50 protein-coding genes and 3 pseudogenes are annotated in these 57,671 nt (G+C 68.6%); 35 read left to right on the top strand and 18 right to left on the bottom strand.

Annotated features, from left to right (window positions below):
• Window positions 1–243 precede the first annotated feature (243 nt).
• Window positions 244–1,782: a hypothetical protein gene (locus IE198_RS26750; protein WP_229834357.1), complete on the bottom strand. Its 1,539-nt coding sequence runs from the start codon at window positions 1,780–1,782 to the stop codon at window positions 244–246.
• A 269-nt stretch (window positions 1,783–2,051) separates the two neighbouring features.
• Here IE198_RS26750 and IE198_RS26745 point away from each other — a divergent pair, with 269 nt between their 5' ends.
• From IE198_RS26745 to IE198_RS26730, 4 genes and pseudogenes are all read left to right on the top strand, one after another.
• Complete coding sequence (locus IE198_RS26745) at window positions 2,052–3,386, top strand: LCP family protein (protein WP_189891017.1); 1,335 nt, start codon at window positions 2,052–2,054, stop codon at window positions 3,384–3,386.
• A gap of 531 nt (window positions 3,387–3,917) precedes the next feature.
• Window positions 3,918–5,987 (top strand): RICIN domain-containing protein, encoded by a 2,070-nt coding sequence (locus IE198_RS26740; RefSeq protein ID WP_229834356.1) that lies wholly within the window; start codon window positions 3,918–3,920, stop codon window positions 5,985–5,987.
• Window positions 5,988–6,072: 85 nt separating this feature from the next.
• A complete protein-coding gene (locus IE198_RS26735; RefSeq protein WP_189891015.1) occupies window positions 6,073–6,708 on the top strand; it encodes a hypothetical protein in 636 nt (211 codons plus the stop codon).
• A gap of 276 nt (window positions 6,709–6,984) precedes the next feature.
• Window positions 6,985–7,100: pseudogene (locus IE198_RS26730) on the top strand (IS5/IS1182 family transposase); the annotation flags it as partial.
• Window positions 7,101–7,147: 47 nt separating this feature from the next.
• Here IE198_RS26730 and IE198_RS26725 read toward each other — a convergent pair.
• A complete protein-coding gene (locus tag IE198_RS26725) occupies window positions 7,148–7,582 on the bottom strand; it encodes a winged helix-turn-helix transcriptional regulator (protein ID WP_229834355.1) in 435 nt (144 codons plus the stop codon).
• A 110-nt stretch (window positions 7,583–7,692) separates the two neighbouring features.
• Between IE198_RS26725 and IE198_RS26720 the strand changes: the two genes are divergently transcribed.
• Window positions 7,693–8,283: a flavodoxin family protein gene (locus tag IE198_RS26720; RefSeq protein WP_189891011.1), complete on the top strand. Its 591-nt coding sequence runs from the start codon at window positions 7,693–7,695 to the stop codon at window positions 8,281–8,283.
• 173 nt (window positions 8,284–8,456) lie between these two features.
• Window positions 8,457–8,834 carry a hypothetical protein gene (locus IE198_RS35560; RefSeq protein ID WP_229834354.1) on the top strand — a complete coding sequence of 126 codons (378 nt, stop codon included), beginning with the start codon at window positions 8,457–8,459 and terminating at the stop codon, window positions 8,832–8,834.
• 52 nt (window positions 8,835–8,886) lie between these two features.
• Here the strand turns inward: IE198_RS35560 and IE198_RS26710 are convergent, their stop codons facing one another.
• Entirely contained in the window at window positions 8,887–9,186 is a 300-nt protein-coding gene (locus IE198_RS26710; RefSeq protein WP_189891009.1) for an MDR/zinc-dependent alcohol dehydrogenase-like family protein, read from the bottom strand.
• A gap of 51 nt (window positions 9,187–9,237) precedes the next feature.
• Complete coding sequence (locus IE198_RS26705; RefSeq protein ID WP_189891007.1) at window positions 9,238–9,606, bottom strand: HGxxPAAW family protein; 369 nt, start codon at window positions 9,604–9,606, stop codon at window positions 9,238–9,240.
• Between the two features lie 105 nt (window positions 9,607–9,711).
• On the opposite strand from IE198_RS26705, the gene IE198_RS26700 reads away from it, so the two are divergent.
• Entirely contained in the window at window positions 9,712–10,218 is a 507-nt protein-coding gene (locus IE198_RS26700) for a MarR family transcriptional regulator (protein WP_373299989.1), read from the top strand.
• A 605-nt stretch (window positions 10,219–10,823) separates the two neighbouring features.
• On the opposite strand, the gene IE198_RS26695 is transcribed toward IE198_RS26700, so the two are convergent.
• The 3 genes from IE198_RS26695 to IE198_RS26685 form a co-directional block, all read right to left on the bottom strand.
• Window positions 10,824–12,110 carry an aminotransferase class V-fold PLP-dependent enzyme gene (locus IE198_RS26695; protein ID WP_189891002.1) on the bottom strand — a complete coding sequence of 429 codons (1,287 nt, stop codon included), beginning with the start codon at window positions 12,108–12,110 and terminating at the stop codon, window positions 10,824–10,826.
• 308 nt (window positions 12,111–12,418) lie between these two features.
• Window positions 12,419–13,390 (bottom strand): GNAT family N-acetyltransferase, encoded by a 972-nt coding sequence (locus tag IE198_RS26690; RefSeq protein ID WP_189891000.1) that lies wholly within the window; start codon window positions 13,388–13,390, stop codon window positions 12,419–12,421.
• A gap of 528 nt (window positions 13,391–13,918) precedes the next feature.
• Window positions 13,919–14,365: a DUF6086 family protein gene (locus tag IE198_RS26685; RefSeq protein WP_189890998.1), complete on the bottom strand. Its 447-nt coding sequence runs from the start codon at window positions 14,363–14,365 to the stop codon at window positions 13,919–13,921.
• Between the two features lie 104 nt (window positions 14,366–14,469).
• Between IE198_RS26685 and IE198_RS36705 the strand changes: the two are divergent.
• Window positions 14,470–14,706, top strand: a pseudogene (locus tag IE198_RS36705) (transposase); the annotation flags it as partial.
• Window positions 14,707–14,861: 155 nt separating this feature from the next.
• Here the strand turns inward: IE198_RS36705 and IE198_RS26680 are convergent.
• Complete coding sequence (locus IE198_RS26680; RefSeq protein WP_189890996.1) at window positions 14,862–16,190, bottom strand: aminotransferase-like domain-containing protein; 1,329 nt, start codon at window positions 16,188–16,190, stop codon at window positions 14,862–14,864.
• A 101-nt stretch (window positions 16,191–16,291) separates the two neighbouring features.
• Here IE198_RS26680 and IE198_RS26675 point away from each other — a divergent pair, with 101 nt between their 5' ends.
• The 7 genes from IE198_RS26675 to IE198_RS26650 all read left to right on the top strand — a co-directional run bounded on the left by IE198_RS26675 (window position 16,292) and on the right by IE198_RS26650 (window position 24,705).
• Complete coding sequence (locus IE198_RS26675) at window positions 16,292–17,116, top strand: alpha/beta fold hydrolase (protein ID WP_189890994.1); 825 nt, start codon at window positions 16,292–16,294, stop codon at window positions 17,114–17,116.
• 341 nt (window positions 17,117–17,457) lie between these two features.
• Window positions 17,458–19,074 carry a phospholipase D family protein gene (locus IE198_RS26670; protein WP_189890992.1) on the top strand — a complete coding sequence of 539 codons (1,617 nt, stop codon included), beginning with the start codon at window positions 17,458–17,460 and terminating at the stop codon, window positions 19,072–19,074.
• Between the two features lie 115 nt (window positions 19,075–19,189).
• Complete coding sequence (locus IE198_RS35555; RefSeq protein ID WP_229834386.1) at window positions 19,190–19,423, top strand: hypothetical protein; 234 nt, start codon at window positions 19,190–19,192, stop codon at window positions 19,421–19,423.
• Window positions 19,327–20,787: a serine hydrolase gene (locus tag IE198_RS26665; protein ID WP_229834377.1), complete on the top strand. Its 1,461-nt coding sequence runs from the start codon at window positions 19,327–19,329 to the stop codon at window positions 20,785–20,787. The genes IE198_RS35555 and IE198_RS26665 overlap by 97 nt, the downstream gene beginning before the upstream one ends.
• Before the next feature lie 743 nt (window positions 20,788–21,530).
• A complete protein-coding gene (locus IE198_RS26660) occupies window positions 21,531–21,833 on the top strand; it encodes a hypothetical protein (RefSeq protein ID WP_189890988.1) in 303 nt (100 codons plus the stop codon).
• A 54-nt stretch (window positions 21,834–21,887) separates the two neighbouring features.
• The gene (locus IE198_RS26655) at window positions 21,888–23,681 is read left to right on the top strand and encodes a S8 family peptidase (protein ID WP_189890986.1); all 1,794 of its coding nucleotides are present in this window, start codon (window positions 21,888–21,890) and stop codon (window positions 23,679–23,681) included.
• A 307-nt stretch (window positions 23,682–23,988) separates the two neighbouring features.
• Window positions 23,989–24,705 (top strand): peptidoglycan recognition protein family protein, encoded by a 717-nt coding sequence (locus IE198_RS26650; RefSeq protein ID WP_189890984.1) that lies wholly within the window; start codon window positions 23,989–23,991, stop codon window positions 24,703–24,705.
• Here IE198_RS26650 and IE198_RS26645 read toward each other — a convergent pair.
• The gene (locus tag IE198_RS26645) at window positions 24,671–24,937 is read right to left on the bottom strand and encodes a PLP-dependent aminotransferase family protein (protein ID WP_189891127.1); all 267 of its coding nucleotides are present in this window, start codon (window positions 24,935–24,937) and stop codon (window positions 24,671–24,673) included. The two genes, IE198_RS26650 and IE198_RS26645, sit on opposite strands and share 35 nt — an antisense overlap.
• Window positions 24,938–25,144: 207 nt before the next feature.
• Here IE198_RS26645 and IE198_RS26640 point away from each other — a divergent pair, with 207 nt between their 5' ends.
• The 4 genes from IE198_RS26640 to IE198_RS26625 all read left to right on the top strand — a co-directional run bounded on the left by IE198_RS26640 (window position 25,145) and on the right by IE198_RS26625 (window position 30,654).
• Entirely contained in the window at window positions 25,145–26,059 is a 915-nt protein-coding gene (locus IE198_RS26640) for an alpha/beta hydrolase (RefSeq protein ID WP_189890982.1), read from the top strand.
• 579 nt (window positions 26,060–26,638) lie between these two features.
• Window positions 26,639–27,481: an alpha/beta fold hydrolase gene (locus IE198_RS26635; RefSeq protein WP_189890980.1), complete on the top strand. Its 843-nt coding sequence runs from the start codon at window positions 26,639–26,641 to the stop codon at window positions 27,479–27,481.
• 1,076 nt (window positions 27,482–28,557) lie between these two features.
• Window positions 28,558–29,532, top strand: a complete 975-nt coding sequence (locus IE198_RS26630; RefSeq protein WP_189890978.1) for an alpha/beta fold hydrolase — start codon at window positions 28,558–28,560, stop codon at window positions 29,530–29,532.
• A gap of 102 nt (window positions 29,533–29,634) precedes the next feature.
• The gene (locus IE198_RS26625) at window positions 29,635–30,654 is read left to right on the top strand and encodes a zinc-dependent alcohol dehydrogenase family protein (protein ID WP_373299982.1); all 1,020 of its coding nucleotides are present in this window, start codon (window positions 29,635–29,637) and stop codon (window positions 30,652–30,654) included.
• A 462-nt stretch (window positions 30,655–31,116) separates the two neighbouring features.
• Here the strand turns inward: IE198_RS26625 and IE198_RS26620 are convergent, their stop codons facing one another.
• From IE198_RS26620 to IE198_RS26610, 3 genes are all read right to left on the bottom strand, one after another.
• Window positions 31,117–32,298 carry a cation:proton antiporter gene (locus IE198_RS26620; protein ID WP_189890976.1) on the bottom strand — a complete coding sequence of 394 codons (1,182 nt, stop codon included), beginning with the start codon at window positions 32,296–32,298 and terminating at the stop codon, window positions 31,117–31,119.
• A 2-nt stretch (window positions 32,299–32,300) separates the two neighbouring features.
• Entirely contained in the window at window positions 32,301–32,780 is a 480-nt protein-coding gene (locus tag IE198_RS26615) for a cation:proton antiporter regulatory subunit (protein WP_189890974.1), read from the bottom strand.
• A 193-nt stretch (window positions 32,781–32,973) separates the two neighbouring features.
• Window positions 32,974–33,582, bottom strand: coding sequence for a CGNR zinc finger domain-containing protein (locus IE198_RS26610; protein WP_189890972.1), 609 nt, complete (start codon window positions 33,580–33,582; stop codon window positions 32,974–32,976).
• A 110-nt stretch (window positions 33,583–33,692) separates the two neighbouring features.
• Here IE198_RS26610 and IE198_RS26605 point away from each other — a divergent pair, with 110 nt between their 5' ends.
• From IE198_RS26605 to IE198_RS26585, 5 genes are all read left to right on the top strand, one after another.
• On the top strand, window positions 33,693–34,481 hold the full coding sequence (locus tag IE198_RS26605; RefSeq protein ID WP_229834350.1) for an MBL fold metallo-hydrolase: 789 nt from the start codon (window positions 33,693–33,695) through the stop codon (window positions 34,479–34,481).
• Between the two features lie 467 nt (window positions 34,482–34,948).
• Complete coding sequence (locus IE198_RS26600) at window positions 34,949–35,197, top strand: DUF3459 domain-containing protein (RefSeq protein ID WP_189890965.1); 249 nt, start codon at window positions 34,949–34,951, stop codon at window positions 35,195–35,197.
• A gap of 247 nt (window positions 35,198–35,444) precedes the next feature.
• Complete coding sequence (locus tag IE198_RS26595; protein WP_189890963.1) at window positions 35,445–35,897, top strand: YbhB/YbcL family Raf kinase inhibitor-like protein; 453 nt, start codon at window positions 35,445–35,447, stop codon at window positions 35,895–35,897.
• An 897-nt stretch (window positions 35,898–36,794) separates the two neighbouring features.
• Window positions 36,795–36,986 carry a DUF2795 domain-containing protein gene (locus IE198_RS26590; RefSeq protein ID WP_189890961.1) on the top strand — a complete coding sequence of 64 codons (192 nt, stop codon included), beginning with the start codon at window positions 36,795–36,797 and terminating at the stop codon, window positions 36,984–36,986.
• Window positions 36,987–37,187: 201 nt separating this feature from the next.
• Window positions 37,188–37,391 (top strand): hypothetical protein, encoded by a 204-nt coding sequence (locus tag IE198_RS26585; RefSeq protein ID WP_189890959.1) that lies wholly within the window; start codon window positions 37,188–37,190, stop codon window positions 37,389–37,391.
• Between the two features lie 588 nt (window positions 37,392–37,979).
• Here the strand turns inward: IE198_RS26585 and IE198_RS26580 are convergent.
• Window positions 37,980–38,435 (bottom strand): Lrp/AsnC family transcriptional regulator, encoded by a 456-nt coding sequence (locus IE198_RS26580; RefSeq protein ID WP_189890957.1) that lies wholly within the window; start codon window positions 38,433–38,435, stop codon window positions 37,980–37,982.
• Between the two features lie 129 nt (window positions 38,436–38,564).
• Here IE198_RS26580 and IE198_RS26575 point away from each other — a divergent pair, with 129 nt between their 5' ends.
• From IE198_RS26575 to IE198_RS26555, 5 genes are all read left to right on the top strand, one after another.
• A complete protein-coding gene (locus IE198_RS26575) occupies window positions 38,565–39,569 on the top strand; it encodes an asparaginase (protein ID WP_189890955.1) in 1,005 nt (334 codons plus the stop codon).
• A gap of 126 nt (window positions 39,570–39,695) precedes the next feature.
• Window positions 39,696–41,141: an aspartate ammonia-lyase gene (aspA, locus tag IE198_RS26570; protein ID WP_189890953.1), complete on the top strand. Its 1,446-nt coding sequence runs from the start codon at window positions 39,696–39,698 to the stop codon at window positions 41,139–41,141.
• Window positions 41,142–41,870: 729 nt separating this feature from the next.
• Window positions 41,871–43,061, top strand: a complete 1,191-nt coding sequence (locus IE198_RS26565) for a globin domain-containing protein (RefSeq protein ID WP_229834348.1) — start codon at window positions 41,871–41,873, stop codon at window positions 43,059–43,061.
• Between the two features lie 36 nt (window positions 43,062–43,097).
• The gene (locus IE198_RS26560; protein WP_189890949.1) at window positions 43,098–43,757 is read left to right on the top strand and encodes a pyridoxamine 5'-phosphate oxidase family protein; all 660 of its coding nucleotides are present in this window, start codon (window positions 43,098–43,100) and stop codon (window positions 43,755–43,757) included.
• Between the two features lie 309 nt (window positions 43,758–44,066).
• On the top strand, window positions 44,067–44,312 hold the full coding sequence (locus tag IE198_RS26555) for a cupin domain-containing protein (protein WP_229834346.1): 246 nt from the start codon (window positions 44,067–44,069) through the stop codon (window positions 44,310–44,312).
• Window positions 44,313–44,524: 212 nt separating this feature from the next.
• Here IE198_RS26555 and IE198_RS26550 read toward each other — a convergent pair whose 3' ends face one another.
• The gene (locus tag IE198_RS26550; RefSeq protein ID WP_189890947.1) at window positions 44,525–44,953 is read right to left on the bottom strand and encodes a Fur family transcriptional regulator; all 429 of its coding nucleotides are present in this window, start codon (window positions 44,951–44,953) and stop codon (window positions 44,525–44,527) included.
• Between the two features lie 782 nt (window positions 44,954–45,735).
• On the opposite strand from IE198_RS26550, the gene katG reads away from it, so the two are divergent.
• Together katG and IE198_RS26540 are read left to right on the top strand one after the other, a co-directional pair.
• Window positions 45,736–47,925: a catalase/peroxidase HPI gene (gene katG / locus IE198_RS26545; protein WP_189890945.1), complete on the top strand. Its 2,190-nt coding sequence runs from the start codon at window positions 45,736–45,738 to the stop codon at window positions 47,923–47,925.
• 477 nt (window positions 47,926–48,402) lie between these two features.
• Window positions 48,403–48,756: a VOC family protein gene (locus tag IE198_RS26540; protein ID WP_189890936.1), complete on the top strand. Its 354-nt coding sequence runs from the start codon at window positions 48,403–48,405 to the stop codon at window positions 48,754–48,756.
• Window positions 48,757–48,922: 166 nt separating this feature from the next.
• Here IE198_RS26540 and IE198_RS26535 read toward each other — a convergent pair whose 3' ends face one another.
• Entirely contained in the window at window positions 48,923–49,795 is an 873-nt protein-coding gene (locus IE198_RS26535) for an SDR family NAD(P)-dependent oxidoreductase (RefSeq protein WP_189890934.1), read from the bottom strand.
• A 108-nt stretch (window positions 49,796–49,903) separates the two neighbouring features.
• On the opposite strand from IE198_RS26535, the gene IE198_RS26530 reads away from it, so the two are divergent.
• The gene (locus tag IE198_RS26530) at window positions 49,904–50,485 is read left to right on the top strand and encodes a CGNR zinc finger domain-containing protein (protein ID WP_189890932.1); all 582 of its coding nucleotides are present in this window, start codon (window positions 49,904–49,906) and stop codon (window positions 50,483–50,485) included.
• Window positions 50,486–50,648: 163 nt separating this feature from the next.
• Here IE198_RS26530 and IE198_RS26525 read toward each other — a convergent pair whose 3' ends face one another.
• The 3 genes from IE198_RS26525 to IE198_RS26515 all read right to left on the bottom strand — a co-directional run bounded on the left by IE198_RS26525 (window position 50,649) and on the right by IE198_RS26515 (window position 55,884).
• Entirely contained in the window at window positions 50,649–51,740 is a 1,092-nt protein-coding gene (locus IE198_RS26525) for a hypothetical protein (protein WP_189890929.1), read from the bottom strand.
• Window positions 51,741–52,412: 672 nt separating this feature from the next.
• Window positions 52,413–53,873: a hypothetical protein gene (locus IE198_RS26520; RefSeq protein WP_189890927.1), complete on the bottom strand. Its 1,461-nt coding sequence runs from the start codon at window positions 53,871–53,873 to the stop codon at window positions 52,413–52,415.
• A gap of 415 nt (window positions 53,874–54,288) precedes the next feature.
• Window positions 54,289–55,884, bottom strand: coding sequence for a sensor domain-containing diguanylate cyclase (locus IE198_RS26515; protein WP_229834345.1), 1,596 nt, complete (start codon window positions 55,882–55,884; stop codon window positions 54,289–54,291).
• Window positions 55,885–56,547: 663 nt separating this feature from the next.
• On the opposite strand from IE198_RS26515, the pseudogene IE198_RS36700 reads away from it, so the two are divergent.
• The 3 genes and pseudogenes from IE198_RS36700 to IE198_RS36690 all read left to right on the top strand — a co-directional run.
• Window positions 56,548–56,757 (top strand): annotated as a pseudogene (locus IE198_RS36700) (transposase); the annotation flags it as partial.
• 158 nt (window positions 56,758–56,915) lie between these two features.
• The gene (locus IE198_RS36695; RefSeq protein WP_373299991.1) at window positions 56,916–57,083 is read left to right on the top strand and encodes a hypothetical protein; all 168 of its coding nucleotides are present in this window, start codon (window positions 56,916–56,918) and stop codon (window positions 57,081–57,083) included.
• Entirely contained in the window at window positions 57,038–57,589 is a 552-nt protein-coding gene (locus IE198_RS36690) for an IS5 family transposase (RefSeq protein WP_373299987.1), read from the top strand. The genes IE198_RS36695 and IE198_RS36690 overlap by 46 nt, the downstream gene beginning before the upstream one ends.
• Window positions 57,590–57,671 lie beyond the last annotated feature (82 nt).

Genomic DNA, 57,671 nt, shown 5'->3' with positions numbered 1-57,671 from the left:
CCGGACGCCCCAGCCTTCCCGAGCGGCGCCACCTCGAGACCCGGAACACCCGGCCGGCACCGTGGACGGCCGACCGCCGGACAGGCCGGCAGGATCAGCGGGTCCCGCTCCAGCCACGACTCGTCACCCCGCACGGCCGCCTGTGGTCCGGAGGCCGGACGGGTCTTCAGGCGGCCGCGGTTCTTGGGACCGTGGTGGAGGCAGCCTTCCGCTCTGTGTCCGTTGCCCTGGTCGGTTCCGGCCTCAAACGGCGCGGCCGGCTGCAGACGCCTGGTCGGCCGCCGCACCCGCGAACGGCGCCAGGTAGACACGGAGGTCGGGCCGGCTCCGCAGGCCCGGCAGGCGGGCATGCCGCCAGCCGCGTGCATACGCCGGCGGGGCGGTGTCCCCCTCGACCACGAGGGCAACCGGACGGTCCTGGGCGAGCGCGGCGAGCCCGGCGGCAGTGAGACTGCCGTCGTTGCCCCCGACCTGGCGCGAGGCGCAGCCGGCCTGGAAGGCCATCCGGGGTGCTTCCACCCCGCTGATCACGCACGGGGGGCGGACGCCCAGACGGTGCAGTTCGGCGGTGATCCGGTCGAACGCCTGCCGGTCGGCACGGCTGCCCACCACCTTGCGGTGCAGGACGCCGTACTGGACGACCAGGTGGCAGGCGATCAACAGCGCGAGCACGGCAGCCACCAGTGGTCTCGGACGCGCTGCTGCGGCGATCCACACCAGGCACACCGCTGTCGGCAGCGCGAGGAGGGCGTAGCTCGGCAGCAGGAAGCGCGGGGCCGCGTAGCCGATCAGCAGCAGGTAGGGGACCGCGAGGGAGAGCCCGACCAGCGTGGGCACCACCACGGTGGACGGCTGCCGGCTGCGCACCGCCGCCAGCACCCCGCCGACGACGAAGAGCGGCAGCACGAACCACCACACCGCGGTGACGGGTTGCTTCCACGGGACGTCGCAGGGGCGGCACAGCGACCAACCGGCCAGCGAACGCATCTGGTCGCCGAACGCGAGCTGCCACCCCAGGTCGCCCTGGACCTCGCTGGAACGCCGCAGCCGCTCCATGAGACCGCCGTAGCTGATGTAGGCCTCGACGATCCACGGGGCACATCCGACGACCGCTCCGGCGGCGAGCACGACCACCAACGCGGGCCACCGCCAGGGCCTGGCGGCGACGGCGACGACGGCGAGCGGCACGACCAGCCAGAAGGCGTCGGACGGCCGCATCAGCGCGACGAACGCCACTCCCCCGCCCGTGCCCACGAGGGCGCCGAGTTCGGAGCGGTGGCGGGCGGTCCGCAGGAAGCAGCCGACCGTGAACAGGGAACCGAGCGCCACCCACAGGTTGGGCATCACCTGAGGTCCGTAGAAGAGTGTGATCCAAAGCCCGGCGAACAAGCCGCCGGCGAGCGCGAGCACCCGTTGGGAGAGCAGGCTCCGCCACACCCACAGCGCGAGGAACAGCCCGGCCCCCGACAGCAGTGCCAGATAGACGCGGAGGACGTCGACCGACGAGGTCAGGACGGTCACCGGTGCGACGAGGAAGGTGATACCCCGGGCGCGCGGCGCGCTGAAGAACGCTGCCTCGGCTCCCCGGGCGACCTGGCTGACGTACACCGTTTCGTCCCAGCCGAGCGCCGTGCCGGGGTGGAAGAGGACCAGTTGCGCCAGCGTGTACATCGCGGCAACCACCGCGGGCCCCCGGAAGTCACGGAACGCCGGGCCCCGGTTGCCCGGGTATCCGGACGGCGGGTCCCGCAGCACGGCGGTCACAGCAGGGGGGTGCGTCATGCGGACACGCTGCATCCATGCCGCATATAAGACAAGCAGGGCGCGCCGCTGCACCCGAGCGGGTCAGCCGCGTGGACCAGAAGGCCCTGGACAGCACCGGATCGGAGCGCGCCGGCGGCCGGCGCGGCTGACTTGTGCAGCCCGCGGCCCGCACTGGACAACCTGGGTGACTGCTGGAGCCAGGACGGCGTGCCGATCGTTCGCAGCACACGTCGTTCCACCAGGTCCCGTTACCGTCCCACGTGTTCCCTATCTCTCTGGGGTGTGTGATGCGCCGACTCACTGTGGGACTGGCCTTGCTGTCCTCCCTGTGCTCGTGGCCCTGGCTTGCGGGACAGGCCGACTCCAGCCCGGGCGCACCAGCAGCCCGGGCCGCCGCCGGCCGCGGCACGAACATCCTGATCGTGGGGACCGACAGCCGTTCGGGCCTGTCCGCTGCCGAGAAGCGGCGCCTTCACGTCGGCGGCCAGGGCTGCGACTGCACTGACGTGATGATGCTCGTGCACCTTTCCGAGGACGGACGCCGTGCGAGCATCGTCTCCATCCCCCGGGACAGTTACGTCGAGTACGCCACACAGGAAGGCGCCACCACTCCGGCCCGCCGGGGCAAGATCAACGGCGCCTTCAAGATCGGCCGGGGTCCCCTCGCCGTACGCACCGTCGAGAAGGTCACCGGGCTGCACATCGACCACTATCTCGAGACCGGCTTCACCGGCTTCGAACAGGCCGTCAACAACCTGGGGGGAGCGACGCTGTGCACGGACAAACCCCTCAAGGACGAGAACTCCGGCCTCGACATCACCGCGGGAACCCATCGCGTCGACGGAAACGGAGCACTGCGCTACGCCCGGGCCCGACACATCGACCGACCAGGAGACCTCGGCCGTGTCCGCCGCCAGCAGCGGCTGCTCGCCGACATGCTGGCGGACCTGACGGTCCGTGGGGCGCTGACCGATCCGGTGAGCACCGCGAGCACGGCTCACAAGCTCCTCAAGTCCGTACACACGGATGAGCGCACCGGGCTCGACGATCTTGTCCGCATCGGCTGGTCCCTGGGGCGGCTGTCGGCGGAGCGGACGGAGTTCGCCACCGTGCCGATCTCCCACTTCGACCACCGGGTGCCCGGCGTCGGCTCCACGCTCCTCTGGCACAAGGTCCGCTCCCAGGCGCTGTGGGACGCCCTGCGCGCCGATCGCTCCATCACTGGCGACACCCGCATCCTGCCCGTGCCCGAAACACGCGCCGAGACCGATCCCGCCCGAATCAACGTACGTGTCGACGATGCCACCGTGGCCAAGGCCCTTCGGCGCAACAGGTTCGTCGTGACGGACACCTCGGCGTCCGCTCCGGCGGTACGACCCGCAGGCCCCGCTGTCATCACCTACCCCGTCGGGCATGAAGCGGACGCGGCCACACTGGCCGCAGCCCTGCCCGGGGCACTCCGGCGGGCAACCTCGCGGACCGATGCCGTCTTCGACGTCGCGGTCGGTACCGAGCCCGTCGCGGTCAGAACCGTCACCTACGACCGCAACGTCGCGGACGGCGCCCCCGTCGCAGCGGACCACCTGCGCTGCACCAACCCGACCAGGGCGTCGACGTCATGAGCCGCGGCACGCGAAGGAAGTCACACCTGGGGTTGCCCGGCTCAGGGCCCGTAGTGCGCGAGCCGGCCGGCCTTGGGGAGGATGCGCCGATCCTCGTTCTTTCCCCCGAAGTGCGCGTCCTTCGAGCGGGCCCAGGACCGGGCGTGAGCAACTCGCCGACGGCGAGCAGGCAGTAGCGGATCGGTTATTCATCGCAATCGCCGGGGCAGCGGCCTCCTTCCTTCGACGGGAAGGAGGCCGCACTGTTTGTGATCGCATCAATTCGCGGCGTGAGAAGCAAAGTTGACGGAAACTCAAAAAAGCCCGCGCCCTATATTTCGATCAGATTACGACATCCTTAAATGGGACTAGACCACAGCGGATCAACGCGCGTAACTCGCTTGATCGCCAGGGTAGTTGACTGATCATCAATTCGAGAGCACTGATAACGGAACGACTTCGGAAAAGTCGATCCCATTTGTCTGAAATTTCCGCTCATTTGGTCTGGCAAGCTTTCGCGCACCCATCCCCTGACCAAGGAAGAGGTGCAGTTTGTCCGGACGCAGAAGACTCAAGAAGCCTCCGCGTCGCAAGTCCCGCCGGCTCATACTCGGCACGGCCGCGGTCGCCGTCATGGCGGTCGTGGCCGGAGTGACCTACCAGGCGACCCAGCCGGGTTCGGATGCAACCCGACCGCTGCCGCTCGCCCAGGGGAAGGCGCTCGCAGCGACCCCGGAGCCGGCCAAGGAGCCGGCTCGCGACAAGGACCCCGAGCCGCTCAAGGAACTCCCCAAGAGCGAGCCCGAGCGGGGCATGATCTACGACGGGCTGAAGCCCGCGCACGAGGGGGATCCGTGCGCGGGGGTGTACCGCACGGCCGGCGGTCACTGCACTCATGGCCCTGACGCCCCTCCGAAGGGCGTCGACATCAAGAAGGACACCCCGCCCGCGGTGAAGGCCGCCGCACCCGCTGAGGATCCGACCAAGGCGGGGAGCGCCAAGCCTTCCGGGGGAGAGCTTCCGCGCACCGCCGCACCCGCACTCGACGCCGCGGCCGCGGCCGGTAAGACGAGCAGCCCTCCCGCTGCCGGGAGTTCCGCCTCGCAGGCCCCCGCGGCGAACGGGCCCGCCGGGCAGACCGTGCACTGCGACGGCGACGGCAACAGCGGCAACCGTGTCCAGGTGGTGTACGTCCACGCCCCCGGACGAGACCGGTACGCGGAGTACTTTCCATCGTTCCGCAAGTGGGCCGCCGACGCCGACCTCATCTACTCGGAGAGCGCCAAGGACACCGGCGGTGTGCGCAACATCCGCTATGTGACGGCCGCCGACTGCACGCCGACCGTGCTCAACATCGAGCTCCCGGCCTCCGCGCTGTCCGAGTTCGGCGCCACGAACAGGGCGCTCGCGGCCAAGGGCCTCGACCGCCGTGACCGCAAGTACATGATCTTCGCGGACACGCAGGTCTACTGCGGCATCGGCAGCTTCGCCGGGGACGAGCGTCCCGGTCAGAGCAACCTCAGCAACTTCGGCCCGTCCTACGGGCGTACCGACACCGGTTGCTGGGGCGGACACACCGCGGCACACGAACTGGGCCACAACCTCGGCGCGGTGAACAACAGCGCGCCCAACACCAGCCGGGGTGCGCACTGCACGGACGAGTATGACGTCATGTGCTACTCGGACACCCCGTACTACCCGAGGATGCGCTACGTCTGCCAGGGCCAGGAGTACGAGAACCGTCTGGACTGCAACCATGACGACTACTTCCACACCAACCCCAGGCAGGGCAGCTATCTCGCCACGCACTGGAACGTCGCGGACAACCAGTTCCTGATCAAGGGCAACGCCGGGCCCAACCCGAACCCCAGTCCCACGCCGACGACCCCGACACCCAAACCCACCCCGACGAACGGCGCCGGCACCGGGCCGGCCGTCACCGTCGGGCAGATCGGCCCGGACTCCGCAGTCGCCGGCTGGAGCGCGGTCAGCGGTGCGGCCTGGTACCAGATCTTCCTGAACGACCAGGCCATCGGCTGGGTGCAGGCGACCAGCGCCCGTATCCACAACCTGAAGCCGGGAACGAACTACACCGTCTCCGTCTCGGTGCGTGACTCCTCGGGCCGCGACAGCGGTCGGGGCAAAGCGGCCTCGTTCCGCACCTCGGGCCGTGGTGACGGCGGTGGTACGACCCCCACGCCCAACACGCGCCATCTGCTCACCAACGGCGCGACCGGGAACGCCGCCGAGATCTGGGGTGGCATGAGCGGTGACGGCACCGTCCTCGTCGGCTCGCAGCGCAACGGTTACGCCCAGCAGCAGTGGTACTTCGACAGCGCGGGCAACGGCTACACCCGTATCCGCTCCGCCGTCTCCGGCAAGTGCCTCCAGGTCGGCGGCGCCCCCTGGGCCGGCATGTACGTGGCGCAGCAGCCCTGCGCCGACACCGCTGCCCAGCGGTGGAGGATCGCCCAGAGCGGCAACGGCGTGACGGTGACGGCCGGTGACAGCCGCTACGTCCTCGGCGTCAGCAACCGTCCGTACTACGGGTCGTGGCTGATCGAGCTGCAGAACGCGGCGGGCACGCCGGCCCAGGTGTGGACCGTCCAGAAGGCCGGCTGAGCCCGAGGACCCCGCACCAGTTCCCATGACGGCCGGCGGGCCAGTGGCCCGCCGGCCGTCCTCATCCCACCCCCACATCTCACCCATGGAGGACATCGCCATGCGCCGAGCCCTCGTCCCGGCCGTCGCCACCGCGTTGGCGGGCGCCGCCCTGTCACTGACCACAGCCACCGGCGCCCTGGCCCACGGTGACACCTTGAAGGTGGAGATCACCGGACATGACTTCGGTCGCGTGCGAACGACCGTCACCTGGGAGAACGACAACGACCCGGTCGACGAGCGGGTCGCTGCCACGGTGAATGCGGCCAGCGCCGACGGGATCAGGTCCCTCGGCCCCTGGAAGCTTGTCCGCGACCCCGCCTCGGCGGCCGGTTACACCACCGCGGAAGCGCTGCCCCCCGGGCGCTGGAAGGTCACCGTCGAGACGGGCCATCCAGGGCTCGGCCGGGACGAGGAGGAGATCACGGTCTCTCCCGGGACCCCTGCCTCTCCCACGGCCGGAGAAGGTCCGGCACAGCCCGGGTCCGCCACGCCCGCCGAGTCGGCGGGACGCGAGAGCGGGGAGCGGACCACCGCGGCTGCCGCCTCTGGGACAGCGGCCCGTTCCGGTACGGGGGGATCCGGCCCCCTCCTGGTGGCAGGGGGAGTCCTGTTGGGGTGTGCGGCCGGTGCCGGTGTCGTCCGGCGCATCCGCCGCGCCGGGGCGAGGGGCGCCCGCTGACCTGAGTGGCCCGGCGCGGCACGGGGGCGGGTGTGGGGGACGCCCCGTCTCCCATGTACGGGTACGGCGTGTGCCGCTCAGCCGCCCACGCTGACCTGGAGTTCCTTGGTGCCGTTCAGCCATGCCGAGCGCAGCTCGCGCGAGTCACCCGCCAAATCGACCGACAGTGCTGCTGACATGCGACCCACCCTGTCCACCGTGGACCTGCCCGCCCGGGACGACTGAGCACTCTGGCAAGACGACGTCCTACGTGGGGACGGTTCGTTGGGGCTCATCATGGGGCGGAGTGCGTGGAGTTGGATTGTTCCGGATGGCTGAGGGAGATGGCGAAGCCCTTGATGCCGCCGTCGAAGGTGCGGCCGCAGGGTGGCGGCACGCAGGACACGCCTGATGTACCGACGGCCCGGACGAATCGTTCCAGCTACTACTGGCCCCGCTGTCAGCGGCTGCCGAGGTCCTCGCGCACCTCGTCGTAACGCTCCCGCGCCGCCAGCACTTCGGGCATCCGGCCCTCCAGGAAGCGGATGAGATCCAGTAGCCGCTCGGCGACCTCGTGCCCCAGTGGGGTGAGCTCATAGTCGACCCGCGGCGGGTTCGTCGGTTGCGCCTCCCGGCGCACGAGGCCGTCGCGCTCCAGGGAATGCAGGGTCTGGGACAGCATCTTCTCGCTCACGCCGTCGACCCTTCGGCGGAGCTCGTTGAAGCGGAACGTGGTGTCATGCAGGGCTCCGATCGTGAGGCTGCCCCAACGTCCCGTGACGTGCTCCAGCGTGCCGCGCGACGGGCAGTTTCGGGAAAACACGTCAAAGGCGAGGTCATCGTCCGGACAGGCTCCGCTGCTCTCTCGCTGGGTGCTGGTCTCGCTCGTCTCCATACCGCCACCATACGCGCCCGCAGCGCTAACCATGGGGTTGCGCTTTAGAAAAGTTAGTGCTTCTCTGGGGCTCCCAACGACGAGCACATCGCCTTCGAGGAGCCCCTAACGTGACCATCCCTGTTGTCTCGATCGCCTACCACTCCGGCTACGGCCACACCGCCGTCATCGCCGAGGCCGTGCGCGACGGAGCGGCCGCCGCCGGTGCCACCGTCCACCTGATCAAGGTCGACGAGATCGACGAGGCCCAGTGGGAGCTGCTCGACGGCTCCGACGCCATCGTCTTCGGGTCACCCACCTACATGGGGACCGCTTCGGGCGCGTTCCACAAGTTCGCGGAGGACTCCTCCAAGCGCTGGTTCACCGACGCCTGGAAGGACAAGCTGGCGGCCGGCTTCTCCAACTCCGGCTCCAAGAGCGGCGACAAGCTGCACACCCTGCAGTACTTCGCGACGCTGGCGGCTCAGCACGGCATGCACTGGGTGAACCTCGGGTTGAAGCCCGGATGGAACTCCACGGAGGGCTCCGAGCACGACCTCAACCGCCTCGGTTTCTTCTTCGGCGCCGCTGCCCAGACGAACTCCGACGAGGGTCCGGAGGGCGTGCACAAGGCCGACATCGCGACCGCGCAGCACCTCGGCGGCCGGGTGGCGGAGACCGCTCGTACGTTCATCGCAGGCCGGGCCGCCGTCGCCGCCTGAGCCGTACACGGCGGCACATGGCGCAAGGGCCTGTCACGGAGTGACGGGCCCTTGCGCTCCGCGGTACCGGCGCCTGCTGTGACCGCGCGAGATCGCTTGAAGAGGGACCGTCCCGCATCAAGCAACGTTTGCCGGTCCGGTGTTCTGGGATGATGCGCCACGTGGACGAGGAAATGACCCCGATTCTTCAGGTAAAGGATGCCGCTGCAGTCGCGTGGCACGACCGTCTGGGCTTCACCCAGCAGGTCAAAAGTCATATATCTGCACCCCTGGTCTCTCTGCTGCTGCTCGTAGCAGGGTGCGCGGACAGCCCTGCCGAGCCGTACCAGGAGGGCTACCGCTTCGGCCAAGGCGGACCTGCGGCCCATCTCGGCACTCCCACTTCTGCCGACAACACCGCCGGCACCGGCGCGGCGGAATCCGAGTGCGGTGAGCACGCAGAGACAGATGGAGTGGAACCGTTCCCGCCCTCCCAGGACTGGATGGCAGGCTGTATCGACGGCGCCCTGGGTCGACCGGCCTCCCCCTCGACAACGCGCCAGCCGCGCTAGCGTCCGCCCCCAAGGATCGTCCGGTCGGGGAGCACGGTGGGGTGGAACGTCATCATGAACCGCCGCCACTTCCGCCTCGTCCCAAACCGACGGTCCTGGTGATCAGCAGATCCGGCCGCAGAATGCCGGCCGCCGCCATGTCCATCATTGCGGGGTACGCACGCGCGGCCATGCCATGGCTACCGGAGACCACCAGCTCGTACGCCGGCACCCGATTCATCGACAGCCCGGTGAGCCCACCGGTGGCCCGCACCTGCGACATGCCGTCCGCGCCGTCGGAGACTTCCGACCCCCAGCTCGGTACCGAAGGCGTGACCATGGCTTCGATCGACAGATGGGCTCCCGTCCGCAAGCCGTGAGCTCCATCGCCTTCGTTCCTTGTTCATCGCCGAGAAGACCATGGCTAGGACGGTTGTCCCGCGGGTGCGGGCTCGACCGCCACGGTAGGGGCGGCGATCGGGGCAACGCCGGGGCTGCGTCCTGCCAGACGGCAGCCGAGGCAATCGGGGTGGCCGCGGCGTGCCGCCGTGTCCCGGACGCGCCAGGGCTGCTGGGCGACCGGTCGTGGTCCGGTGGCCTTGCCCCACCCCGCCAGGTGAAGAAGCCAGCTGGTGAGCGCGGCGAGGGCGACGACGGTGCCACCCAGCACCAGGCCCGCGGTCGAGCCGGCGACGAACCCCACCGCCATCTCCGTGCTGCCGACAACGGCTATGGCGGTGCCTACCCAGCCGGCGACCGTGTGGCCCATGTCGTGGTCTCCGTGCATGCTCATGGTCTCTCCTCGGGAAATGGGATGCTGGAGCGGCTGGCCGGGCTCACCCGCCCAGGAATGCCTTATCTCGCGAGATAATTTACTTAGATGCTAAGGGGATCTCTGGTGCAGGGCAAGGCGCGTCGGGGGGCGACAGCTGATCAGGCGCTGTACGCGATGGACCGAATGATCGCGACCGCGCAGTTCGGGCAGCAGGACATCGCGCGGCGGCTCGGCCTCAATGTCACGGATCTCACCTGTCTCGGCTTCCTCATGGAGGCCGCCGCGGCCGGCGAGTCGCTCGTGGCGGGCGACCTCGCCGACCGGGCCCGGCTGACCACCGGAGCGGTGACTGGTGTCCTCAACCGCCTCGAGAGGGCCGGCTACATCCGTCGCCAGGTGGACCCGCGGGATCGCCGACGGGTCCAGGTGGTCATGGAGGAGTCCGCACGTGAACGCATCCTCGAGGTCTACGGCCCCTTCTACGAGCGCCTGGGCATGCTCTTCGCCGACTACAGCCCGGACGAAATCGCCGTACTGGCGGACTGGTTCACTCGCGCCAAAGCCCTGTTCCAGGATTCCTTGGACGAGATCCGCCAAGGCGTCTCCGAGTGGCCCCCGTCCGACCGCTGAACCCCGGCCGCTCCCACCACCGCGCCCACGGCCACCTGGCCCCCAAGCACGAGGCCTGCAGGAGGACGCGCACGGCACCGAGCAGCCCATCGGGCAGCACCTGGTCAACCTCCGCCGTCCTGGCCTCCGCAGAACCAGGAGCGGACCGAGCAGCGCGCCGCAGCGGCTGAAGGACATCGAGCAGGTGCCGGGCGGGGCCCTCAGGGCCCGGTGGGTGGCGTACAGCAGCCGGCCGGTCAGACCGGAGGCCAGGCCGGCACGCCAAGAGCCGTCCTCCGCCAGGCCGCGAGGTGTTCGGTCACGGGGGCTTCGGTCATGCGCCGCGTACGGGCATCGAGCAGAGCCCAGGACGTGCGGCGATGAGCAGAACGGCATCGCGCTCCCCCGTTGTCCAGGGTTTCCCGGGAGCTTCAGGAATCATGAGCACCAAAGGGCACGGGCCTTGAAGTACCTGAGGGCCCTTCAGGCGCGTTCGTCTCGTATGGCACGCCCCCGGCCTCTCCGCTTTCGCTGTGCCAGGCACTGGCGGCACCGGCCGGTGAGCGCGATTCGCGAACACGGCGCCGATCAGCCGCGGGGCGCGGCCCCGGGCGTCCGAGAACGTTTCAGCGAGTGAGGTCAGCCAGGCTGTTCAGTGCGGTGTCGATCTCGGCCGGAGTGTTGATGACGGCGGTACCGATCCGGGCGTAGGTCGAGGTGGACAGCCGCACGCGATGGGTGGCGGCGTGGTCGACGACCTGCTGATGGGTGTGTCCGGCCACGCTGAAACAGGTGATGCCCGCTGACAGTTCCGCGTCGGCAGGGGTGTGCACGGTGACCCCGGGAATGCGGCTCAGTCCTTGCTTCACCCGCGTCGACAGCTGTGTGATGCGGGCGGCAACGCGTGCTCGGCCCAGTTGCTCATGCAGCGCTACTGCCACCGGCAGGGCGAAGGCATGCTCGAACGCCAGGAATCCGCCGGGCGACAAGGGCGCTGCTCCCCCGCCCCTGATGAAGCTCACGAACGTGGGCCGCAGTTGGTCGAGGACGTCCGGCGCCACCCAGATCAGCCCCGTTCCCCTGGGACCGAACAACCATTTGTGCGTTCCGGCGATCACCACGTCCGCGCCCAGGCCGGCGGCATCCTCGTCGATCGTCGCCAGCCCGTGCACGCCGTCGACGACCAACAGGCACCGGTCGGCAGGGCTGCGGCCTTCGTTGGCTCGGCGCACCACCTCGGCCACCGCACGCACCGGCATCCGAAGCCCCGTGCTCGACTGCACCCAGGTGATGCCCACCACTCTGGTGTTCGGGCGTATCGCCTCGCCGACTGCCGCTGCGATGCCGTCCGCCGTCGCGGTGGCCGGATCGGCGAACCAGGAGCCCAGCCGTAGCGTGTTGCCATGCTTGTCAGCGGCCAGTCGGGCGGCGATGCGATGGGAGATGTGGTCGTGCTCGGTCAACAGGAACTCCTGTCCCGGACGGGTCACCACGCCGTTGTAGAAGACACCCAGCCCGATGCTCGTGCTCGCCGTCATCGCAATGTCCTCGGCCCGGCCTCCCAGATAGGCCGCGAGCGCCCGCCGCACCCGGGGCCATCCGGTAGGACCATCGGGCAGCGCCAGCCCCGCGGGCACCGAGAGAGGATTGGCATCGACCTGTGCCCTCAAATGATCCACCGCATCCCGCACCACCTTCGGATGCGAGGCCAGATAGAACAACGCAAGGTTCACCCAGCCAGGCTCCAGGCGGAACTGAGCCCGCAAGGCCTCCCAGTTCACGCGCCCGTCGATCGTGGTGACCGGCTGCTCCCGCGGTGTGTTCACCCTTGCCGCGCCGGAGCCGGGCACGAGGGTGACCGCCACCGCTCCCGCAGATTTCGCCAGCAGACCGCGCCGACTCGTCATCGACATCCAGCACCCCTTTGCACCGCGACCGGCGGAGCGGTGGCGGAATAGCTGTCCGGTGCCCTTCTGATGACGAGGTTACGCAAAGTGGCCGCGGGCGCCGACAGCGCCATGCCCCAAACGGCCTCCATCGAGATGCCGCACAGCACAGACCACCCGAAGAGACCAGCCATCTTGCCCCGGTGGCTTTATCCGCGGGAACGGACAGCACTTCGACAGTGGTCCAGGAGGTTTCTTGCCGTCGGATCCGGCTCGGAATATTCACGGGTTCTGACAGCACCGCGGCCTTCGTAGCGGGCCGAGCGCGGCGGTGCTCAACGCCAGTCGTCGATCACATATGCGTCGGGGTGGCTGTACCCGGGTTCGCTGGGCCTGTGCATGGTCACGCCCTGCAACCAGGTGCGGAACCCGCGGTCGATCATGCGCCGGTAGGCATCCGGGCGACCCAGGTTCATGCCGGCGTCCAGTTGCCCCAGTCCGCGCTCGGCGGCCAGCCGCTCGCATGCATCGAGCAGTCGCTCGAACCGGTCGGCGGCCTGCGGACCAGGACGTACGGCGCCGAATTTGACGAAGCACACGTCCACGCCGGCCTCCGACCCGGCTCCGCAGTGGCAGACGGCCAGGCCGTCGAGCTCGGAGCCGGCGCCATGGAGCAGGATGGTGTCACCGAGTCCCTGCGCGTGCGCGGCCACGATCTCGCGTTCCAGGCTCAGGCCCTCGTACACGGCTCCGGTCAGTGCGCGACAGAGGCTCAGTGCCTCGGGCCGCTCAGCGGCGGGCAGTTCGCCATAGAGCACCCGGCCGGGGACTGCGGCACCGTCTGTGACCTGCTTCTTCATGATGGCTGTGAGGAATCGAGGCCAGAAACCGTACCGGCGGTAGAGCTCAAGGTGCTTGGGACTGTGCGCGAAGGTGAACAGGCCGAGGTGGCGATTCCCCCAGGCGTCGAAGCAGTCTATGACCGGCTCCATCAGACGCCTGCCGATGCCCTGGTCCCACAGATCCGGACGTACGGTCAGCGGTCCGAAAAACCCGACGCTGCCCCAGTTGGCGGCGAAGTTCGATCCAACTACTTCGCCCTCGACCGTCGCCGCGAACGCCGCCTGTGGATCGGCCGCCCAGCGGGTGCGGACGTAGTCGACGGTCCCGAACGGATCAGGTGCCCCCAGGAAGGTCCCGAAGGCGACCCTGCAGATCTCATCGGCCAGATCCAGGTCCGCCTCATCCAGCGGGCGGACTGATACCGGGGCCGCGCCACTCCTGCGCTCCGCTGCGGGTGGGACCATCACTCTCTCCTTCCTAACCCCGTTCCATCGCACCACGGAGGTGCGCCGCAGGCGAGGTGAACGGTCCGGGGAGATCCCCGAGGATCGAGAACCGAGCCGGTCTACCTTGCCTTTCCGCGGGAACCGCAGCAGGTAGCCGGCGCCAGCGACCACCATGGCCGCCTGGATCGTCCTCTCCGACTCCACACGATGTCGTCATCACACACGTGATGACCTATGAGCGACCTGGTCGGCTACTACGGGTGCCGAGGCTCAGGAAAGCCACCCTGCCCGGATGGGGAGTCAGCCGACGGGTGCTGTCCGTTCTCGTGAACATGTACCTCGCCCCCCGGGGCGGGCGCCTCCCAGAGTGCTGAACAACCGCTGTCGTGATCCGGTGAACAAAACCACCCTGGAGACGCACTCCGTCCTTCCCCGCCTCTGGGTAGGGCGTGAAAAGGACGTCTCGGTTGGGGGCGGGCATGAGGCAGAAACGGCAAGCCGGTCCAGGGTGTTGGGTCGCCAAGGGGCGGTCTTGGGCGCACCTGATCAGCGGGCCATCCAGCGGTCCATCTCCCCTGCCCGCGTTTCCAGCGCGGTGACGACGGCGGCTGACACGGTCCGGCGATTGCGGGGAACCTGCACGTCGCGCCCTTCGCCACCACACACATGGCCGGACCCCGGTTCGGGCATCTCCACCTCGATACCGGCGCGCCGGGCGAGTGCGACCGCCGTCGCCACGAACCCCTCGGAGAGCGCGAGGATCACGGAGTGCCCCGTTTGGCAGTGCCAGGCGACCAGGCCGCGTGCGAACTCCGCGTACACGGCGGGATCGACCTCGAGTGTGTCCGGGTCGCCCCAATACTTGCCCTGGCCGATTTCCGACGGCAGCTTGAGCTCCGCCTCGAAGACCTCGACCTGCCGTAGGAAGAGGCGGCCGGCACCGTTCGACGGGTTCCACAGCGTCTCGTCACCGATGTCGAAGTACATGCTCATCGCCGATCCCCCTGCTCAACCGCCCCGGCACAGGGTAGAAGATCGGGCGGTGGTCGGCACCGGGGTAAAACGGTGCCTTGGGCGCCAAGGCTCGTTGCTCTGCTATGGGCATAGTTGAGCAACTGGTGCCGGACGGAGTGTGGAAGATCTTCCAGAACGTGGCTCCAGCGCCGCCCGTGCGCGCCCAGGGCGGCGGTCGGCGGCGGTGTGACGACCGCGCGGTCCTGACAGCGATCATCTTCGCCGCCACGTCGGGCTGCACCTGGCGGCAGCTACCGCCGGTCTTCGGCGCCGGCCGGCAAACGGTCCACCAGCGCTTCACTGGCTGGTCCAAGGCCGGGCTGTGGCAAAGTTGCACCGCGTGGCGCTGGACGCTCCCGCTGCGAGCCAAGGCGCCGCCCGGCCAAGCTGCACGCGGACGCGGGCTACGTCACCGTCGTACGGGTGGTGAATGCGTTCCATCCGGATGTCGGTCCCTCGCCATAGAAGCGGTGTTCTACTCCAGTCCGGCGTCTTCCGGCCTGCCGTGGGCCAATTCGAGGAGCACGTCGAGGGCTTGCGTCAGGGTGTCCGTCGGCGGGGAGGACAGAGCGAGCCGAACCGCGTTGGGCGCGTGACCCGTGCCCACGGTGAAGGCCGCGGCGGGTGCGACCGCGATGCCCCGGCGAGCGGCGGCTGCGACGAACGTCTCCGCCCGCCACGGGTCCGGCAGCTCCCACCAACAGTGGTAGGCGTGGGGGTCGGTTCGCAGAGTCTGACCGGCAAGCCGGTCGGCCGTGATCCGCTGGCGCATCGCAGCATCCTGCCGCTTCGACCGCTCGATATCGGCCGCGGTGCCGTCGGTCATCCACTGCGTTGCCGCCTCGAGGGCGAAGGCCGGTGCCAGCCATGTCCCTGACCTGAGGCACGAGGCGACGGCCTGCGTGATGCGAGACGGCGTCACCAGGAAGCCCGCCGTCAGACCTGGGGAGAGCCGCTTGGAGAGGCTGTCGACCACAATGGTCCGCTCAGGCGCCAGCGCGGCCATGGGCGGCAGGTCGTTGCGGAGAAACCCGTAAACGGCGTCCTCGATCGCGTACATGTCCTTACGCTCGAGGGCTTCCGCGATTTCGGCGCGCCGTCCTTCGGACACGGTGATGCCCAGCGGATTGTGCAGTGTGGGCTGAAGGTAGACGGCGCGCAGGGCAGGGGCGGCGATGAGGGCGTCCGGCACAAGGCCGTCGTCGTCGACGGCCAGGGGAACAAGCGTGACGCCGAGGCGGGTTGCGATGCCTTTGACAACGGGGTACGTGAGCGGCTCGACGCCGAGGCGCTCACCAGCGGGAACGACGGCTGCGATCGCGGCTGCAATCGCCTGCCTTCCGTTGCCCGCGAACAGAAGCCGCTGTGGGTCCGGTGCCCAGCCGCCGCGGCTGAGGTGCGCTGCTGCGGCTTCACGGGCGAGAGTGCTGCCGGATGCTCCGACGGGTCGAAGGGCCGTGGCGAATGCATCGTGGCGCAGGATGCGCGTGAGGCCCTGCGCAAGTCGTGCCGGCTGCCCGGGAAGAACCGGGAAGTTCAGCTCCAGGTCGACGCGCGCGTCGGCCGGCTCGGCCGGAGAAGGCTCGAATGCGGGGGCGGCGGCCCGTACGAACGTGCCTCGACCCACTTCGCCCACAACGAGGCCGCGGACGATCAGGTCCTGGTACACACGCGCCGCGGTCGAGTTCGCGATGCCGTGCTGCCGTGCGAACCTGCGCTGCGGCGGGAGTTGGTCTCCCGGACGCAGACGGCCGCGGGCGATGTCGTTGGCGAGGCGATCGGCGATCACCCGGTAGTCCTCCACGGGTACCTCTACATTGCACCGAGAGCATTGTTCTTTATTGCACCGAGAGATTGCACCTCATAGCATCGACCGGTCAAGCGATTCGGGGAGGGGCGATTGTCATGAGCCAGGCATTCTTCGACGGGATCACGGTGGATTACGAGGATGCGGGCACCGGCGAACCCCTTGTGCTCATCCACGGCCACCCGTTCAACCGTTCGATGTGGCAACCGCAGATCGAGCACTTCAGTCAGGCCGGCTGGCGTGTGATCGCCCCCGACCTGCGCGGATACGGCCAGAGCTCGGCGGCTGCAGGCAAGACCACTCTGGAGACGTTCGCGCGCGACATTGCGAGCCTTCTCGACCACCTCAAGATCGACCGGTTCGTGTTGGGCGGTCTGTCCATGGGGGGACAGATCGTCATGGAGTTCTACCGGCTGTTCCCCGGCCGCGTCCGTGGACTCCTCCTCGCCGACACGTTCGCCGCTGCGGAGACCGAGGGCGGCAGGATGTCTCGCTACGCGATGGCTGAACGTCTCCAGCGTGAGGGTATGAGTGGTTACGCCCAAGAGGTGCTGCCCAAGATGGTGGCCCCCTACAACATCAAGGCGCTGCCGGCTGTGGCGCAACACGTGATGGAGATGATGACCCGTACGTCTCCCGAGGGTGCTGCGGCTGCGCTGCGAGGCAGAGCGGAGCGACCGGACTACGTCGAGATGCTCGCTCGCATCACGGTGCCGACGCTGGTTGTGGTGGGGGCGGACGACGAGTTCACTCCGGTGAGGGAAGCCCGCGCCATCAGTGAACGTGTCCCCGGTGCCACGCTCGAAGTCATCCAGGGTGCGGCGCACATGCCGAACCTGGAAAGAGCCGCCGAGTTCGACGTCGCCCTCCAGCGCTTTCTCAACTCACTGCCGGCCGAAGCGGACCAGGAGGACCGGCAGTGACCCGTATGACAGCATCACAGGCCACGGGATTCGTCACGGGGGCCCGCAGCGTTTCGGCGTCGCGATTGCGACGGCGGTTCGCGGCGGCCGGCGCAGGCGTCGTCATCTCGGGACGCTGAGGCGACGGACTCGCAGACATCCCAACGGATCGGTGGGCGAGTGCACCTGGGTGGACCTTCTTCCCGCACCTTGGAGCGGCACACCGAGCCCCGCCGACCGGCCGCGGCGCCGGGTCGCTCACCGGAACAGGCAGCGGCTGCGGGATCGGCCCCGGAGTGGTACGAAAGAGACCGTTGGAAGCGCACGTGGTGCCCTGCGGTCGTAGGTCGGAGGTGCCGTCCGTGGAAACCGTCGACTGGTTGCTGACCGCCGGTGAACGCGGCAATCCCGCAACCCGCTTGGACCGTCGGCGCCACGACGGGACGGCATGGTCGGTCGGCAACGAAGTTCGCCCCTTGGTCCATGGCGCGACGTACTTCGCCGAACTTCTCGCCGCCGTCCGTGCTTTGCAGTCGGGAGACCTGCTGCTGTTCACCGACTGGCGCGGCGATCCCGACGAGCGGCTAGCCGGCCCCGGGACCGAGATCGGCACCGTGCTGCGTGAGGCGGCCGAGCGCGGAGTGGTCGTCAAGGGTCTGGTGTGGCGCTCCCACCTGGACAGTCTCCAGTTCAGCGAGGCGGAGAACCGCCACCTCGGCGAGGAGATCCGGGCGGGGGGCGGCGAGTACCTTCTGGACATGCGAGTCCGTCCCGGCGGCACGCACCACCAGAAGTGCGTCGTCCTGCGCCATCCCGGGCGTCCCGAGCTCGACGTCGCGTACGTCGGTGGCATCGACCTGTCGCACAACCGCAACGACGACATCGACCACGGCGGCGACGACCGCTCCCAGCCCATCGCCGAAGCGTACGGACCACATCCCCCCTGGCACGACATCCAGCTCGCGATCCGGGGCCCCGCGGTCGGCGACATCGAGACCGTCTTCCGGGAACGCTGGACGGATCCGGCGCCTCTCACCCGCAGCCCGCTGTCCCGACTGCGCGAATTGCTGCACCGGGAAGACATCCACGCGAACCCGCTGCCCCCTCAGCTGCCCGATCCCTCGCCCTGCGGCACGCACACGGTGCAGGTGCTGCGTACGTACCCCAACCGGCTGCTGCGAGGCTACGACTTCGCCCCCGACGGCGAGCGCAGCGTCGCGCGTGCCTACCTGAAGGCACTGCGGCGGGCCCGGGGCCTCATCTATCTGGAGGACCAGTACCTGTGGTCCCCGCAGGTGGTGGAGCACTTCGCCCGGGCGCTGCGAGCGAATCCAGAGCTCCGCCTCATCGCGGTCATCCCGTCCGTCCCCGAACAGGACGGTCCGCTCACACTGCCGATGAACCTGATCGGCCGCATCACCGCTCTGGAGACACTGCGGCGGGCGGGCGGCGGGCGGGTCGCGGTGTACGGGCTGGAGAACCATGCCGGGACCCCGGTGTACGTGCACGCCAAGGTGTGCGTGGTCGACGACGTGTGGGCCGCGGTGGGCTCCGACAACATCAACCTGCGCTCCTGGACACACGACTCCGAACTCAGCTGCGCCGTTCTGGACGAGACGCCGGACCCCCGAGATCCGCAGGACCCCGCCGGCCTCGGCGACGGCGCGCGCCGGTTCGCCAGGAACCTGCGGCTGATGCTCGCGCGCGAGCACCTGGACCGGGAGGAACCCGGGGACCCGCAGGCCCCCGACGTCCTGTGCGATCCGGCGGGCGTCTTCGACGCCTTCGCGTCGGCGGCGGCCGCGCTGGACTCCTGGCACGAAAGGGGCCGGTCCGGTCCCAGGCCGCCTGGACGTCTGCGCACCTACCGGCCACCGGAGCTCTCGTGGGTGCAGCGGATTCTCGCGACGCCGCTGTACCGCGTGGTCATCGATCCGGACGGCCGCCCACTGCGGCTGCGGCTGCGCAAGGCGTTCTGAGAACCCGGTCGGGGCCGCCTTTCCACCCCTGCCGGCCGGGCAGTGGGCGAGCGCACCATCACCCAACCGCCGTGGTAACCGAGATTGATTCCGCTTCATCGCCTTCCACAGCTGCATGCTCGGTGTCTTCGTCCCCAGCGGCGGCAGCAAGTGGGTGGCGCCGTACGTCCTGGACGCGGCCAACCAACGCCTTCTGAAACAGGGCTGGATGGTCGTGGCGTACGACCTCGGCGAGGTCGGCACCGGCTCCGCCTGCTCCATGGCCGCCGGCCTTGCCGAGTCCTCCGCGACAGCCGCGAGCAAGTCGAGAACGCCGCCGAGTTCGGCATCGAACACAACCTCGGCCTGAACCTGCCGGCCATGGGCGGCCTCGCCCGGATCCCCTGCATCGAACGCAACGGCACGACTTCGGTCAGAGCCGTCACCCCGGCCCGGAGGGCGCTTCGCGGCGACGGTCGCCACCGCGTCTCACTCGACCAGGCCATCAGGACCACGAGGCAGGGCGGCGACGACATGCAGGTCAAGAACACGGAGACCTCGCTGCGGAGGCAACCTTTAGACCTGTCGGCCGACCGAAGAGGTCAGGTGCGCACCCCACTTGTAGCGTCGAATTCGTGGGTGCCGGACGGGCCGCATCAATGCCTTCACACGTCGGTGAGGCGGGCGGACAGACGAAAGGGCAACGAGCTGATGCTCAGTGAGACGACGTCGAAGGTGATGTGGGGAACGATTTCCGTCGCGGCCTCCTTCGCCTTTGTCATCTCCGTCTCGGCGCCCTCTCGAGCTCCCTCCTCGACACCTGACCCGCACGCAGCATCGGCTGCCCCTTCCGTTTCGGCCCTGGCTCCCGCCCACGCTCCCTCCACTTCCCGTCGGACCGGGAAATCGGAGAACGCTGTGCGGCGGCTCATGGGCGGGGTCATCGAGTGCGCCTCCAGGAAACCTCGGCTCGCCCACGCCCTGACCCGGGACATAGCCCGGGCCCTGGCCGGTCGCGCCAGCCGGGCGTCCATCGCGCTGTACGACCGGACCACGCGCACTTCCTGCGCGTACCGCGCCGACAAGCACTACGACTCGGCAAGCATCGTCAAGCCGATCGTCCTTGGCGCTCTGCTTCATGCCACAGGCGGGGACTTGTCCGAAGAGGAGCAGGACCTCGCGAGGAACATGATCGTGAACTCGGACAACGAATCGACGTACGTGTTGTGGGACATGATCGGCCCCGACCGTATCCAGGATTTCCTGGACGAGGCCGGAATGACGAACACGGCCATCGACGAAGCGGGTTTCATGGGCCTGACGCAGGTCACCGCGAAGGACCAGGCCACCTTGCTCGAACTGCTCACGGGCGAGGACGATGCGGTCCTGGACGAGGAAGAGCGCGCCTACGTTCTCGAACTCATGCGGGATGTCCAGGAGGATCAGCGGTGGGGAGCGCCCGCCGGAGCTCCCTCGGACGCCGACGTCCAGGTGAAGAACGGGTGGCTTCAGCGTTCCGAGGAGAACCTCATGAACCCCTGGGACCGAGGGGACTGGAAGGTCCACAGCATGAGCGCGATCACCGGCCGCGCGTACGACTACGGCCTGGTGGTCCTGACCGAGAACAACCGCGTCCCCGAGGACGAGCATCCGGACGTGGGATGGGGCTATGGCATGGACACGATTGAAAGCGTGGCGAAGGCCATCCACCGGAACCTGTACCCCGGCCGGTGACGCGTGGGCGAGCACCACGTCCCGGGTAGTCCTGCCGACAGGTTTCGTGCGGCCGGGGCCGGACACCGGCCGCCGGCCGGTCCCGCGGCCGGCGCCGCCTGGTCACACCGGAACGGCCCATGACCTGGACGGGACATCAACCCAGGCCACGCCCCTGTCCAGCACGTAGACGGTGCCATTGGTGACAACCCTCGCCCTGACCTGGACAGGGGCGAGGGCACCCGAGGGCGAGAACTACTCGGCGGGACCGGCCGCTACTCGGGCCGCCAGGGTGTGAATTCGGTCCCTCGAAGCTCCGGCTCCGCCGTGCGCTCATCCATCTCACCGTGCTGAGCGCGCGTGCCGTCGAAGACCGTGCCGGGGCCGGGAGGGCAGGGAGCTCCACCTTGCGGCCACGCCGGAGCCGGCGGCGGCAGCACCGGCTCGATGCCCGCGGCCGCCAGGCCGCCATGGCAGTCCTTGCCGGCGACACGCCGAACTTCGCGCGCCGCAGCGGCATCAGCGATGGGAGTGCGGCAACTCATTGCCGCCCGGCAAGGTCTGCCCGGCCCTCACCGTTCGCCGGATCGCCCTGTCCTGGAGGATGGCCGCGCGCGGCAGTCCACGGCGGAATGGCGTGGGATGCCCGTGCTGCCTACGGTGGTAGTAGAGGCAATGCGGCAAATGCGGGCGCCTGCGCGAGGAGACATGCCGGCGCGCCACGTTCGTACGGACAAGGCCGCTCTCCGGAGCAGGTGGGGAACATGCGCGCTGACAAGCTCGGCTCCGCCGCACGCCGTGCGCTGTTGAACGTCGGCACGGCCGCCGAGGCAGCCGGCCCCACTTCCTTCAGGGTGCTCATCCGGGTGAAGGAAGAGCCCGGCGAAGAACAGCGTCGGCAGCTGACCGATGCCGGCGCGCAGGTGTACATGGTCGCGGGCGACGTGCTGACCGCGTCGGTCGCACCCGGCGATCTCGGGCGCCTGACCGACCTCGACTGTGTCGACTACGTGGAGCTGTCCGAACCCCTCCACCCCGAGACCGGCGCCCGGACACAGAAACAGTGATCGCCTGTCCTCCACTGTGAAGGGCCGGTGATCTCGTCAGAGAGAAGACCACTCATGCTCGACTCACGGCTGAAGTTTCTGACGTCCCGGGCCGAGGAAGGCCCGGCGGAGCTGGAGGGCCTGGAGTCCACCGGCCGCTTCGCGCTCACGACCGAAGGCGTGGGGACGCCTCGTGTGCGCGTACTGCTGCGGATGGCCGAGGGGTACGGCGCCGACGATCTGAATGAGCTGTCCCGGCACACGGGGCTGACGGTGCTCACCCAGGCCGGGGATGTCATCGGCGGCGAGATCGGGATCGACCGACTCGCGGAGCTCGACGAGCTGGAAGCCGTCGGCTATGTCGAGGCGTCCCGCCCCACCCTGCCCGAACTGGACGCCGCCGTGCCGGAGACCCAGGCCGACAAGGTGCACACCGGGCCGCCCGGGTTCCGTGGGGCCGGTGTCATCGTGGGCGTGGTCGACAGCGGCATCGACTGGCGCCACGCCTGTTTCCGCGACCCGACCGGGAAGACCCGCATCCAGCGCATCTGGGACCAGAACCTCACTCCGGAAGCCGGGGAGTCCTCACCGGCGCCGTTCGGTCACGGAGTCGAATACCAGCGCTCCGCGATCGACAACGCATTGCGCGCTCCGAACCCGCTGAGCAGGGTGCGGCACATGGACGACAGCGTTGGCCATGGCACCCACGTGGCGGGCATCGCCGCGGGTGACGGGTCGTCGGCTGGTAATGACCGACCCGCGTTCACTTTCGTCGGCGTCGCGCCCGAGGCGGAGTTGGTCGTCGTGGCCAACCGGGTGACGAGCGAAGCCCTGGGCGATTCCATGGGCACGCTCGAGGCCGTCGGCTATGTCTTCAAGGTCGCCGAGACCCTCGGACGGCCCGCTGTCGTCAACATCAGCCAGGGCGACAACCTGGGGCCGCACGACGGTTCCAGCCTGTTGGAACGCGGAATCGACAACCTGCTCAACGCCCCGGGGCGCGCGCTGGTGAAGTCCGCGGGCAATGCGGCGAACGCCGGCGTACACGCGACGGGCCAGGTGACGGAGGGAGACAGCGAAGTCGTGCAGTTCTTGGTACCTGCCAACGACAGCACGCCGGACACGCTGGACATCTGGTACTCCGGTGCCGACCGTCTCTCGCTGCAGATCACTCCCCCCAGTGGCACGGCGAGCGCCGAGGTCGCCCCCGGCACCACCGCCGCCGATCTGGATCTCCCCGGGGGCAACAAGGCCTTCGTCGACTCAGTCGTCCACCACTCCCAGAACGGCGACAACCGGATCTACGTGCAGCTGAGCCGGGGAAGCCAGACAGCGATCCGGCCCGGTACGTGGAGCATCACACTCACCGGCCGGACCGTGGCCGACAGCGGCCGCTGGCACGCCTGGGTGGAGAGGGGCCAGACCGTTCCCCAGTTCATCGGCCAACATCGCAATGACGAGATCACCATCTCCGTACCCGGCACCAGCCAGAAGGTCGTCACCGCCGCGTCCTACATCACCAAGGGGGCGGGACAGGGAAACCTTTCCACCTTCTCCAGCCGGGGCCCCACGCGCGACGGCCGCACCGCGCCGACGCTCGCCGCCCCCGGCCAGGCCATCACCTCGGCGCTGGCGGGGGCCTCGGGAACGGACCAGTACCAGCCCATGTCCGGGACGAGCATGGCCGCACCGCACCTGACCGGGGTGTGTGCCCTCATGCTGCAGTCGAAACCCACGATGACGCAGGAGGATCTCGTCCTGCTTCTCACCAACTCGGCCCGGAGGGACCCCTTCACGGGCGGGGCGCCCGGCAACGACTGGGGGGCGGGCAAGGTCGACGCGGCAGCGGCGGTCAACTCCATGCCCTGACCGGAGGTCTCGGCCCGCTGAACCTCCTGCGCCATTCGCCTGGGGCGTTCGATGCCCACGTCTCCTGGGAACCGTGCCGCAGTCCAACGGTCGGGGGTGCACGACGGACACACTTGGCCCTCGACGTCCAGCGGGGGTGACGCCTTGCCCGGACCCTTCCGTGGTGCCGGACAGGAGGATGAGACGCGGCGCGTAGGACCAGCCGGCCGCGCATCGGCGACCACCCTCAGCCAAGTCGCCACCCCGCTTCACCCGAATGGCTTCGCTCACCTGCGAGAGGTACGTGATCGAGTCGCAGGGTGGTCCCATGTGGTCCCATCGGATCGTCCTGAGTGCCGGAGTCGTGGTGCTGGCTCTGCTGGTGCTGGGGGACGCCCCGCAACGGCCCGTCCGGCCCGAGCCTGTCGCCGTCGGCCCCGGTATCCCGCGGCCCCCGATCGTCAGCCGGAAGGCGTGGCGGGCGAACGAGGGCATGGTCCGGGACCGCGCGACCTACACGGGTGCGGTGAGCGCGGTCTTCCTCCACCACACCGGGCACCTGAACGGTTACGACTGCGCCGACGCCCCCCGCATGCTTCGGGCGATGCAGGAGGACCACGTCGAGAGTGAGGGCTGGGACGACATCGGCTACAACTTCGTGGTCGACCGCTGCGGAACCATCTATGAAGGACGGGCCGGCGGCGTCGGACGTCCCGTGCGAGGGGCGCACACCAAGGGCTTCAACGCCGACAGCATCGGCATCGCGGCGCTCGGCACCTTCGGGCCCGGCGCGACGGTCCCGAAGGCGCTCGAGGCGGGAATCGTGAAGGTCGCCGCCTGGAAGCTGCGGCCGGAGGCCGACCCTCGTGGCACGGTTCGGCTCGTCTCGACGAACGACGAGAGCAAATACAAGAAGGGCGAGGCGGCCGAACTCCACGTCATCTCGGGACATCGCGACAGCTTCCGCACCAACTGCCCCGGCGACGTGCTCTACAAGCGGTTGCCCGCGATCAGGGAGTCCGTGGCCCGGCTGCGGAAGCGTTGAGGTCGCTCCGGCGCCCTGGCGGTGCCAGTTGCACCAGCCTTTCGCCCTCGGACGTCACCTGTGCCCTGGCGAGGTCGAGGCCGGCCGGTGCCGGCCGGCTCGGAGACGTGGTGTGCAGCTGGAACAGTTCCTGGGCGGCACGCTCCTGTACCTCGTCGGCACCGATCAGATGCAGGTAGGAGCCCTGGCGCAGCGCCGAGGGCGACCTGTGCGCGGAACGGGTGACCACCAGTGCTGGTCCGGAAGCCTGGTACTACAGCCGTAGACCGGGTCGAAACCTGGGCTGACACCTCGGGGTGTGGCTGGGCGCGGCGCGGCCACCGCGTCAGGGTCGGGCGAAGACGTGTAGGTGAGCGTGCGGTGTTTCCTGGAGTGCGGCGGATCCGGCGCGCAGGTCGGCGATAGCGTGGAGTTGAGACCCGAGTGATGAGGAGGGCGCGTGCGATTCGCGCTGGACGCACTGTTCGCCGACGTGCCCGCGGAGCAGGTCGATGAAGCTCGAGACTTCTACAAGTCGAGGGCGGCAGGCCGTGGCCCCAGCTCACTGGAGGAGCTCAGGGAGGCACGAGCGAGGAGGTCTGCTCCTCGGGCCGCCGATCCGCCTGCCGTCGAAGAGACGATCGAAGCCGCGGAAGCGCGCGTCCCCGTCAGGATCTTCACGCCTGGCGACGGTCCGCCGCGGGGCGTCTACCTGGACATACACGGCGGCGGCTTCTACATGGACTCCGCAGCGCGAGGAGACAAACGCAACCGCGAGCTCGCAGACGTCCTGCAACTCGCCGTTGTCAGCGTCGACTACCGGCTGGCTCCCGAGCACCCCTGGCCGGCAGCACCCGACGACTGTGAAGCAGCGGCGCTCTGGCTCGTCGAAGAAGCCGATGCCCGCTTCGGAACGTCCCGACTTGCGATCGGCGGGAGCTCCGCGGGAGCCACACTCGCCCTGGCGACCCTGCTCCGGCTGAGGGACCGAGGTGCCATCGGCGGATTCACCGGCGCTGCACTCCAATTCGGCACCTACGACTTGAGCGCACGAACCCCGGCCGGTCGCTGCATCGCGGACGAATACTTCATCCAGGCGTACGCCGGCCATGTGGAAGACCGCACTGTTCCCGACGTCTCTCCCCTCTACGGCGTCCTTGGCGGGCTTCCCCCAACGCTGTTGATCGTCGGAAGCGCAGACGTATTGCTGGAAGACAACCTGGCGCTGGCAGGTCGGTTGTCGGCGGCCGGCAATGACGTCGAGGTCCGGGTCTACCCCGAGTCACCCCACGGTTTCACGGGCCACCCCACGGCAATGGCCAGGACGGCGCTCAGCGGCGTCGACTCCTGGCTGCGCGACCGGATTATTACCTGACCTGGGTCACGATCGCGATGATCTCGTTCGTCCTCGTCTACATGCTGATGAAGTCGGACGCGAACAGGTCATCATGTCGCTGCCGGCCGCCGGCCTCGTCCTTGCCATCTCCGTGGTCCGGGACCTGACCGGCGCCGGCCGCAAGGACGCGGACGCCGACACCGACACCACGGGTATCGAGGACTCGGTCACCCGACCGTACGACCGAGGTAACGGGCCCGTGCCCGTGCACTTCGGGGGGCAGTTCCGGCCCGCTGAGCACAAACTCAGCGGGCCGAAACGCTGTCGGCCGTGCGCAACGGGTCGCGCGGAACGGGCGCCCGCCGCACGCTCGGCGTCCAGGTGGATCCACTGATGGTCTCTCACGGTCGTGGGACTCGCGCGAGACTTCCGCCGAACCGACGTCGAAGTGTCATTGCGCACCGAAGGTGGCTGGACCAAGTGCATCGGCGACCCGCCCCTGGTACCCGTGAGCGGGCTCCCGCGGCGTGGCGGCGACCGAGAATCCGGACGGTGCTGATAGAGATCTGCGTGGCGGCGCCAGGGAACCCGTCGCCCAGCCCTCCGAGGAGTCGCGGCATGCCACAGGCACGCGCCGACGGTGTGAATCTCCACTACGAGGTCGTAGGGGAGGGTGAGCCGCTCGTACTCGTCCACGGCTCGTGGAACGATCACCAGAGCTGGCAGCCCGCGATCGAAGCCGACCTTCGCGCGTCCTTCACCGTGGTCACGTACGACCGCCGCGGCCACGGCCGGAGCGGGAACGTGGCGGGCCAAGGCACCCGGAGACAGGACGAGGACGACCTGGCGGCGCTGATCGAACTGCTCGGCCACGCCCCCGCACACGTTGCCGGAAACTCCTTCGGCGCGTCGATCGTCCTCGGCCTGGCCGCACGCCGGCCCGAGCTGTTCCGCAGCATCACGGTCCATGAGCCCCCGCTGGTGGGGGTCGTGGCCGACGACCCGAGCTCCCTGGCACAGCTGCGCCCGACGATGGCCTCCATCTACTCGGCGATGGACCACCTCCGCAAAGCCGAGAACGAGCAAGGCGCACGCCTGTTCGTCGAGGAGGTGGCATTGGGCCCTGGCACGTGGGAACAGCTGCCCGCACCCCTGCGTGAGAGGTTCGTGACCTATGCCCAGACATGGCTGGACGAACAGACCGACCCGGCCTGGGCCGTACTGGACCTCGACAGGCTCTCCGCCTGCACCATGCCGGTACTGCTGAGCCGCGGCAGCGCAAGTCCCACCTGGTTCTCCACGGTCCTGGAGCGGTTGGCCACTGCCATGCCGCAAGCACAGCGCCAGACCTTCGAGGGCGCGGGTCATATCCCGCACATGACCCACCCACAGGAGTACACGACGGCCCTCACCAGGTTCATCCGGGCAGCAGGAGCGGACGAACCCCGGCCCGGCCAGTGACCCCCGCTTGCTGCAGAAGGGCGCTACGGAAGCGAATGGAGCGCCGCCGACAACCCCTGCCGCGGCGGAAGAGCGATCAAAGCGACGCGGGTCAACCGGTTCAACCGACCTGAAGCGTCAGCCGGTGGAGGACGCGGGGCCGAAACGGCCCCACGCAATGATGCTGCAAGCGCGAGATACAGCAGGTTCAAACACACCGCTGCTGCCCGAGCGGCAACCGGCCCTGGTCGACGGCGGGTTCGTGGGTCATACCGAGGAACCGTATGCCGGGACGTAGGCCCGGTCGTGGACACTCACCGGCACTACGACCCCGTCGGTGGCAACGACCTCCTCCAAGCCGCCGCCGCGGCCGGGACGCCGGGGGGCTGTAGCAATACCGTCGACGTGCCGCTCGACGACGGACAGGTCGTCCGCCTCGGCAGAGGCGGCACAAATTCTTCGGCACGGGTGCCATTTGCTGGGCACGGCCGCGCGCCTCACGCCTAACGCCTCGCGCGGCTGTCCCGGGCGGCCAGCACCTCGCCGAGGAACTTGAGTCGAATCTTGTCAATGACCCTGCCTCGAGCTATATAAGGAAGCGGATCCCATCGACACACCGAGCGCACCGAGGCGACCTACGACGCGGGCGTGCTGAGCCTGTGGATCACGGTCGCCGAACCGGCGAAGCCACGGAAGATCACCTTCAGCGGTGCCGGTCAGAAGGAACTGCTGTCCTGGCCGGTGCGCCAGTAGTCGCGCTGCGGCCGTCCGGCCGCAGGGCGCGGCGTCGACGGACCACGACGAAGGAAGACCGACCGCGAAGGGGGCACGACCATGGGACCGCTTGTCTGGCTGCTCATCCCGCTGACGGCCGCCCTCGGCGTCGGCGCTTGGGCGTGGTACGTCTCGCGCCCGCACCCCATGGACGTCCGGACGGACGTGGATCGATACAACCGTCTCCGCGCCTCCTTGGGGCGCGGGGTGGCCGTAGGGAAGAGACAGTGCCTGTGAAGAGCACGGCCTGAGACGTCGTCCCGGGCTTTCTCCGGGCCGTCGCGGGCCTCCGCTGATGGAGAGGTTCCGGGACGATGGCTGTGATGTCGTCGCTCATTGCCGCGGTGGACCGGCCCGGTCGCGCCGCGCGAGCAGCGGCTGCCCATTTCCGGCGTCCGGCCGAAAGGGCGGCCGGTCAGGCCGGGCGCGTCCCGCCGCAGGTGTCGTTCGCCGAAGCCCGTGCCGCCGGTCTGCCTCCCGTGACGGTGGCGTACGAGCGGCAGGGCGTGGGCGAACCACTCGTTCTTCTCCACGGGCTCGGCCACACCCGGCAAGCCTGGCACTCGGTCCTGCCACTGCTGATGGACGGGCACGATGCGATCGCCCTCGATCTGCCGGGCTTCGGACTGTCCCCCGACCTCGACCCGGTGATTCCACGAGAGCCGGGCACGGCGGTGTCCTTGCTGGGGGCGTTCTTCAGGGAATGGGGAATGGACAGGCCCCATGTCGTCGGCCATTCCCTGGGGGGACTGATCGCTCTCCGTCTGGGACAGGCGGGGCTCGTCCGCAGTGTGACAGCACTGGCCCCGGCGGGGTTCTGGACCGGCGCTGAACGGCGGTACGCGTACGCGGTGCTCACCGCGGCCCGGCACGGAGTGCGCATGCTTCCGGAAGGGGCCTTGGCCGGAATCGCGAGAAGCACGGCCCGCAGGGCAGCGTCCAGCGGCACGCCGTACGACCGCTCGGACGACTGCTCAGAGGACACCGCTGTGGCAGCGTTCCGCGCCATGGCGGATTCGACCGCTTTCACCGCCACGCTGCGGGCGGGGCGGGAGCGGGGCCTGTTCGCCGGTGACATCCCAGGAGTGCCCGTCACGGTGGCGTGGGGCACTCACGACTGTCTCCTGCCGCCTTGGCAGGCGGCACGAGTCAAAGCCATGATTCCCGGCGCGCGGATCGTTCCGCTGCCCCGATGCGGCCACGTGCCCATGGACGAGGATCCGGTCCTGGTGGCTGAGCTGATTCGCGAGGCGACCGGCCTGTGCAGGTGTGATGGCACTGCCGTCAGCCCGGCCTGATCGGCTGATCGGGCTGATCGGCTGATCGGCTGATCGGTCGGACTGCGACTCGACGGCTGGCGGCGCGCCGCTGTCTGATGGACGTGGAGGGAGGCGACGCTCGTGGATATCGCACCTCCTACGACGATGCCTGCCTGGGTGGCCGCGGCCGCCCGCCCGGGGGAAATCAGGTGCGTCGAGCTGCCGGTCCCGGTGCCGGGGCCGGACGATCTGCTGGTCAAGGTAGGGGTGTGCGGGGTGTGCCGGACCGATCTCCACGTGCGGGACGCGGACCTGCCGCCGCACCGGGAGCGGGTCGTGCCCGGGCATGAGGCGGTCGGCGAGGTCGTGGCGGTGGGCAGGCAGGTGACCGGGCCAGGGGTGGGTTCCCGGGTCGGGATTCCGTGGCTGCGCCGTACGTGCGGGATGTGCCGGTACTGCCTGCGCGGTCGGGAGAACCTGTGCCCGTCGTCCCTCTACACCGGCTGGGACGCGGACGGCGGCTACTCCCCGTACGCAACCGTCCCCGCCTCGTACGCCTACGAGCTGCCCGCCGACTACACGGACGAGGAGCTGGCGCCGCTGCTGTGTGCCGGAATCATCGGCTTCCGGGCCCTGCGCCGCGCAGAGCTGCCCGACGGCGGCCTGCTGGGGATCTACGGCTTCGGCGCCTCCGCCCACCTCACGGCCCAGGTCGCCGTCGCGCAGGGAGCCGTCGTCCACGTCTTCACCCGGTCCCCGGCCGCCCAGGCGCTCGCGCTGCGGCTGGGCGCGGCCTCGGCGAGCGACCCCGGGACCCCGCCCCCGGAACTGCTGGACGCGGCCATTCTCTTCGCCCCTGCTGGTGCGCTCGTCCCGGTCGCGCTGGAAGCCCTGGACAGCGGCGGCACCCTCAGCATCGCCGGCATCCACCTCACCGACATCCCGCCGCTCGAGTACCAACGGCACCTCTTCCGCGAGCGCACCGTGCGCACTGTCGCCGCCAACACCCGCCAGGACGGACGCGACTTCCTCGCCACCGCAGCCAGGCACCGACTGCGCGCCACGCTCACGGTCTATGACTTCGACGACGCGAACCAGGCGCTCGACGACCTCGCGGAAGGCCGGGTGAGCGGTGCAGCGGTGATCCGCGTGCAGCCGTGACATCAGCGGAACGGGGGCTGGATGGGTGGCGTTGGAGTGGAACATCGGGCTATGCGTCGAGCACGGCCCGGACCGGCGCCGCCCGCGATCACGACTCCCTCACCCTCTGCATGCGATCTTGGAACACCGTCATGCAGGACAAGCAGTGCCGGTCCGTCTCCGCGACGTCGTCGGTCCAAAGCGGCTGGCCGCACAGCGCAGCCGAGTCCTGTTGCGCCACGACATGCCACACCAGGCCCGAGCCGGTGGCCGCCGTGCCTACGTGCATCTCGTACATCGCACCTCTCCAGGCCTTGGACAGCACTTGTCCCCACGCCACCACGGCGGACTGCGGGCGCGCCGCCATTGAGCGGCTGTCCGGGTGAATACTCCCGGTGACACAGGGCGCCCTTGTTCCGGGAACCGGCACCTTCGGAGGCCGACCGGCGCCTGGCGGATCGGCGATGACACCCCACCCGGACTCTACGGGTGCGGTGGCCTCACCGTCTCTGCCGCGGCCCGATCCGGACCCCGGGGCAGGGCACCTGCCAGGTGCGTGAGAAGTGGGCCCACGACAGCGAGGACGAAGACGTAGGCGGTGACCAGAGGAGCGAGGCCGCCATGCATCGTGCCGACCAGCCCGATGATGACGAGGGAGAACTCACCGCGGGCGATGAGGGCGGTACCGGCCCGCAGTTGGCCCCGGCGTCCGACCCGATCCCGTGAGGCCGCGTACCGGCCGGTGACCACTTTCGTCACGGCCGTGACAGCGGCGAGCCCGCACGCGGCAGGGAGGAACGGCACGAGTTCCTCCGGATCGACCGAAAGTCCGATCCCCAGGAAGAAGATGGCGGCGAAAAGGTCCCGCAGGGGGCTGAGCACGGCCCTCGCCCGGTCGGCTGTCTCACCGGTCAGAGAGAGGCCTACGAGGAAGGCCCCGACGGCCGCGGAAGCGTGGACGACTTCGGCCAGCGCCGCGACGATCAGGGTCAAACCGAGCACCCTGAGCAGGAGTTGTTCGGCGTCCGGGTGCGACAACAGCCGGCCGAGGTGATGGCCCCACCGGTAGGAGGCGGTGAAGGCGGCGAGCACCGCGCCGACGGCCGCCACCGTGCCGAGCAGAGCCTGCCACCACGGGCCGCCGGCGGCGAGGACGGCCAGCAGGGGCAGGTAGGCCGCCATGACGATGTCCTCCATGACGAGCACGGAGAGGATGGCCGGGGTCTCGCGGTTGCCCAGTCGCCGCAGGTCGGCCAGCAGCCGCGCGATAATGCCCGAGGAGGAGACGTACGTGGCGCCGGCCAAGGCCAGGATGCCCAGGCCGTCGAAGCCGAGGAGCCAACCGGTCACCGCGCCCGGCGCGGCGTTCAGCACCAGGTCGACCACGGCAGAGGGCATGTGCTGGCGCAGGCCCGCGGTGAACTCGGGGAGGGAGAACTGCAGGCCGAGAGTGAGCAGGAGCAGCACCACTCCGATGGCGGCACCGGTTTCCACGAACTCGCCGGCGGCCGGGACCGGAGCAACACCTCCCTCACCGACGGCCAGGCCCGCCAGCAGGTAGAGCGGAATCGGCGAGAGCGACAGGCGCCGCGCCACGCCGCCGAGCACACTGAGGGCGGTGAGGATGAGACCGAGCTCCAGGAGCAGCGCGGCAGGGGTGTGCACATTCAGCCCTGGATGATCTCGTCCACGTCGGCGATCCCCTCGCGGGTACCGATCACCACGAGGACATCACCGGCCTGCAGCACCTCGTCGGGCATCGGTGGTGCGATGACATCCTCGCCACGGACGATCGCCACGATCGAGGCGCCCGTTCGCGTCCGTGCCCTGGTGCGCCCCAACGGCTCACCGGCATAAGGGCTGGCGGACCGGACCTCGACCTGCGCCGCCAGCAGCCCGGGCACCTCCTTGGTGAGGTCGGCGAAGCGTTCGGCGATCCGCGGCGCTCCCAGGATCTCGGCGACCGCATCCGCCTCCTCGCTGTTGAACCGCACCACGGGCCGGCTCTCGTCGGGATCACGACCCGTGTAGACGACCAGTTCGAAGTCACCGGTCCGCTCCGCGACGACGGCGATCCGCTCGCCTTCGTGGTTGGTGAACTCGTAGCGCAGCCCGACCCCGGGCAGGAGTACCTCGGTGACGTCCATGCGCTCATCATCACCGGGACCCGGATTGCGAAGGGGAACGCAGATCGGCGTGTCCGATCCGTCCCGTCGACGGGGACGCCACCGGGCTCGCCCGCGCCCGCCACCGGCTCGGACCTGCGTGTCCGCCGCTCCCGCCGGGCCGACATGGTGGGGACGCAAGCCTATGGCTCAACCGCCCCGTGCGGGGCGTGTCTCAGTTCTCCTCGGGCCGGGCGCGCCGGGCGTACGCGCGGGCGGCGCGGGCACGGTCGCCGCAGCGGGTCGAACACCAGTGGCGGCGGCCGTGCCGGAGCAGGTAGCGGTTGCACGGCGCGGATCCGCAGGCGGTGAGACGTTCGGCGTCGGGGGAAGTGAGCAGGTCGGCGGCGTCGGCGGCGAGGGCCGCGAGGGCGTGGTCGACGATCTGGCTGGTGGGGTGCGGGGCCGCACGGTAAGGGCCCGTCCTGTCGTCCCATTGCAGCAGCGGGGCGGTGGGCACCCTGGTCAGCGCGTCATTGACTGCGTCCAGGGCGGCGGGGAGGGCGGGCAGCGCCGCGACGCGCGAGGCGAACAGAGCCCTGATCTGTTCGCGCAGGGAGCGGAGCTGTGTCGCGCACATCTCCCGCATGCCCGCCTCGACCGGGGCGAGACCGCGTTCCGTCAGCCACTGGTTCGCCCCTGCGGGGGTCCCGAGTTGGTCGATGTAGTGCCCACCGGGCAGTGCGATGGTGCTGTTGGCAAGGGCGAGAGAGGGGTACTGCTCCGCGCCCGGCGCGGGCAGCACGGCAGGCTCGGCGAACACATTCTCTTCCACAGCCCTCATGGTACGGCGTACCAGAATCCATGATTCTCACGTTTGACTTGCATCCATCCGTGAGAAGGGATTACGGTCATCTCACGTTTCAATCGAAACCATCCGTGAGGTGTTCCTTCGTGTCTTCTTCCGTTGCGACCGAGCAGTTCCCCGTTCGCGTCTTCGGCGGCCCGACTGCGCTCTTCGAGTACGGCGGCCTGCGCGTCCTGACCGACCCGACCTTCGACGGTCCCGGCGACTACCCGGTGCCGGGCGGCCCGGTCCTGACCAAGACCGCACCTTCCGTCGGCACCCCGGCCGACCTCGACCGTGTCGACGTGGTCCTGCTCTCCCACGACGAGCATGCCGACAACCTCGACAACTCCGGCCGCGCCCTGCTCGCCGACGTCCCGCTCACCCTCACCACCCCGGGCGGCGCCAAGCGCCTCGGGGAAGGGGCCACGGGCCTGGCCGACTGGGAGTCCGTCGAGCTGGACCGCCCCGGCGGCGGCACGGTCACCGTGACGGGTGTGCCGGCCATTCACGGGCCCGGACCCCGCGAGGACGTCGAACCGTTCACCGGCCAGGTCATCGGCTTCGTCCTGACCGGCGACGACCTGCCCACCGTCTACGTCAGCGGCGACAACGCCTCGCTCGACCTGGTCGAGCAGATCGCCGAGCGGTTCGGCCCGGTGGACACCGCCGTCCTCTTCGCGGGAGCCCCCCGCATCTCCGTCCTCTTCGACGGCCAGTGCCTCGTCCTCGACAGCGCCCAAGCCGCCGAAGCCGCCCGGGTACTCGGCGCCCGACGCGTGGTTCCCGTCCACTACGACAGCTGGACCCACTTCACCGAGGGCCGCGACGACCTCGCGACCGCCTTCACCGCCGCAGGACTGGCCGAACGCCTCGACTGGGGCCGCCGCTACTGACCCACCGTGGCGCACCACCGTCGACAACAGCGGTGAGACCTGATCCGGCGCCGTTCCCATCCGTGGGGGCCGACGGCCCGCCGGGCCCCACGGAAGGGCGAGGATGCGGCGCACGGTCGAAGCGGGCAGGCCGCGGACCGCGCCCTCGCCCGCCTCCGGGGGCGGAGTCTGTCGTGCGCTCCTCCTCCCCGCTCGGTCGAGTCAGTCGACGGCGGTGGGACTCAGCTCATGTGCGAAGTCTCCGACAGCGTGTGATCAGCGCCTGCCAGGGCCACCGGCATCGGGTCGCTGAGCTGTCCGACGAACTTCCCATCGGCCGTGCCCGGCCCGCGCGGTGATACGAGGCGGCCCGGCTCGACGGGGCCGGCGCGCTGTGCCCCGAGGGCGCGACCGGCGAACCCTGGCTGCCGCAGCCCGCGGACTGGAAGGACCGGAGCGCCGAGGCGCAGAGCGGTGACGAGCACTCGATGCTCGAGCTCTACCGCCGGGCCCTGCAGCTCCGCCGTGAACACCCGGCCCTCGGAGACGGCACTCTGACCTGGCTCGACATGCCCCCGGGCGTACTCGGCCTCCGCCGCGACCCACGGTTCGTCTGCGTCGTGAACCTCTCGGATCAGCCCTGCCGACTGCCTGAGCACAAGTCAGCAGTGCTGTCGAGCAGCCCTACGGACGACGGCCTGCCGGCACCGGACACCGCGGTCTGGCTGTCCCTTTGACGGTTCGTACGCGAGCCGCCACGTGTGCGGGCCGAGCACACCGTCGCTCGGCCCGTCCACTCTTGAACCAGTTTCTGCGGTGAGGCCGACGCGGACGTTGCGTCATCCCGTGTGCGACCGCTGTACGGGGAGCCATTGCTGTTCAGCATCAGACCACCGGGGCGCCTTCGACGACCCGGTTCGGAGACCGTGCCCCGCCTGGTCCTCAGCGCTGGCCGACGGCACCGCTTGGCGGTAACGCTGAGACATGGCTGGAATCGAGCTCTACACCGCGGCGTTCAACGACCATGCACAGATCCCGAAGCGCTACGCACGGGACGGCGACAACGTCTCCCCGCCACTGACCTGGTCCGGCGTGCCCGACGGAACGGCAGAACTGCTCCTGCTCTGCGAGGACCCCGACGCGCCCTCCGGCACCTTCGTCCACTGGCTCGTCACCGGCATCACCCCTGCTGATGGCCGAGTGGAAGCCGGGGAGACGCCCCCCGGCGGAACGCCCCGGACGAACGGCTACGGGGACGCAGGCTGGGGCGGCCCTCAACCCCCCGTAGGCGACAGAGCACACCGGTACTTCTTCCACCTCTACGCCCTGCCCGAGCCTGTGACGCTTCCCACCGATGCCACCGCAGAGGTGGTGCACCGCATGGTGGACAAAGCGCAATCGGCCAGTGGCACTGTCGTCGGGCTGTACCAGCGCTGACAGGTCAGGCGGGGCGCTCGGGCCTCTCACCGCTCCGCAGAATCCGCGAGACCCCCTCCGGACGGCGTCCAGGGCAACTCCGCCGGCCCAGTCCGCGAGCGGCTGCGTGCAGGCGCCTGTGACGCGACTTTGCTCGGGTGCCGCGGGCGCCGCTGTGGCAGTGCACCGCCCGGTCGGCGGGTACGGGACGCACGGCCGGCCCTGATCCGGCGCAACGCAGGGCCGACCGCCTGGCTGCGCCGACCGCCGTGGCCCTGCGGCATCTGCGTGTTGCCTCCGAAGCCAGGAATGCTCCGGAGGCAAGGAGGGGATTGGGACGGCTCCCCGCCCCCTACGCGCCCGTAACCCCCCTGCCCGCGGCGTGGAGACGGCTGCCCGACGCCTCGACCCTGACGGCGCACGGCGCGCCAGAGCGGGCACCACCTCGACCTTCCTGCACCCCAGGCGCGTCGTGCCCGGTGTCATGAAGCACCGCAGCGGGTACTCGGACACCTCTCATTGGTGCAGTACCTCAAGGAGAAGACCATGAACCAGAACACGCCGCGGGATCCGAAGCAGCGTGCCCGCAAGCGCAGCCAGGAAGAGCCGGGGGCACACTCGGGCGCCGAGAGCCCTCCGGCCCGCCGCTCTGTCCGAGGAACAGCGAGCACCACGGAGAGATACCGGCCGGAGGAAGGGACCGCAGGCAGTGAAACCCTTGCCGGAAGAGAAGCAGAGGAGAGTCCCCCCGAGGACAAGACCGGGCACAGCGAACCCTGACGCTCGTCACAGGAGTACGACGGAGATGAACCGGTCACAGTCAGGCGATGTGTCCCGGACGCGTCGATGTATCCGCTGTGCGGGTGACGTGGCCACAGCCGATGCCCGTTCCCGGCGCACGCCGGGTACCCATCGGTCATGACTGTGAACCCCATCGAAATGCAGAAGGCCCTCGGCGGCGTGAACTACCCGGCGTCGAAGCAGGAGATCGTCGACCAGGCGGACAAGCACGGAGCAGGCAAGGAGATCATGAGTGCGCTCAAGTCTCTGCCGAGCAAGGAGTACGACTCGCCGGCCGCCGTGAACAAGGAGGTCGGCAAGGGGTCCTGAACCGCACGTGCACCACGACGACCGTCCACCACGGCCGCGCCCCGACTCGCTGGTCGGTGCGCGGCCGCCGTCCTGTCCGCGGACGACAGAGCACATGATGCGGCACGCCAGGATGCCGCCTCGACCGGCGGCCCGGGTGTTCGCCGGGCGGTCATGGGTACTCGCCGCTGCACCCGAGACACAGAAGGAAAGGCAGCCGTCATGACGGTTCCCGAGGAGAACAGGGCCAAGACGCGAGCGACGAAAGACGTGGTGACGAAGCCTGCGGCCGAGAGTGGGGCGGGATCCGGGGCGGAGGAAGGCATCGGCGAGGGCACGCCGACGCAGCCGGGCCAGGCATCGGGTCGCACCTTGCGTGAGGCTCTGGACGAGGCAGGTATCAAGCCGGAGGACTACGAATCATAGGCCCGCAGCGCGGGCCGCCCACGGTTCAAGGAGATCCAGGACGGCCGAGCCGTCCGGCGGCTCACCGGCCGGCACCGCATCCGAGCATGCGCCCGGAGCCACTGGCGGATCGGCGGTGTCACCGCCGGCGGACCGGCCCGCCGGGGAACCCACCCGCACGGCACGCCGCAGAACCCGGCACAGCATCGCTGAACGCGCATCCGACCAAGAGGACGAATTTCTATATTTCAAGACCTTTTGGGCTGCATCTCAAGCACTATCCTGGTATTGGCCTACGGGACGAGCGAGGGAGCTCGACCGAAGTAGCCGACTTTGGCGGAGTGACGGATTGCCGCCAGGGCCGACGTCGACGGTCGGGCTGAGAGGTCTGAAAGTCGAAAGGACCGGAGGACGACCCCCATCACCTGATCCGGACAATGCCGGCGCAGGGAGCGCGTCTCGTAGGTCTTCGAGGTCGAAGCGGTCGGACTTGCCGAGCGCAGCCCGCTGAACGCCTGCTGCGCCTGTCCGGGTACGGGCCGAGGGCGCGGCGGACGGCGAGCCTGGAACGAGTGCGGTGCTCCTGATCTGCGGATACGGCCCCGGAGGTCAGCCGTCCACCGGCAATCCCGAGGGCTCCTTGATCCGCTTCATGATGATCTGCGAGTTGACCTCGGTGACACCGGACAGTGCCGTGAGCGTCTCGATCCACAGCTGTTCGTACGCCCGCAGGTCTGCCACCGCGATACGCAGGAGACATCCCGGACTGCCGAACAACCGGTACGCCTCGATGACGTCCGGGATGTCCTGGAGCGCCTCCTCGAACGCCTCGACCGCCTCGCGATCACGCCTCACCTCGATGGACACGAGCACCTCGAAGCCGCGCCCGACGGCCTCGGGGTTGATCACCGCGCGATAGCCCTGGATCACCCCGTCCTGTTCCAACTGGCGGACACGGCGCATGCACGGCGAGGGCGTCAGGCCCACCCTCTGCGCCAGTTCCTGGTTGCTGAGTCGCCCGTCCTTCTGGAGCTCACGCAAGATTTCCCGGTCGATCGCGTCCATGGCGCAATCATCCCCCTGAATTGGCGGGGAAGCGAGTCGAATCGGCAAGCATATTGCGGGACAATCCACCTACTATTGCGTGGCACTCGAACCATCGCCCCCACCGGGCCACCGACGAGGAGAACGCAGATGGGACGGATCGTCGTCATCAGCACCGGCGGAACCATAGCCAGTCGCTGGCAGGGGTCCGGGTTCGCCGCCGACGCCCGCGGCGGGGAGGTCATGGCGACCGCGGCGGTCCCCGAGGGCGTCACCATCGAGGTCGTCGACCTGTTCAGCGTGAACAGTCCCCGCCTCACGACGGCCCACCAGCTCACCCTGCTGCGCACCGTGCACGAGGTGCTCGCCGACCCCGGGGTGGACGGCATCGTCGTCACGCACGGCACCGACACCCTCGAGGAGTCGGCCTTCCTCGTCGACCTCCACCACAACGACCCCCGTCCGGTCGTCTTCACCGGCGCCCAGCTCCCCCTCGACGCCGCAGACGGCGACGGCCCCGGCAACCTCCACGACGCGCTCCTGACCGCGTCGACCACACGCGGCCTCGGCGTACTGGTCGTCTTCGACGGCAAGGTTCACGCCGCGCGCGGCACCGTCAAGACCCAGACACTCGCGGCCGACGCCTTCGCCGACCCCTCCGGCGCCCGCGTCGGCAACGTGGGCTTCGGACGCGTCTCCGTGCTCCACCGGCCGCAGCGGCCGGCCGGCCGGCCGCTGCCCGAGACGCACGACACCCCGCCCCGCGTCGACATGGTGATGCACCACAGTGACGCCGACCCCTACCTCCTGAACGCGGCCATCGGCGCAGGCGCACAGGGCATCGTCCTGGTCGCCACCGGCGCCGGCAACGCCACTCCCGAGACAGTCGAGGCCGTCGCCTCCGCCGTGTCCCGCGGCGTGCTCGTCGCACTGACCACGCGTGTCCACGCCGGACCCGTCGCCGAGATCTACACCCACGGCGGCGCCGTCGACCTCGTCGCGGCCGGGGCCGTGCCGGCGGGCACGCTGCGGGCCGGCCAGACCCGTATCGCCGTGCTCACCGCGCTGCTCGCCACCACCGAACCGCGCGAGCGCGACGAGGTGCTGCGCCACGCACTCGGCGCCCCCGTGCCGGCCGTATCCGCCCGTGCCTGAGGCCTCCCGTCTCCGGCCTGATGCAAACGAAGTACCTGGAGCGCCCGGCCGGTCCCCTCTCTCCCCTTCACCCCGACCCACGCCCCAACCCCCGCGTCTCCACGCGACAGGAGAGTTCGAACCTCCATGCCCACGCACCAGCACCACGTCGGCCCCGGGACGCGCTCCGAGCACGATCTGCTCGGTGACCGCGATGTCCCCGCCGACGCGTACTACGGCATCCACACCCTGCGGGCGGTGGAGAACTTCCCCATCACCGGCACACCCGTCTCGGCCTACCCCGACCTCGTCACCGCCCTCGCCTGCGTCAAGCAGGCCGCGGCCCTCGCCAATCGCGACCTCGGGCTGCTGGACGGACGCAAGGCGGACGCGATCGCGGCGGCATGCGAGGAGATCCGAGCAGGGCGGCTCCACGACGCCTTCGTGGTCGACGTGATCCAGGGCGGCGCGGGCACCTCGACGAACATGAACGCCAACGAGGTCGTCGCCAACCGCGCCCTTGAACTCCTCGGGCACCGCAAGGGCGACTACGCGAGCCTGCACCCGCTGGAGGACGTCAACGCGGGCCAGAGCACCAACGACGTCTATCCCACCGCCGTCAAGATCGCCCTCGACTTCACCGCCCAGCGCCTGCTGGACGCCATGGACGTGCTGCGCGCGGCGTTCGCGGCGAAGGCGGAGGAGTTCGCGGACGTCCTCAAGATGGGCCGCACCCAGCTCCAGGACGCGGTGCCCATGACGCTGGGCCAGGAATTCGCCACGTATGCCGTCATGCTGGCCGAGGACCACAAGCGGCTCACCGAGGCACGCGAGCTGATCCGCGAGATCAACCTCGGCGGCACCGCCATCGGCACCGGACTCAACACGCATCCCGAATACGCGGCACTGGCCTGCCGTCGCCTGCGCACCATCACCGGACTGCCCCTGACGGTCGCCGACGACCTCGTCGAAGCCACCCAGGACGCCGGCGCGTTCGTCCAGTTGTCGGGAGTGCTGAAGCGCATCGCCGTCAAGCTCTCCAAGGTCTGCAACGACCTGCGCCTGCTGTCCTGTGGACCGCGCGCGGGCTTCGCCGAGATCAACCTGCCTCCCGTACAGGCGGGGTCGAGCATCATGCCCGGCAAGGTGAACCCGGTCGTCCCCGAGGTCGTCAACCAGATAGCCTTCGAGGTCATCGGCAACGACATGGCCGTGACCATGGCCGCAGAAGCGGGCCAGCTCCAGCTGAACGCCTTCGAACCGGTCATCGCCCACAGTCTGCTCAAGAGCCTGACGCACCTGCGGGCCGGCTGCCTGACCCTCGCCGAACGCTGCGTCACCGGCATCACCGCGAACCGCGAGCACCTCGCGCGCACGGTCGCCCACTCCATCGGCCTGGCGACCGCGCTGAACCCACACATCGGGTACGAGCAGGCCACCGCCGTCGCCCAAGAAGCACTGGTGACCGGCCGCAGCGTTCACACACTCGTACTGGAGAAGGGTCTTCTGACCGAGAGCGAGCTCCAGCTCGTCCTGCACCCCGACAATCTCGCACGACCCCACGTGCCGAGCGGGGCCCCGAGCCCGACGTAGCGTCCGGTCGGCGCAGATGCCGCTCCGTTTCAGGACGACCGGTTCGTCATGCGCCGTGCGCTGCCCCTTGAGCTTGAGCCGCCATTCCTCGCACAACCGTCGGGCTTCCGCTTCTGCTGCCACTCCTGCGGCTGAGCGGTCGCCGTCGGGAGCAGAGCCGGGCAGCATCTCCCGGGATGCCCGCCCGGCTTTCGTGTGCCTGGCGGACCACGCGGCGGGCCCCGGCGCCGAGGTCCCCGGCTGCCGGCGGATCCTGCCAACCGCGGGGACTTCGGGCGGCCGGCGACGTTGCGCCCATGCAGCGGGCACGCCCGTTACGGGGGCGGCCGGTGCCGTACTCGGACCGGGACCAGAACGACGGTCGGACACGAAGCGCTGCTTAACGGATATACGGACCGGAGTCGAACAGGGCCGTGCCGCCAAACCCCTTAGCTACTTCTGAGTCACCTGCACAGTCATGTAGCGTCCGGACCCGCTTGATCCGTTGCAGCGCTCCGCCCCACCATGAGGACTCATGATCGCCACCTACGATGCCCCGATCACCGCTCCCCAGACAGGAGGATCCAGCGACGACACCGTCCGTGGCGTGCTCCGGGGGCCCGGCCCCATGAGCGATGCCGCCCCACGGTCCGCCGGCGGGACGCCATCTCGAACAACAGATGGAGGAGCGCTGGTCTCTTGAGGTTCCGGATCAATCGCTCAAGCCAGACATCCGAGCACCTTCCTCCGGTGGACCCGGCGCCCACCCCGGCCGAACATTGCGTTGAGCCGGAGGTCGTCGAGGCGCCTTTGTCGGCCCACGAGACAGACCTCATACGCGCCTCCGCCTCGGTGGTCGAGCCACTTGCCGCAGAAATGACGGTCTACTTCTACGCGATCCTCTTCGCCCGCCACCCCGAGGTCCGCCAGATGTTCCCGCCGGGGATGGACGCCCAGCGCGGCCGCCTGCTGCGCGCGCTGCTGCGCATCGTGGACCTGGTGGACGACCCGGAGAACCTGGTTCGCTTCTGTGGACACCTCGGCCGTGATCACCGCAAGTTCGGCACCCTCGCCGCGCACTTCCCGGCCGTGGGCGAGTGCCTCTTGGCCTCTCTGGCCCGCTACGCCGGCCCTGCGTGGACTGCGGACATCGCCGCCGCCTGGACGAAGGCCTACGGCGTGGTCGCCGACGTCATGATCAGTGCTGCCGAGCAGGACGAGGCGGTACGACCCGCCGTCTGGCCCGCCACGGTGGTGCACCGCGCCCCGCGCGGAAACGGCATCGCCGAGATCACCGTGCGTCCCGACATGCCCTACGAGTACGCCGCCGGACAGTACGTCAGTGTGGAGACCCCCTGGTGGCCCAAGCAGTGGCGCTACTACTCCCCCGCCAACGCACCTCGTGAGGACGGCACCCTTACCTTTCACGTGCGCGCAGTTGCCGGCGGCTCGGTCAGCGACGCGCTGGTGCACCGATGTGCGGTGGGCGACGTGCTCCGACTTGGGCCCCCGATGGGGGACATGGTGCTGGACGCCGCTGTCTTCAGAGACCTGCTCTGTGTGGCCGGCGGCACCGGCCTCGCTCCGATCCGCGCGCTCGTCGAGGAGGTCGCCCGTCGCGGCGGGCACCACCGGGTGGACCTGTTCCTCGGTGCCCGCACCGGCGCCGAGTTGTACGGGGTGGACGACATGCTCAGGATGGCCCAGCGGCACCACTGGCTGACCATCAGGGGCGCGGTCTCCCACGAGCACATCGCCGGAATCCGGGGATCCCTGCCGGAGGTTCTGGCCGAGTACGGACCGTGGTACCAGCACGACGTCTATCTCAGCGGTCCGGCCCCCATGGTCGTCTCCGCCAGTGAAATGCTCACCCTCAACGGCACCTCGTCAGAACGCATCCATCACGACCCGTTCGAGACACCCGTCCTGTCCATGTCCTGAGCCACGCGCTTGCCCCGTCCTGCCAGGAGAACACCCGTGACCTTTCCCCCGCCGCCCTTCGGATCAACAGGTGAGCACCGACTGCAGCAGCAGCTGGGCACCGCCGAGCGCGCCGCACGGTTCTACGATCAGCAGGTGCGCCCCTGCCTCACACCAGAGATGCAGGACTTCATCGGCCGCCAGGCCATGGTCTTCCTGGCCACCGCCGACTCCCACGGCGAGTGCGACGCCAGCTTCCGCGCCGGACCGCCCGGATTCGTCCAGGTGCTGGACGACCGCACGCTCGCCTACCCCGAATTCCGGGGGAACGGTGTACTCGCCAGCGCCGGCAACATGACGGAGAACCCCCACCTCGGCATGCTGTTCGTGGACTTCACCCACCACCATGTGGGACTTCACGTCAACGGCGTGGCCCGGCTCTACGGCGACGCCGCCCTACGATCCCTCCATCCCACCCTGCCCACCGACGCCGCACCCGGGCGCAGTCCTGAGATGTGGGTTCAGTTGAGCGTCGAAGAGGCTTACATCCACTGCTCCAAGTACATACCTCATCTGGAACCGGCTCCCCGTTCCACCAGCCATGACGCCGCGCGCCCCAAGGACTCGAACTATTTCACCGGGCTCGGCACGGCGTCGGCCAAGCCCTCCGCGGACAGGGAGCACCTTGCAACGGGCCGGGTGCCACAACAGCGATGACGCTCCGCCGCTCACTCGGCGGTTCCACCGCCGAGCAACCTTGAGGAACCCAGGATCGTCCACGGCTCGGCTCGGCCGACGACCCTCGACGGAGAGCGGTGCGTTCCCGCGTGTCATGCCGATTTCCGGGCCGGTGGGGCCGCTGCTCGGGAGGTTCGCGCCACGCCGAAGAGGAACAGTCCGCAGGCCGTCACGAGCAGCCATCCGGGACGGGACGCCTGGGCGAGGCCGGCGGGGCTGACGCCCGCGACCGTACCTCCCGCAACGGCGATACCGACAGCTGAACCGACCTGGCGTGCGGTGGAGGTGATGGCCCCGGCCACCCCGGCACGGGACGACGGCAGACCGCTGACTGGGCTCTATGTGCTCGCCGGCGAGCTCCGCCTCATCCTCGGAGAACGCCACTTCATCCTCCGCCCGGGCGAGGGGGCCGAGTTCGACGCGGGCGAACCGCACTGGTTCGGCCCCGCCGATTCGAACCCGGTTGAGATCCTGCACCTGTTCGGCCCTCACGGCGACCAAGCCATCATCCGCACCGGCCCGTCCGCGTCGTGACCAAAGACCCGCAGTTTGCCGTCGACGTCCGAGCTGAACGGTGCCCCGGCCTTCGGTGGTCAGCTCTCGTTCAGCAACAAAGACGATGTCCCCAGCTTTGCGGGGAGGTGCCGCCCGCGTGAGCGGTCCCGGACATCCGGCGCATGGCCTGAGAGGTCACTGGAGGCACTGACTGACTCTACGACTTCCGGGAGAAACCCAGGCACGCAAGATCACACGCCCGGTGGGTCAGGGGCGCAGGAGGGGCACAGCCCCCGGTAGGTGATCTCGGCCTCGGAGACCGTGAAGCCGAACCGTTCCTGGGCCGGGAGGTCGGCCAGCGGATTCCCGGTCGGACGGACGTCGCGGATGGTGCCGCAGCGGGAGCAGACCAGGTGCTGGTGCGGGTGGTGCGCGTTGGGGTCGTAGCGCTTGGCGCGGCCGTCGGTGGAGACCTCGATGACCTCGCCGAGTGAGACCAGCTCGCCCAGGATGTTGTAGACGGTCGCCCGGGAGATCTCGGGCAGCCGCTGCACCGCGCGGGCGTGCACCTCGTCGGCCGTGAGATGCACGTGGTCGCCCTCGAGGACCTCCGCAACGACACGCCGCTGGGAGGTCACCCGCCAGCCACGCCCTCGCAGTCGCTCCAGCAGGGCACTCATATCGGTTCACCTGTTCAGGCTCGGTGGAATGGCCGAAGTTTACCGGTCGATGTCCGCGTTCTGATGGGAAGCGGGTCAGGCGACCTCTTGGACCTGGTCCGCTGTGGGGGCGGTGCCGGCGAGGGCGGGCGCGCTGCCAGAGGTCCGAGAGGGAGCACAGGGCTGTCGGCGGCGATCGTGCGGTCTCGTCCTCACCCATGCCGCGTATGCCGGACAGGGCCTCATTCGCCAGGTGCCGGCCCGGGCTCGTTCGATCCCCACCCGCGTCATGACCTCGGTGGGTACCCGCGCGCTTCGCGAAGGCTGAAACAGGAGTGTGGACCACAGGTTCGCCCTCCCCCACCTGCCCGGACGAGCATATAATTGTGCGTTTCCGCTTCTCATGTCAGCGGGGTGATCAGGATGATCAGAACAGAGTCGCCTTTTCCCGCAGCCTCAGAGGCCGGGAGAGTCGTCGGCCATTGAGCCTGACCTGAAACGGCTTTCGACTTTGAAATGCTTGTTACGCGGGGTGCTCTGCGTGTTCTCGTAGCAGTGGGGTCCGCGGTGCGCGACCATACGGACGCCGACACAGGCTCGATCACCGGGGTCATGCATGAGGGCAGGTTCTCGCCGGCCGCCGGCCCCGCGTTGACTGCCGCGGGTCTGGTCAGGCGTTTCCAGCCGGCGGGCGCAATGGCGCGCCACGAGCACGGGTCACAGCACTCGACACCAGTAAAGCAACCAACATCAAGAGCAAACAGCCACCAGAAGGAAACACCGAGACAGGAAGAAGGACGGACGTGTCCGGCAGCGAAAGCGAGAACCCACTCATCCCCTCACCGACCCCCACGTCGACTCGCCCCAGGACGAACCGGGACTGGTGGCCGAATCAGCTGGACCTCCAGGTTCTCCACCAGCACTCGCCTCGGTCCAATCCGATGGGCGAGGATTTCAACTACGCGCAAGAATTCGCCACCCTCGACCTGGACGCGCTGAAGCAGGACGTCTTCGAGGTGATGACGACGTCGCAGGAGTGGTGGCCTGCCGACTACGGCCACTACGGGCCGCTCTTGATCCGGATGAGTTGGCATGCCGCGGGAACGTACCGGATCGCCGATGGCCGGGGCGGTGGTGGCAGCGGCGCTCAGCGCTTCGCCCCTCTCAACAGTTGGCCGGACAACGCGAGCCTCGACAAGGCGCGCCGTTTGCTCTGGCCGGTCAAGCAGAAGTACGGCCGGAAAATCTCGTGGGCCGACCTTCTGGTCTTCGCCGGAAACTGTGCCATGGAATCGATGGGGTTCAGGACGTTCGGGTTCGGCTTCGGGCGTGAGGACATCTGGGAACCCGAGGAAATCTTCTGGGGGCCCGAGGACACATGGCTCGGAGATGAGCGCTACACCGGCGACAGGGAACTCACCGGTCCTTTCGGCGCCGTGCAGATGGGACTGATCTACGTCAATCCGGAGGGGCCGAACGGCAACCCGGATCCTATGGCTGCGGCCAGGGACGTCCGCGAGACATTCGGGCGTATGGCGATGAACGACGAGGAGACGGTTGCGCTCATCGTCGGCGGCCACACGTTCGGCAAGTGTCACGGTGCGGTCGATCCCTCGTACATCGGCCCGGAACCCGAGGCCGCCCCCATCGAGCAGCAGGGCATCGGCTGGCGGAACACGTACGGCAGCGGCAAGGGCGCCGACGCACTCACCAGTGGGCTCGAGGGCGCATGGACCACGGAGCCGACGAGGTGGGACAACGGGTATCTGGACAACCTGTACGGGTACGAGTGGGAGCTGACGACGAGCCCCGCCGGCGCCAAGCAGTGGACCCCCAGGGATCCGTCGGCCAAGGACACCGTGCCCGATGCCCATGATCCCTCGAAGCGGCACGCCCCCATGATGCTGACGACGGACCTCGCGCTGAAGGTGGACCCGGTCTACGGGCCGATCACGAAGAGGTTCCACGAGAACCCGGAAGAGCTCGCGGAAGCGTTCGCCAAGGCGTGGTACAAGCTGTTGCACCGCGACATGGGACCCCTCTCGCGTTACCTCGGCCCGTGGATTGCCGAGCCGCAGTTGTGGCAGGACCCCGTCCCCGCAGTCGACCACGAACTGGTCGGTGACGAGGACATCGCTGCCCTCAAGGGCAGGATCCTTTCCTCGGGACTGTCCATCTCGCAGTTGGTCACCACCGCTTGGGCGTCGGCGGCAAGCTTCCGCGGCACCGACAAGCGTGGCGGTGCCAACGGGGCACGGATTCGACTCGCGCCCCAAAAGGACTGGGAGGTCAACAGCCGGCCCGAGGTGGCCGAGGTATTGCGGACCCTTGAGCAGATCCGGCAGGACTTCAACATCTCACAGAACGGCGGAACGAAGGTTTCGCTCGCTGACCTGATCGTCCTGGGCGGGTGCGCGGCCGTCGAGCAGGCCGCGAAGAACGCCGGGTACGACATCACGGTCCCGTTCGCACCGGGGCGTACGGACGCCTCGCAGGAGCAGACCGACGTGGAGTCGTTCGCCGTGCTCGAACCCAGGGCGGATGGGTTCCGCAACTACCTCCGGGCGGGAGAGAAGTTGTCGCCGGAGACTCTCCTGCTGGACCGCGCCAACCTGTTGACCCTGACCGCTCCCGAAATGACGGTTCTGATCGGCGGCATGCGGGCCCTGAACACCGGCTTCGGGCGATCCCCGCACGGCGTCTTCACCCACCGGCCGGAGACATTGACGAACGACTTCTTCACCAACCTGCTCGACATGGGCACGGAGTGGAAGGCGTCGGCCTCCGCTGAGAACGTATTCGAAGGTCGGGATCCCGCCACGGGCGAGGTCAAATGGACCGCCACCGCCGTCGACCTCATCTTCGGTTCGCACTCGCAGCTCCGAGCCGTCTCCGAGGTCTACGCGTCCGCGGACGCGGGAGAGAAGTTCGTGCGTGACTTCGTGGCGGCATGGGACAAGGTGATGAACCTCGATCGGTTCGACCTCGCCTGAGCCCGATGTCCCGGTCGGCCGCTCATCGGCCGACCGGGACATCACCCGTCCCCGCCTGGACCCGGTACTCCGCCAAGGCGGGCTGAGAAGTCCCCCCACAGAACCGTCCGGGACAACCAGCCACGCCTCCATCGCCACGACGACCTCCGCGAGTCGGGGCTCGTGGAGCCGCCGCGTCGACCGCCGCGTCTCCGTACGCCTGCCACAGTCCGACGAGCCGGCCCTTACGTTCTCCGCGGTCGATGCCGTCAGAAGACGGCATTGCCAACCCCAGCGCTGAGCCGGGCCACTGGCGCGGCGGGGCAGGGCGCCGGCGCTTCGCCGAGCGCTCACAGCGGCCGATGAGCCGCACACCGCCACATCGGTGCATGCTGGTCCGCCCCGGCTCTCGCCGCGGCGCGGCCACCGACTTGGTGAGCTGTCGGACCGCCGGTGCCCGGGCTGCCGGACGGCCTACGCGACAAGGAGTGCTGACGAATGGCGAACCACTGGGTAGGAGTGACCGTCGACTGCGTCGACGTGGAACGGGTGTCGGGCTTCTGGAGCGTGCTGCTGAACCGTCCGGCGGGACCGTCCCAGCCGGGCTGGGTCTATCTCGGCCATCCCGGCGACCCACAGCCCCGCCTCGTCTTCCAGCCCGTTTCCGAGCCCAAGCACGGCAAGGTACGCCTGCACCTCGACGTCTCGGTCGACGACATCGACCGGGGCATCGCCCAGACCCTTGCCCTCGGTGGCCGGTGCACCGGCGAACGGCACGACTACGACGAGGGCGTGGTCGTCGTGATGGCTGATCCCGAGGGGAACGAGTTCTGCCTGGTGCAGTACTACTGACCGCCTGTCACTCCCGCTCAGGGAAGCTGCATGGCAGAGCCGGCAGCCGCCGCGTGGTCAGGTTCCGGGCCGTACAGGCTGGCAGTGTGTGTGGGGGCGTTTGCCGTCGGGCTGCCGGAGTCCATTGCCGGCCTTCGGCAACTCGAACACAGCCCGGCCCGCTGGGTCAGGCCCCTTGCGGGGCGGGAGCGACGTCCACGCTCCGGGCGACGTCGGTCCAGCCGTCCAGTTCGCGCACGCGGGCGGCGAGGGTGCGGCGAATGCCGTCCTCCGCCGCGCGTCCCAGGGCCAGGCGCAGGGGCGGATGCTTGGCATCGACGGCGGTGACGACGGCCGCGGCGACCCGGGCGGGATCGATGAACGCTTCAGGGGGCAGTTCACCGAGCGAGCTGTGGACGGCGCGTACGGTCGGGTCGTAGTCGGGGGTCGGTGCGGCGAAGACCAGGTGGGACAGGAAACCGGTCTCCATGTAGCCCGGCTCGATCAGAGTGACCTTGACGCCCAGGGGGGCGATCTCGGCGGCCAGGGCGTCGGAAAGTCCCTCGAGCGCGTACTTGCCGGCGGCGAGCAGGCCGACGCCCGGGTGCGCCGACTGCCCGTAGAGCGAGGACCCCTGGAGGACGTGACCCGACCGCTGCCCTCGCAGGACGGGCAGCGTCGCGCGCAGCACGTTCAGCGGGCCGAAGACGTTGGTGTCGAAGATGGCCCTGGCCTGTGCGTCGGTCGCCTCCTCGACGGCGCCGAACAGTCCGTATCCCGCGATGTTGGCAACCACGTCGATGCGGCCGAAGGCGGCGAGGGTGTGCTCGACGGCGCGGTGTGCCGCACTTTCGTCCCGGACGTCGAGTTCGAGCGCGATGGCCTGGCCGGGATAGCGGTCGACGAGGTCCGCGACCGACTCCGTCCGGCGGGCAGTGGCCGCGACGCGGTCGCCGCGATCGAGTGCGGTGATCGCCAGTGCGCGGCCGAGGCCCTGCGAGGAGCCGGTGATGAACCAGGTGCGGGCAGTGTTCGAGGAGGTGTCGCTGTCGTTGGTCATGGTTATGACCATAGGTGCTTAGCTCCTAACAAACAAGCGCACTACGGCCGCGCTGTCTATGCCCATCAGCAATGACGCCTCTCTCCCGCCTCGGGTACTGTGGTCTTCATGGCCATGGATGCAAGCCGGACGACACTCAGCCCTTCGGCGGCGGCTGAGGTCGTACTCACCTTCGTCAACACCCGGGCGATCGACGGCACGCGCGAGGACCTCCTCGACGGCGCGGCCTTTTCGCGGTGGCTGCAGAAGGAGGACCTGATCGACTCCGCATCGCTGGTCACCGATGCCGACGCCGCCGCCGCCCGTGAGTTGAGGGACGCCTTGGTCCTCGTCCTGCTCGCCCATGCGGGCGAGCAGGACGACCAGGGCCGAACCGGTGCCGAGGAGTATCTGCGCCGCAGCGCGGAGTTGTATCCACTTGCCCCCGTCATCACCGCTTCCGGCGTACACCTCGCGCCCACCCGGAGCGGGGTACCGGGGGCGCTTGCAAGGGTGCTCGCCGCAGCGTCCGAAGTCGCCCTGCGCGGCGCCTGGATGCGACTCAAGGCATGCCGAAATCCGCCGTGCCACCTCGGGTTCTACGACCGCACGCGCAACTCCTCCGCGGCCTACTGCAGCCCCAACCGATGCGGAGCCCAGGTCGCCATGCGCACCTACCGCAGCCGCAAGGCAAAGGAAGAAGGCCGGTAGCCGGGCGCATCGGGCGCCCCGCGCTCCCGAACTCCCGGGCCGTGCCGACTGCCCGACGACGCCATTTCCTTCGATGGACCTCCGCGCCCCTCAGCCGAAGGCAGGACCTGCCCGGTGTGCTGCGGCCGTTGCGCGCCCGGACGCCGTCGACGAGGAAGGGAGGTCAACCGTCGCCCTTCTTCTCACGAGCCATCGCCAGCCAGGTCCCCGCCGTGATCCCTGCCTGCTGGTCGAGCTGCCAAGCGGCCTGCAGGCAATAGAGCGCTGGAGTGCCGATCGCCCCGAACAGCATGCGTGCCGGCATGAGTTCGGCGAGATGAGTGGTGAGCTGCCCCACATCAAATGGGGCGTCGGCCTGCTCTCCGTTCCGCAGCTGTGCGACGACATCGAGCAAGTCATCTTCCTTTTCACGCGCCTTCCAGAAGTCCTGTACCCCTTCGATTTCCCACTTCGCGGGAAGAAGGTTCCTCAGGCTCCATCCGAGAGCACGATCGGAAGCGGCCGCAAATATGGCATTGGTGCACACTTCGGCCGCCCGGCCGAGCGGAACGTCCGGTACACCCCGGGCGGAAGCAGCTTTTTCCTGCTGCCTCTTCATCTGAGCGGTCTGCTCACGAAAAGCCTTCTGAGCTTTTGCCCGCTCCTCCCGCGATCCCGTGGGGTCACCCAGCCTCGGCAGCAACGAGCTGACCTGAGCTGCGGTCTTCACGAGCTCCTTCACTTGCTCCGGAGACGTCTTCAGGTCGGTGATCACCCTTGCTGCACCGCCCACATCCCCTGCGTACCTCACCAGCCAGGACATTCCCGGCTTGCGACTCCTCTCCAACGCGCCGGTCGTCTGCTTCACCATCAGGCCCAACTGCTTCCGCATCTCGCGCGGCGCCGCGGAGTCGCAGATCACGTCCAGAGCCGAAGTGACCTGCTCCACCGTCGAGATGATTGTGGCCTGCACCTCGGGAGGAACCTTCGGGTCGTGGCTCCCCTCCAGCGCGGAGGCCACCTGCCGCACTATCACGATCAGCTGTTCCCGCAGCTCACGAGGGGTTTCGGGGTCGCTGATCACCACGAGCACGGAGGTCACCCGCTGTACGATTTCGGTGATCTCTTCCCGCTCCTGCGGTGACGTCTTCGGGTCCCCCGCCACCTTGAGCGTGGCAGTCAGTTGCTGCACGGCCGGTTCGAGCTCCTCAGGGACTTCCTCCCCTTCCTTGCTCAGGTTTGCCGTTGCCGCTTCAACCTCTTTCTCCTGTTTCAACAGATGTTCGGATACCGATTGGCCCGCATCTTCGGACCCTGACGGTCGATCAGGGTTGGGAGTCTCTCGCGGCGTGGAGGTATCGCCCGGCGTCGACGTATCGCCCGGCGTGGACGTGTCGCCCGGCGTGGGGGGAGCCGTTGTGTCTGTCCCTGGAGGAGGCGTCGTAGCGGCCGGCGGGGGTGGCGGCGTCGGGGGAGGCGTTGGTTGAGCGGGAACTGCCGTCGTGTTCCCACTGCCGATTCGAGGCGCCACCGCAGCACTCGCCAAGCCTGCCGGCAGTACGAGCGAGGCAGCCAAGGCGGAAGCTCCGACCAGATGGAAAAGGTTTCGCCGGGCGACTACGGCCATGATCGTTCCAGATGCGCTTCTCGGTTGTGACGGCTTGTCCGTTGCGGACGCGGCCCCACCTTGAGAGCGAGGGCGGCTCCCACAGAAGATCCGCAGCTCAACAGTGCATAGGCGATCCAATCCCACTCTTGACCCGCGTGACGCATCCTGCAACGCGGCGGCCGCATCCCGGATCGGTTTGGGCTTGTGCGCTGCAACAACGAGCACACGCTTGCCTCTTCAAACAACAGATCGTGCCGCGAGTGCAGACCGGTGCCGGTGGCCGCCTGGAGCGTCCGGCGTCCGGCACGGATTCGCGCTCACCGCGATGAAACGGCGGAGTCACTTCTCGTTCGCCCTCAGCAATTGCGCAAAGGGCACAGCCGCCATGGCTTTGGCCTCGGCAACGCCATATCGTTTCCTTTCCCTTTCATCTTCTTCCGCCACCTCCTCGCTGAAGTTGATGGCATCTCGGGGTGCGTACGAAAGAACATACGACTGGAGATCGGCATTGGATCCGGTCCATCCGAAGTACGAGATGACATATCGTGGCCGGCGAGTCACGTTGATGATGTTGTTGTTGTGAAGAACTCTGCCTCGATTGATGATGTGGTCCACACATTCGATGGGAGGGCAGTAGAACTGTCTGTCACTCCTGCGCCAGGAATAATGCGGGATCGCGAATTCCTCATCGATTCTGCCGCGATCCTTCCTCATGAGGGTCAAGGTCAAGTCGGCCTCAAGCGCGTCGTACTTGGCAGACTTGGGTACTTGAATCACCCTTTCTTGGATGTATTGCTCTCCTGGCTCGAGCCAGTTACCCGGCCCGTAGAATCGGGCAGCACTGATCGTCTCCCGTGTGGGGGATTTTACGTAGCGACCTACTTTCGATCCGTCCGACGTGGCATCCATCATCTTTCTCCACTCCAGAAGGCCGCTACCGTCGCTCGCATGCTTGGCAGAAACCCCGTAGATCCCGTAGCCATCGTTTGTGATGTAAGCCGGAATTTGTCCGGAATTTCTAGCACGGAAGCTCACCGGGAGATGAATGATGGGCCGCTCGGCATCCAACTGCGGGGTCCCGAACTTCACATTCAAGTCCACGAGGACCGGGGCGGATGTCGGTTGGTAGAGTGCGGAGTACGCCAGGTTCGCTGCGGCCAGAAGCGTCGTGGCTGTCACTCCGGCAGCGAATTGCTTAGGATGAGGAATACCTCTCCATGCTTTTTCTCTGACGAGCAGCTGGAGTGCCCACAGCGACCAGCACCAGAGTGGAAGATACGTCAGCACGTACGGCGTGTACTCTCTCTCCTGAAGCCACATGAACAGCAGCAGCCCATTGGTCGCCAGTGCGATGAATACGCCAAGCAGGATCACCGCTCCGGAAAGTTTCAGCTGTCGCTTTCCCCAGTAATCGAGCGCCGCAAGTGCAGCCAAGCCCTGCGCCAGGCCCGCGAAGGCGAACAGGAATCCAGTGACACGCCCCGCGAAAGTCAGAGCCCCGATGGCGTCTGGAATCCCGACGACGACAAGCAGGGCCATGGAGCCCAGTAGGCCCGCCATCATGAGCGCGATGGTCGAGCGCCTCCGCCATGTGCGGTCGGGCCACGTCCCACTGTCGCCGCCGAGCCAGAATATGGATGATCGGTCTTCTACATCGAGGTCTTCCGGGTAACCGAGACGCGTGAGGACTTTTCGCAACCCCTGCAGTGACCAGGCGGTGCCCACCGGCTTGCCACCCATACTGAGCTCGCGCAGGCCGCGGCTGTCCGGTGGTTCCACAACCACCTTGGGCTTGTTCATGGGGCCACGATCAGAGTCGCCCCGGATGCATGCAAACCAGGTTGGACCGTCCAGCGCAGCACGAGGGGTGGCCGGCGCGCATGTGGGGCCGTGTGTGAAGGGGCGGACGCTGTTGTCGGTCGGGATTCCTCCGCTCAACCTCTTTGGCGAGCCGGGCAACATCATTCCGTTGCCCGCCTCCGCGAGACCGATCCTCGGCAAGCAGGCTCCGGACCCGGCCGGCGGTCACCGGTGGACCTGACGGCCCTGCCAGGGCCTGTCCGGCAACGGTTACGTGCCGTGCAGACGTACGCCCGTCCGCACTGCCGCGGCGTCTGCATTGGTCCTGGTGGTTCGTCCAGCCTCCCGGACGGTCGGACCGGCCGGTACCCCGTGGAGCGGCTCAGGGCCCGACAGCGGCCGGTGGACAGCGAGGTCAGCGGTTCAGCGTGCTGCTCCAGATGTTCTTCGGCTGCGGTCGGTGTGTGCGGATGCAGCCTTTTCCTGCGGCTTTGGCCTCGTACATGGCGAGGTCTGCGTAGTGCAGGAGTTCCTCGGGTGTGATCCCTGGAGTGGCTACCGCGATGCCCATGGAAGCCGAGACCACCGCATCGACGTCATTGAGGCGGTACGGCTTCGACAGTGCGCACAAGATCCGTTCCGCTACTTCCCTGGTACGGGAAGGACGTGTTCCTGCCTCTGCTTCCAGGAGTGCGGCGAACTCGTCGCCGCCGAGACGGGCGACGGTGTCTGCGGCCCGTACAGATGCCTGGAGTCTGCGGGCAGCCTGGAGGAGCAGGGCGTCACCCGTCGCGTGTCCGGCCGAGTCGTTGACGGCTTTGAAGCCGTCCAGGTCCACGTAGAGCACCGCGGGCGGGGCCGCGGCGGCGGTCCGCTTCTTCAGGGCGTGGGTGACTCGGTCGGTGAACAGTGCGCGGTTGGGAAGGCCGGTCAACCCGTCGTGGAAGGCGAGGTGTTGTAGCTGTGCCTGCAGGGCGATCCGTTCGGTCACGTCGCGGCTGTTGAAGATCAGTCCGTCGACGTGGTGGCTGATCATCGATTCGACGTGGCGCCATTGCCCGTCAGATGTCCGCACTCGGCATGACACACAGCGGCCGGGGCCGCGGAGACCGGACTCGGCTTCCTGCCGCAGCATCTCCACGGCCTGCATCAGCAGTGTCCGATCCTCGGGATGGCAGTACAGGGGCAGGCGGGCGCCTACCAGGTCCTGGGGGTCGTACCCGAAAACGTCGCGGGCGGCCGGACTGACGTAGAGGACGCGACCATCCGGGCTGACGATGGTGATCACGTCGCACGAACCGTCGACCAGTGTCCGGTAATGGGCCTCACGGGCGGCGGCCTCTCGTGTGATACGCAGATGGTCGGCGTGAGCGATGGCTTGTCGGGCACCGAGGCCAAGAAGCACAGAACCCGCCAGCACCACTGTCACCACGTCGGTACGGCCACCGGCAAGAGTGTGGGCCGACATGACGAGGGCGCAGACCACCACGGGCACGAAGGCCGCCACCACGGCGACGACGGGCATCTCCCGCTGGTCGACTCCGACGGCGGTGGCGCCACCGGGCATCCAGGGCGTGGCAGTGACGAGGAGCAGTCCGGTGATCGTGCAGATCGCCGCGAGAGGAATTCCGCACAAAATGCCTGGCACGGGCAAGAGGATGCGCAGCATGTCGCTCGCCGTCAGGATGACGAGGGCAATGGCTGCCGTGACAACTGCTGTGCGCTCCCCGGGTTTGAGGCAGAAATGCAAAGTGATCAGAAGGCCCAGCACAAGGATGTCCGTGACCACGCGTGCGAGGTCCTCCAAAGATCCGGACACATCGCTGCCTTGATCAGCGCGATGCAACAGAAGCACCCAGCACAGCGTGAGCAGCGACGCTGCGATCATCCAGCCGTCCAGGAGCCGGCGTAACCAGATCAGCGTTCTGCCGCTGTCCGCGGCTGCCACCACCAATCCGGTCACACCCAGCGCCAGACACGTGGTGATGCCGGTGACCGTCAACAACTGCACCGCGCATCGAAGGACACCATCAGAGCGGCCGGTCCCTGAAGGAAGCCGGCCTGCCAGCAGGTGGTGAAGACCGCCTGCTGCCACCGAGACGGCGAGCAGCAGCAGGCGAAGACGTACCCTTCCGGTGACCGTTCGGGCCCGGGCAAGGAGGGAGAGAGCAGCCATCCCGTGTGCAGCCGGAACTCCTATGCCGACCCCGAGGAACGCAACCGCCGTGCCCCCTCCTCCCACGGCGACGGCGGCCGCAGAGCCGAAGCACAGGGCCTTGCCCACCCCTGCCGTATGCAGCATGCGAACCCCTCGGTTCGGTGATGAAGTTGAAAAGGGGAGGAAACAAATGTCCGGGACTGCTTGAGTGCGATAAGAGGGTAGAACGACTCATCGCCCCAGCCGCATAAGGACGTCGGGCTTCACCTGAAATAACGACAGCATCCAGGTGCCGACGACATGGCGCCCGTGGACTGGTAAATAGGAAGCTGCGTCATCCTTTGATGCGATGCCGTGCCCCGGCGAATCGTTCCTGTGGCACGCGGTGCATCAACACGCAGAGCGGGAATCGAACCGTTTCGTGCCGAAGCACAAGGGGCGCCCCAGCGTTCAGTTATCGCGTCGTTCCCGCGTGCCGCAGGTAGGGCGCGTATCGAGTCGTGATCAATTTGCGGGATGTGCCTTCGTGGCACGGTCCGGCCCGATAGACGGTCTTACGTGACGCGAGTGCAACTGACCGATCCGGATTTGGAGTTCATCGAGCCGTACCTGCCGATCGGCGAGTACGGCCCGTACCCCGAGCGACTGCGGCAGCAGTTCGAGTGCGTGATCTGGCGGTTCAAGACGGGCGGGCAGTGGCGGGAGATGCCGACGGAGTTCGGCGCCTGGTCGACCGTCCACAACCGCTTCCGGCAGTGGCGTGACGCCGGCTTCTTCGAGGCCCTGCTGGAGGGTCTGATCACGGAAGCCGCGAAGCGGGGTGAGGTGGACCTGTCCCTCAGCATCGCCACACCACCGCCCGAGCCCACCACGACGCGGCCGGGATGCACCTCGACGAGGACGTCGTCACCGCCCTGGAGAAAGCCGCGGCCGAGGAGGAGAAGGCCAGGTCAAAGGGGGCGGCCTCGAAGAGCAAAACGGGCAAGAGACCGAAAGTGATCCCGCGCTGGAAGAACGACGACGCATCCGGCGTCGGCGGAAACTCCGGCTGAAGGCCGCCCTCCTCGGACGTTCCGGAGGCGGGCAGACCAGCAAGGTCCACCTCGCCGCCGACCGCAAGTGCCGCCCGCTGGCGTTCATCCTGACCACAGGCCAGGCAGCGGACAGCCCGCAGTTCATCCCCGTCCTGAAGAAGGTACGGGTACGCGGGCCCGTCGGCCGACCCCGCATCCGGCCGGACGCGGTCGCCGGGGACAAGGCGTACTCGTCCCGCGGAAACCGCGCCCACCTGCGCGAACGCCGTATCAAGGCGGTCATCCCGGAGAAGAAGGACCAGGCCGCCGACCGGAGGAAGAAGGGCTCCAGAGGTGGACGACCCTCAGCCACGACGCCGATCTCTACAAGGAGCGGAAACACCGTCGAACGCCTGATCAACAAGCTCAAAGCATGGCGAGGCATCGCCACGCGATACGACAAGACTCCCGACAGCTACCTCGCCGGTCTCCACCTGCGCGCCTCGATGATCTGGATCGAGGACCTCACCAGGACCACCCGATGATCACGACTCGATATGCCCCTAGGTTCTGTCCGGCGGATCACTGATTGAGTGGTGTCGTCCTCGTGGACGTTTCCATGGACAT

The organism is Streptomyces xantholiticus (genome assembly GCF_014651015.1).
GTDB classification, from domain to species: Bacteria; Actinomycetota; Actinomycetes; order Streptomycetales; family Streptomycetaceae; genus Streptomyces; species Streptomyces xantholiticus.
The sequence above is the reverse complement of the archived record's forward strand: the minus strand, read 5'-3'. Positions and strand labels throughout refer to the sequence as shown.

Coding starts and splice junctions, on each gene's coding strand:
- IE198_RS26750 (WP_229834357.1), bottom strand. CDS start 1,782: ATGACGCACCCCCCTGCTGTGACCGCCGTGCTGCGGGACCCGCCGTCC.
- IE198_RS26745 (WP_189891017.1), top strand. CDS start 2,052: ATGCGCCGACTCACTGTGGGACTGGCCTTGCTGTCCTCCCTGTGCTCG.
- IE198_RS26735 (WP_189891015.1), top strand. CDS start 6,073: ATGGAGGACATCGCCATGCGCCGAGCCCTCGTCCCGGCCGTCGCCACC.
- IE198_RS26725 (WP_229834355.1), bottom strand. CDS start 7,582: ATGGAGACGAGCGAGACCAGCACCCAGCGAGAGAGCAGCGGAGCCTGT.
- IE198_RS35560 (WP_229834354.1), top strand. CDS start 8,457: ATGACCCCGATTCTTCAGGTAAAGGATGCCGCTGCAGTCGCGTGGCAC.
- IE198_RS26705 (WP_189891007.1), bottom strand. CDS start 9,606: ATGAGCATGCACGGAGACCACGACATGGGCCACACGGTCGCCGGCTGG.
- IE198_RS26695 (WP_189891002.1), bottom strand. CDS start 12,110: ATGTCGATGACGAGTCGGCGCGGTCTGCTGGCGAAATCTGCGGGAGCG.
- IE198_RS26690 (WP_189891000.1), bottom strand. CDS start 13,390: ATGGTCCCACCCGCAGCGGAGCGCAGGAGTGGCGCGGCCCCGGTATCA.
- IE198_RS26685 (WP_189890998.1), bottom strand. CDS start 14,365: ATGAGCATGTACTTCGACATCGGTGACGAGACGCTGTGGAACCCGTCG.
- IE198_RS26675 (WP_189890994.1), top strand. CDS start 16,292: ATGAGCCAGGCATTCTTCGACGGGATCACGGTGGATTACGAGGATGCG.
- IE198_RS35555 (WP_229834386.1), top strand. CDS start 19,190: ATGCTCGGTGTCTTCGTCCCCAGCGGCGGCAGCAAGTGGGTGGCGCCG.
- IE198_RS26660 (WP_189890988.1), top strand. CDS start 21,531: ATGCGCGCTGACAAGCTCGGCTCCGCCGCACGCCGTGCGCTGTTGAAC.
- IE198_RS26655 (WP_189890986.1), top strand. CDS start 21,888: ATGCTCGACTCACGGCTGAAGTTTCTGACGTCCCGGGCCGAGGAAGGC.
- IE198_RS26650 (WP_189890984.1), top strand. CDS start 23,989: ATGTGGTCCCATCGGATCGTCCTGAGTGCCGGAGTCGTGGTGCTGGCT.
- IE198_RS26635 (WP_189890980.1), top strand. CDS start 26,639: ATGCCACAGGCACGCGCCGACGGTGTGAATCTCCACTACGAGGTCGTA.
- IE198_RS26630 (WP_189890978.1), top strand. CDS start 28,558: ATGTCGTCGCTCATTGCCGCGGTGGACCGGCCCGGTCGCGCCGCGCGA.
- IE198_RS26615 (WP_189890974.1), bottom strand. CDS start 32,780: ATGGACGTCACCGAGGTACTCCTGCCCGGGGTCGGGCTGCGCTACGAG.
- IE198_RS26610 (WP_189890972.1), bottom strand. CDS start 33,582: ATGAGGGCTGTGGAAGAGAATGTGTTCGCCGAGCCTGCCGTGCTGCCC.
- IE198_RS26600 (WP_189890965.1), top strand. CDS start 34,949: ATGCTCGAGCTCTACCGCCGGGCCCTGCAGCTCCGCCGTGAACACCCG.
- IE198_RS26595 (WP_189890963.1), top strand. CDS start 35,445: ATGGCTGGAATCGAGCTCTACACCGCGGCGTTCAACGACCATGCACAG.
- IE198_RS26590 (WP_189890961.1), top strand. CDS start 36,795: ATGACTGTGAACCCCATCGAAATGCAGAAGGCCCTCGGCGGCGTGAAC.
- IE198_RS26585 (WP_189890959.1), top strand. CDS start 37,188: ATGACGGTTCCCGAGGAGAACAGGGCCAAGACGCGAGCGACGAAAGAC.
- IE198_RS26580 (WP_189890957.1), bottom strand. CDS start 38,435: ATGGACGCGATCGACCGGGAAATCTTGCGTGAGCTCCAGAAGGACGGG.
- IE198_RS26575 (WP_189890955.1), top strand. CDS start 38,565: ATGGGACGGATCGTCGTCATCAGCACCGGCGGAACCATAGCCAGTCGC.
- aspA (WP_189890953.1), top strand. CDS start 39,696: ATGCCCACGCACCAGCACCACGTCGGCCCCGGGACGCGCTCCGAGCAC.
- IE198_RS26555 (WP_229834346.1), top strand. CDS start 44,067: ATGGCCCCGGCCACCCCGGCACGGGACGACGGCAGACCGCTGACTGGG.
- IE198_RS26550 (WP_189890947.1), bottom strand. CDS start 44,953: ATGAGTGCCCTGCTGGAGCGACTGCGAGGGCGTGGCTGGCGGGTGACC.
- IE198_RS26540 (WP_189890936.1), top strand. CDS start 48,403: ATGGCGAACCACTGGGTAGGAGTGACCGTCGACTGCGTCGACGTGGAA.
- IE198_RS26535 (WP_189890934.1), bottom strand. CDS start 49,795: ATGACCAACGACAGCGACACCTCCTCGAACACTGCCCGCACCTGGTTC.
- IE198_RS26530 (WP_189890932.1), top strand. CDS start 49,904: ATGGCCATGGATGCAAGCCGGACGACACTCAGCCCTTCGGCGGCGGCT.
- IE198_RS26520 (WP_189890927.1), bottom strand. CDS start 53,873: ATGAACAAGCCCAAGGTGGTTGTGGAACCACCGGACAGCCGCGGCCTG.
- IE198_RS36695 (WP_373299991.1), top strand. CDS start 56,916: ATGCACCTCGACGAGGACGTCGTCACCGCCCTGGAGAAAGCCGCGGCC.